At 51.4% G+C, this 57,671-nt stretch carries 53 protein-coding genes, 1 other RNA gene, 1 pseudogene and 1 other annotated feature (1 of these 56 cut by a window edge); of the genes and pseudogenes, 30 read left to right on the plus strand and 25 right to left on the minus strand.

The genetic code is table 11. The features are described from left to right. A protein-coding gene (locus tag HV261_RS15750; RefSeq protein ID WP_202038780.1) for a methionine ABC transporter ATP-binding protein crosses the window boundary here: on the minus strand, positions 1-579 show its 5' portion. Its footprint begins 444 nt before the window's first position; only the first 579 of its 1,023 coding nucleotides appear in the window; its start codon is at positions 577-579; the stop codon falls past the left edge of the window. 508 nt (positions 580-1,087) lie between these two features. On the opposite strand from HV261_RS15750, the gene rikA reads away from it, so the two are divergent. The 7 genes from rikA (at position 1,088) to lpp (ending at position 7,756) form a co-directional block, all read left to right on the plus strand. Continuing rightward, entirely contained in the window at positions 1,088-2,314 is a 1,227-nt protein-coding gene (gene rikA / locus HV261_RS15755) for a putative transcription factor/ribokinase fusion protein RikA (protein WP_202038781.1), read from the plus strand. Positions 2,315-2,326: 12 nt separating this feature from the next. After that, the gene (locus HV261_RS15760; protein ID WP_202038782.1) at positions 2,327-3,064 is read left to right on the plus strand and encodes a glutamine amidotransferase; all 738 of its coding nucleotides are present in this window, start codon (positions 2,327-2,329) and stop codon (positions 3,062-3,064) included. A gap of 61 nt (positions 3,065-3,125) precedes the next feature. Then, entirely contained in the window at positions 3,126-4,019 is an 894-nt protein-coding gene (locus tag HV261_RS15765; RefSeq protein WP_137383323.1) for a proline iminopeptidase-family hydrolase, read from the plus strand. A 20-nt stretch (positions 4,020-4,039) separates the two neighbouring features. After that, positions 4,040-5,383, plus strand: a complete 1,344-nt coding sequence (locus HV261_RS15770; protein WP_202038783.1) for an APC family permease — start codon at positions 4,040-4,042, stop codon at positions 5,381-5,383. A 214-nt stretch (positions 5,384-5,597) separates the two neighbouring features. Next, on the plus strand, positions 5,598-5,792 hold the full coding sequence (gene ynhH, locus HV261_RS27740; protein WP_245163452.1) for a protein YnhH: 195 nt from the start codon (positions 5,598-5,600) through the stop codon (positions 5,790-5,792). 7 nt (positions 5,793-5,799) lie between these two features. Then, positions 5,800-7,212: a pyruvate kinase PykF gene (gene pykF / locus HV261_RS15775; RefSeq protein ID WP_137383325.1), complete on the plus strand. Its 1,413-nt coding sequence runs from the start codon at positions 5,800-5,802 to the stop codon at positions 7,210-7,212. 307 nt (positions 7,213-7,519) lie between these two features. Next, positions 7,520-7,756 (plus strand): murein lipoprotein Lpp, encoded by a 237-nt coding sequence (gene lpp, locus HV261_RS15780; protein WP_003029373.1) that lies wholly within the window; start codon positions 7,520-7,522, stop codon positions 7,754-7,756. A 67-nt stretch (positions 7,757-7,823) separates the two neighbouring features. Here the strand turns inward: lpp and ldtE are convergent, their stop codons facing one another. The 8 genes from ldtE to HV261_RS15820 form a co-directional block, all read right to left on the minus strand. Beyond that, complete coding sequence (gene ldtE, locus HV261_RS15785; protein ID WP_202039707.1) at positions 7,824-8,828, minus strand: L,D-transpeptidase LdtE; 1,005 nt, start codon at positions 8,826-8,828, stop codon at positions 7,824-7,826. A gap of 123 nt (positions 8,829-8,951) precedes the next feature. Further along, positions 8,952-9,368, minus strand: a complete 417-nt coding sequence (gene sufE / locus HV261_RS15790) for a cysteine desulfuration protein SufE (protein ID WP_137383326.1) — start codon at positions 9,366-9,368, stop codon at positions 8,952-8,954. A gap of 12 nt (positions 9,369-9,380) precedes the next feature. Then, the gene (gene sufS, locus HV261_RS15795) at positions 9,381-10,601 is read right to left on the minus strand and encodes a cysteine desulfurase SufS (protein ID WP_202038784.1); all 1,221 of its coding nucleotides are present in this window, start codon (positions 10,599-10,601) and stop codon (positions 9,381-9,383) included. Continuing rightward, the gene (gene sufD, locus HV261_RS15800; protein WP_202038785.1) at positions 10,598-11,881 is read right to left on the minus strand and encodes a Fe-S cluster assembly protein SufD; all 1,284 of its coding nucleotides are present in this window, start codon (positions 11,879-11,881) and stop codon (positions 10,598-10,600) included. The genes sufS and sufD overlap by 4 nt, the downstream gene beginning before the upstream one ends. Beyond that, positions 11,856-12,602 carry a Fe-S cluster assembly ATPase SufC gene (gene sufC / locus HV261_RS15805; protein WP_202038786.1) on the minus strand — a complete coding sequence of 249 codons (747 nt, stop codon included), beginning with the start codon at positions 12,600-12,602 and terminating at the stop codon, positions 11,856-11,858. Before sufC ends, sufD begins: the two co-directional genes overlap by 26 nt. 16 nt (positions 12,603-12,618) lie before the next feature. Next, on the minus strand, positions 12,619-14,106 hold the full coding sequence (gene sufB / locus HV261_RS15810) for a Fe-S cluster assembly protein SufB (RefSeq protein ID WP_061067803.1): 1,488 nt from the start codon (positions 14,104-14,106) through the stop codon (positions 12,619-12,621). An 8-nt stretch (positions 14,107-14,114) separates the two neighbouring features. Next, the gene (sufA, locus tag HV261_RS15815; protein ID WP_137383330.1) at positions 14,115-14,483 is read right to left on the minus strand and encodes a Fe-S cluster assembly scaffold SufA; all 369 of its coding nucleotides are present in this window, start codon (positions 14,481-14,483) and stop codon (positions 14,115-14,117) included. Between the two features lie 497 nt (positions 14,484-14,980). Beyond that, positions 14,981-15,856 carry a LysR family transcriptional regulator gene (locus HV261_RS15820; RefSeq protein ID WP_202038787.1) on the minus strand — a complete coding sequence of 292 codons (876 nt, stop codon included), beginning with the start codon at positions 15,854-15,856 and terminating at the stop codon, positions 14,981-14,983. 122 nt (positions 15,857-15,978) lie between these two features. Between HV261_RS15820 and HV261_RS15825 the strand changes: the two genes are divergently transcribed. Next, positions 15,979-16,830, plus strand: coding sequence for a Vmh family MBL fold metallo-hydrolase (locus tag HV261_RS15825; protein ID WP_202038788.1), 852 nt, complete (start codon positions 15,979-15,981; stop codon positions 16,828-16,830). 70 nt (positions 16,831-16,900) lie between these two features. Here HV261_RS15825 and HV261_RS15830 read toward each other — a convergent pair whose 3' ends face one another. The 3 genes from HV261_RS15830 to ydiJ form a co-directional block, all read right to left on the minus strand. Next, complete coding sequence (locus HV261_RS15830) at positions 16,901-17,089, minus strand: YdiH family protein (protein ID WP_005120249.1); 189 nt, start codon at positions 17,087-17,089, stop codon at positions 16,901-16,903. 77 nt (positions 17,090-17,166) lie between these two features. Then, on the minus strand, positions 17,167-17,577 hold the full coding sequence (menI, locus tag HV261_RS15835) for a 1,4-dihydroxy-2-naphthoyl-CoA hydrolase (protein WP_137383333.1): 411 nt from the start codon (positions 17,575-17,577) through the stop codon (positions 17,167-17,169). After that, positions 17,574-20,630 carry a D-2-hydroxyglutarate dehydrogenase YdiJ gene (gene ydiJ / locus HV261_RS15840; RefSeq protein ID WP_202038789.1) on the minus strand — a complete coding sequence of 1,019 codons (3,057 nt, stop codon included), beginning with the start codon at positions 20,628-20,630 and terminating at the stop codon, positions 17,574-17,576. The genes menI and ydiJ overlap by 4 nt, the downstream gene beginning before the upstream one ends. Before the next feature lie 213 nt (positions 20,631-20,843). Here ydiJ and ydiK point away from each other — a divergent pair, with 213 nt between their 5' ends. From ydiK to HV261_RS15885, 9 genes are all read left to right on the plus strand, one after another. Further along, entirely contained in the window at positions 20,844-21,953 is a 1,110-nt protein-coding gene (gene ydiK / locus HV261_RS15845; protein ID WP_202038790.1) for an AI-2E family transporter YdiK, read from the plus strand. Between the two features lie 188 nt (positions 21,954-22,141). Beyond that, positions 22,142-22,249, plus strand: an RNA gene (rprA, locus tag HV261_RS15850) — antisense sRNA RprA. Positions 22,250-22,443: 194 nt separating this feature from the next. After that, a complete protein-coding gene (locus HV261_RS15855; RefSeq protein WP_202038791.1) occupies positions 22,444-22,800 on the plus strand; it encodes a YdiL family protein in 357 nt (118 codons plus the stop codon). 146 nt (positions 22,801-22,946) lie between these two features. Next, entirely contained in the window at positions 22,947-24,167 is a 1,221-nt protein-coding gene (locus HV261_RS15860; protein WP_202038792.1) for an MFS transporter, read from the plus strand. A gap of 242 nt (positions 24,168-24,409) precedes the next feature. Next, positions 24,410-25,645 carry an MFS transporter gene (locus HV261_RS15865; RefSeq protein ID WP_202038793.1) on the plus strand — a complete coding sequence of 412 codons (1,236 nt, stop codon included), beginning with the start codon at positions 24,410-24,412 and terminating at the stop codon, positions 25,643-25,645. Positions 25,646-25,666: 21 nt separating this feature from the next. Beyond that, positions 25,667-26,533 (plus strand): quinate/shikimate dehydrogenase, encoded by an 867-nt coding sequence (gene ydiB, locus HV261_RS15870; protein WP_137383339.1) that lies wholly within the window; start codon positions 25,667-25,669, stop codon positions 26,531-26,533. Between the two features lie 34 nt (positions 26,534-26,567). Then, a complete protein-coding gene (gene aroD / locus HV261_RS15875; RefSeq protein ID WP_202038794.1) occupies positions 26,568-27,326 on the plus strand; it encodes a type I 3-dehydroquinate dehydratase in 759 nt (252 codons plus the stop codon). Between the two features lie 156 nt (positions 27,327-27,482). Beyond that, complete coding sequence (locus HV261_RS15880; RefSeq protein WP_202038795.1) at positions 27,483-29,078, plus strand: acyl CoA:acetate/3-ketoacid CoA transferase; 1,596 nt, start codon at positions 27,483-27,485, stop codon at positions 29,076-29,078. Between the two features lie 13 nt (positions 29,079-29,091). Next, positions 29,092-30,243 (plus strand): acyl-CoA dehydrogenase, encoded by a 1,152-nt coding sequence (locus HV261_RS15885; protein ID WP_202038796.1) that lies wholly within the window; start codon positions 29,092-29,094, stop codon positions 30,241-30,243. A gap of 54 nt (positions 30,244-30,297) precedes the next feature. Here the strand turns inward: HV261_RS15885 and HV261_RS15890 are convergent, their stop codons facing one another. Next, on the minus strand, positions 30,298-31,188 hold the full coding sequence (locus HV261_RS15890) for an AraC family transcriptional regulator (RefSeq protein WP_202038797.1): 891 nt from the start codon (positions 31,186-31,188) through the stop codon (positions 30,298-30,300). 509 nt (positions 31,189-31,697) lie between these two features. On the opposite strand from HV261_RS15890, the gene HV261_RS15895 reads away from it, so the two are divergent. From HV261_RS15895 to fadK, 5 genes are all read left to right on the plus strand, one after another. Next, positions 31,698-32,462 carry an electron transfer flavoprotein gene (locus HV261_RS15895; protein ID WP_137383343.1) on the plus strand — a complete coding sequence of 255 codons (765 nt, stop codon included), beginning with the start codon at positions 31,698-31,700 and terminating at the stop codon, positions 32,460-32,462. A gap of 21 nt (positions 32,463-32,483) precedes the next feature. After that, entirely contained in the window at positions 32,484-33,419 is a 936-nt protein-coding gene (locus HV261_RS15900) for an electron transfer flavoprotein subunit alpha (protein WP_202038798.1), read from the plus strand. Between the two features lie 57 nt (positions 33,420-33,476). Beyond that, entirely contained in the window at positions 33,477-34,766 is a 1,290-nt protein-coding gene (locus HV261_RS15905) for an FAD-dependent oxidoreductase (protein ID WP_202038799.1), read from the plus strand. Beyond that, positions 34,763-35,056: a ferredoxin family protein gene (locus HV261_RS15910; protein ID WP_202038800.1), complete on the plus strand. Its 294-nt coding sequence runs from the start codon at positions 34,763-34,765 to the stop codon at positions 35,054-35,056. Before HV261_RS15905 ends, HV261_RS15910 begins: the two co-directional genes overlap by 4 nt. 80 nt (positions 35,057-35,136) lie before the next feature. Continuing rightward, on the plus strand, positions 35,137-36,774 hold the full coding sequence (fadK, locus tag HV261_RS15915) for a medium-chain fatty-acid--CoA ligase (protein WP_202038801.1): 1,638 nt from the start codon (positions 35,137-35,139) through the stop codon (positions 36,772-36,774). A gap of 67 nt (positions 36,775-36,841) precedes the next feature. Here fadK and ppsA read toward each other — a convergent pair whose 3' ends face one another. Continuing rightward, positions 36,842-39,220 (minus strand): phosphoenolpyruvate synthase, encoded by a 2,379-nt coding sequence (ppsA, locus tag HV261_RS15920; protein WP_202038802.1) that lies wholly within the window; start codon positions 39,218-39,220, stop codon positions 36,842-36,844. Between the two features lie 329 nt (positions 39,221-39,549). On the opposite strand from ppsA, the gene ppsR reads away from it, so the two are divergent. From ppsR to HV261_RS15960, 8 genes and pseudogenes are all read left to right on the plus strand, one after another. Next, positions 39,550-40,383 carry a phosphoenolpyruvate synthetase regulatory kinase/phosphorylase PpsR gene (gene ppsR / locus HV261_RS15925; protein ID WP_137383349.1) on the plus strand — a complete coding sequence of 278 codons (834 nt, stop codon included), beginning with the start codon at positions 39,550-39,552 and terminating at the stop codon, positions 40,381-40,383. A gap of 126 nt (positions 40,384-40,509) precedes the next feature. Beyond that, a complete protein-coding gene (gene aroH, locus HV261_RS15930; RefSeq protein ID WP_202038803.1) occupies positions 40,510-41,556 on the plus strand; it encodes a 3-deoxy-7-phosphoheptulonate synthase AroH in 1,047 nt (348 codons plus the stop codon). 209 nt (positions 41,557-41,765) lie between these two features. Beyond that, on the plus strand, positions 41,766-41,954 hold the full coding sequence (hemP, locus tag HV261_RS15935) for a hemin uptake protein HemP (RefSeq protein WP_202038804.1): 189 nt from the start codon (positions 41,766-41,768) through the stop codon (positions 41,952-41,954). 72 nt (positions 41,955-42,026) lie between these two features. Then, positions 42,027-44,012 (plus strand): annotated as a pseudogene (locus tag HV261_RS15940) (TonB-dependent receptor, heme/hemoglobin family). Between the two features lie 47 nt (positions 44,013-44,059). After that, on the plus strand, positions 44,060-45,088 hold the full coding sequence (gene chuS / locus HV261_RS15945) for a hemin-degrading factor (RefSeq protein WP_202038805.1): 1,029 nt from the start codon (positions 44,060-44,062) through the stop codon (positions 45,086-45,088). After that, complete coding sequence (locus HV261_RS15950) at positions 45,085-45,906, plus strand: heme/hemin ABC transporter substrate-binding protein (protein WP_137383354.1); 822 nt, start codon at positions 45,085-45,087, stop codon at positions 45,904-45,906. Before chuS ends, HV261_RS15950 begins: the two co-directional genes overlap by 4 nt. Continuing rightward, positions 45,906-46,898 carry a FecCD family ABC transporter permease gene (locus HV261_RS15955; RefSeq protein WP_202038806.1) on the plus strand — a complete coding sequence of 331 codons (993 nt, stop codon included), beginning with the start codon at positions 45,906-45,908 and terminating at the stop codon, positions 46,896-46,898. Before HV261_RS15950 ends, HV261_RS15955 begins: the two co-directional genes overlap by 1 nt. Further along, complete coding sequence (locus HV261_RS15960; RefSeq protein ID WP_202038807.1) at positions 46,891-47,670, plus strand: heme ABC transporter ATP-binding protein; 780 nt, start codon at positions 46,891-46,893, stop codon at positions 47,668-47,670. Before HV261_RS15955 ends, HV261_RS15960 begins: the two co-directional genes overlap by 8 nt. Here the strand turns inward: HV261_RS15960 and selO are convergent. From selO to rplT, 11 genes are all read right to left on the minus strand, one after another. Beyond that, positions 47,667-49,109, minus strand: a complete 1,443-nt coding sequence (gene selO, locus HV261_RS15965; protein ID WP_202038808.1) for a protein adenylyltransferase SelO — start codon at positions 49,107-49,109, stop codon at positions 47,667-47,669. The genes HV261_RS15960 and selO overlap by 4 nt on opposite strands. Positions 49,110-49,170: 61 nt before the next feature. After that, positions 49,171-49,884: an EAL domain-containing protein gene (locus HV261_RS15970; protein ID WP_202038809.1), complete on the minus strand. Its 714-nt coding sequence runs from the start codon at positions 49,882-49,884 to the stop codon at positions 49,171-49,173. 316 nt (positions 49,885-50,200) lie between these two features. Further along, the gene (locus HV261_RS15975) at positions 50,201-50,665 is read right to left on the minus strand and encodes a C40 family peptidase (RefSeq protein ID WP_202038810.1); all 465 of its coding nucleotides are present in this window, start codon (positions 50,663-50,665) and stop codon (positions 50,201-50,203) included. Between the two features lie 77 nt (positions 50,666-50,742). Next, positions 50,743-51,492 (minus strand): vitamin B12 ABC transporter ATP-binding protein BtuD, encoded by a 750-nt coding sequence (btuD, locus tag HV261_RS15980; RefSeq protein ID WP_202038811.1) that lies wholly within the window; start codon positions 51,490-51,492, stop codon positions 50,743-50,745. Then, positions 51,492-52,043: a glutathione peroxidase gene (locus HV261_RS15985; protein ID WP_137383360.1), complete on the minus strand. Its 552-nt coding sequence runs from the start codon at positions 52,041-52,043 to the stop codon at positions 51,492-51,494. Before HV261_RS15985 ends, btuD begins: the two co-directional genes overlap by 1 nt. A gap of 74 nt (positions 52,044-52,117) precedes the next feature. Continuing rightward, on the minus strand, positions 52,118-53,098 hold the full coding sequence (gene btuC / locus HV261_RS15990) for a vitamin B12 ABC transporter permease BtuC (protein ID WP_202038812.1): 981 nt from the start codon (positions 53,096-53,098) through the stop codon (positions 52,118-52,120). A gap of 120 nt (positions 53,099-53,218) precedes the next feature. Further along, a complete protein-coding gene (gene ihfA, locus HV261_RS15995; RefSeq protein ID WP_003030571.1) occupies positions 53,219-53,518 on the minus strand; it encodes an integration host factor subunit alpha in 300 nt (99 codons plus the stop codon). 4 nt (positions 53,519-53,522) lie between these two features. Continuing rightward, positions 53,523-55,910 carry a phenylalanine--tRNA ligase subunit beta gene (gene pheT, locus HV261_RS16000; protein ID WP_202038813.1) on the minus strand — a complete coding sequence of 796 codons (2,388 nt, stop codon included), beginning with the start codon at positions 55,908-55,910 and terminating at the stop codon, positions 53,523-53,525. 15 nt (positions 55,911-55,925) lie between these two features. Further along, positions 55,926-56,909: a phenylalanine--tRNA ligase subunit alpha gene (gene pheS, locus HV261_RS16005; RefSeq protein WP_137383362.1), complete on the minus strand. Its 984-nt coding sequence runs from the start codon at positions 56,907-56,909 to the stop codon at positions 55,926-55,928. A 124-nt stretch (positions 56,910-57,033) separates the two neighbouring features. After that, positions 57,034-57,158: a sequence feature (Phe leader region), on the minus strand. Further along, positions 57,109-57,153 (minus strand): pheST operon leader peptide PheM, encoded by a 45-nt coding sequence (gene pheM, locus HV261_RS27535; RefSeq protein ID WP_001386830.1) that lies wholly within the window; start codon positions 57,151-57,153, stop codon positions 57,109-57,111. (Overlaps the previous feature by 45 nt.) Before the next feature lie 120 nt (positions 57,159-57,278). Further along, on the minus strand, positions 57,279-57,635 hold the full coding sequence (rplT, locus tag HV261_RS16015; RefSeq protein WP_003030578.1) for a 50S ribosomal protein L20: 357 nt from the start codon (positions 57,633-57,635) through the stop codon (positions 57,279-57,281). Positions 57,636-57,671: the final 36 nt, after the last annotated feature.

Genomic DNA, 57,671 nt, shown 5'->3' on the forward strand with positions numbered 1-57,671 from the left:
GGTTAATTTGAAGCGACGGTTGATATCGAGCAGTAACTCCAGAATCTGATCGGTGGTTTGCGGATCCAGCGCCGAGGTGGCTTCGTCACACAGCAGGACGTCCGGATTGTTCGCCAGCGCACGGGCAATCCCTACCCGCTGCTTTTGCCCACCGCTCAGTTGGGACGGATACGCATTTTCACGACCGCTCAGCCCAACCAGCGCAATCAGTTCAGCAACTCGCGCTTTAATAGAGGCTTTTGGCGCTCCGGCGATTTGCATTGAGAACGCAATATTCTCGCTCACGGTTCGTGACCACAGTAAATTAAAGTGCTGAAACACCATGCTGATTTTCAGCCGTGCCTGACGCAACGATTCCCCGCGGGCGGCAGAAATATCGTGGCCGTTAATCATTACGCTGCCGGAGGTCGGTTTTTCCAGACCATTGAGCAAACGTATTAAGGTGCTTTTTCCCGCCCCGCTGTAACCAATAATTCCGTAAATCTGTCCCTGTTCAACCGTCAGGTTGACGTTATCGACAGCGGTAATAGCAAGCCTGCCTGGCGTAAACACTTTCGAAATATTTTTCAGGACAATCATGTCGTTTGGGTATCCGCTGCTGCTTATTGTTATCCTGCTAGTGCTTTTGGCTATTTAGCAGTATGGATGTCCAAACGAGTGTAATCAGCGAGATGATGTTTTAAAATGAATTAAAACGAATTTGATATAACTTTAAGGAATATCCATACCGCAACAAGAGACTCAGCCCGCGGTCACTTTCACATCCGAGTGGGCTGACAACATGAAAATTTTTCTGAAATATTTACTCACTGACTTTTAACTGGCCAAACCGTGGTTATTTAAAACTGAATCGAGCAAGCCAACACCTTTATAAGGCGCGTTCAAAAATTGCATCACTGAGATATGACAATCATCACAAACCATAGCCCCGCAAGTGTAAGCATATAAGAAATAAAAAAATGAAACCGTCTTTTTATCCTGCGTGATAATTTGGTTTTGCTTCCGGTTTACAGCATGATCTGTGATTCATTTCACCACATGTCAACATTACTCTAAATACAATTCAACGAAATACACGGAGGCTTTAATGTTTAAAGAAGAAAGGCGCGCCACTATTCTTAACTTGTTGATCAAAGATCATAGTGTAAGCGTAAGTAAACTTGCCGTTCTTTTTAATGTTAGCCAGGAGACTATTCGTTCAGATCTTTATTATTTCCAGAAGACAGGAATGCTGGTGCGTTGTTATGGTGGTGGCATTGTTAATCGTCAGGCGTTAAGCAAACTTATTACTGAAAATAAAATAGATATCTCCGGCACTATAGCAACTCCGGCAAACAAAGATATTCGTTTAAACAAAGAAGGGGCTAAAATGTCGGGCAAAGTTTGTATTTTAGGTTCATTTAATATTGACGTATCCGCCACTGTGCCATGGCTGCCTCAGAGCGGTGAATCTATCCTCGCAAGCCAGTTCGGTTTTTATCCGGGAGGAAAAGGCGCTAACCAGGCTCTGGCCGCAAATAATGCGGGTGCTGACGTCCATTTTATTTTTAAAGTTGGCAAAGATCAGTTCAGCGCTTTCGCACTCAATCATATTATTCAATCGGGCATCAACTCTTATTGTGCCTATCAAACCGATGATGCCCCCACCGGGAGTGCACTCATTTATGTTTCAGCGGAGGATGGTGATAATATCATCGCCATCTATCCCGGCGCTAATATGACGCTGAGCAAACAAGAAATTAATGAACAGCAGGGTTATATCTCTGCAGCCAATGTCCTGCTGATGCAACTGGAGACAAATATCGATGCTATTGAAGAGTTCGTGCTCCTGGGTAAATTAGAAAACAAAACTATCATTCTTAATCCAGCACCCTATACTAAAAATATCCACCATTTATTATCTTCCATCGACATTCTGACACCTAATGAAACCGAGGCTTCATTTTTGTCAGGTATTACCATTGCCGATATTGATGATGCAAAAAAAGCAGGAAATATCATTCTGCAGTCAGGCGTTAAGAAGGTCATTATCACTCTTGGCGCGCAAGGATCATTACTGTGCGAACATCACCGAACGTTGTTTATCCCCGCCTGGAGTGCCGTCGTCAAGGATGCCGCGGGCGCGGGTGACGCATTTAATGGCGCACTGGCCACCTCACTTGCCCGAAAATCAGACCTTGTGTCAGCCATTCAGTATGCCTCTGCCTTTGCTTCACTGGCAGTAGAACAAGAAGGCGCATCGAGCATGCCGCAACATGAGCAGGTACTGCACCGGATGCGCACTCAATCGCATGAAATTGTTAATATCAAATAATAGGATATCAGTATGAAGATTTTATTTATCGGTGAGTCATGGCATATTCATATGATTCATTCTAAGGGATATGACAGCTTCACATCCAGTAAATACGAAGAAGGTGCTGACTATCTCTTATCCTGTCTGCGCCAGCAGAATATTACTATCGACTATATGCCAGCGCATATTGTACAAACCCGTTTTCCGCAAACCGCAGCGGAACTCGAAGTATACGACGCGATCGTGATTAGTGATATTGGCAGCAATACCTTTTTGTTGCAAAACAAAACCTTTTATCAGATGAATATCATCCCGAATGCGTTAGCACTGATTAAAGAATATGTCTCCAATGGCGGCGGTCTGTTAATGATTGGCGGATACCTGTCCTTCACCGGCATTGAAGCTAAAGCGAATTATAAAAACACCTTGCTGGCCGACGTTTTGCCTGTCGAAATGCTGGACTATGACGATCGCGTTGAAATTCCAGAAGGATGCAGCCCAATCAACACTGATGAACAGCATGTCATTACGCAAGATCTGACGCAGTGGCCCCCCTTACTCGGTTATAACAAACTGCGCGCCAAAGTAAACGCGACAACGCTGGTCAAAATAAATGACGACCCGCTATTAGTTCTCGGTGAATACAATAAAGGGAAAGTCGGTTGTTTTGCCAGTGATTGTGCGCCGCACTGGGGTAGTCCACAATTTATGCAATGGGAACATTACACGCCATTCTGGTGTAACGTTCTGCAATCAATTAAAAAATAAGCATCTGTATGCAGGTGATTATTGAATCACCTGCCCTTTTCTCTCTGTATCGGTTAAAAATATGCAAAGTCACTACAAATATGGTGAAATGTTTTACGATGGCATATTAACCAGCTATCGTATCTACGGTGATCCGGCATCTTCATTAATGCCATTAATTATTTTACACGGCGGCCCATCAGGCGGTTTTGATTATCTTTTAAATTATCACCAGCTGTCTGATGATGGACGCATGGTGGTATTTTACGATCAATATGGCTGCGGTCGTTCCACGCATTTCCCGCTGGCGGAGGCCTCATTCTGGACAATAGAACGCTATCTTCAACAACTCCAGCAATTAATCTGCCATCTGAATATTGGCCAGCGATATTCATTACTCGGACACTCCTGGGGAGGCATGCTGGCAGCAGAGCATGCCTGCACGCAGCCGGAAGGATTAGGTGGTGTGATATACGCCAGCTCTCCTGCCAGCATCCCACTTTGGCAAAGTGAAGTCCTGCGACTGTTTAAAGAACTCACGGCTGGCGCGGATACAATGCCAGACGATGTCATTATGCAGGCAAAAATCTATCAGCATCCGCCTGAACAGCTTATTGCCTATTACGCCAGGCATGTTTATTCCCTGCAGCAAGAACCGCTGCATATTCAGCGTGCTAATGCGCAATTCGCCGCCGACCCCACGGCTTACCATATTTTGTGGGGCGCCAATGAGCTGGCTGTCAATGGCACGCTGGCGCAGTGGGATATCACCGATTCATTGCACAAGATTCAATGCCCTGGATTAGTCCTTCATGGCGAGCACGATCAGGCGACATCGCAGGTCGTTCAACCGCTTATTACCCATATAACCCACTGTCGGGGCGTCACGATTCCTGACAGCAGCCATAACCCGCATGAAGAAAATACCGGGCCTTGCCTCACTGCGGCCCGTGCGTTTTTACGCGCCCTTGATTAACACGAATTGAGGTATTTACTATGAGTAAAATCAAAAAGTTATCTCTTACAGATTTGGTGTTGTACGGGCTGGTATTTATGGTTCCGATCGCGCCGGTTTCTCTCTATGGTGTGGTATATAATTTATCTCACGGCATGGTCGCGCTGGTGTATATTATTGGCGCTATCGCGATGTTTTTTACCGCCCACAGCTATTCAACATTGTCAAAGCACATCTCCTCTTCCGGGTCGGCTTATACCTATGCGGGCGTGTGCATCAACCCCGCGGTGGGTTTTCTCACTGGCTGGATTTTGCTGCTGGATTATCTGTTATTCCCTACGCTGGTTGCCGTGCTCGGCGGTGTTGCTGTGCATGCCATACTTCCGCAAATACCGATTTGGCTGTGGCCGTTAATTTATGTGGCCATCGGAACGGGCATAAACTATTTGGGAATACAACAAACGGCTAAATTCGACAAGCTGCTGGTCTTTATTCAACTCGGTATTCTGGCCATTTTTGTGGTGCTGATTTTGCGTCTGCTGATGCTCGATAGCAGCCATGTGTCATTCTCTTTCAAACCCTTTTTTGACTCTCAGTGGTTTACGCCTGGCTTAATTGCTACCGCTATCTCTGTTGCGGCACTCAACTTCCTCGGGTTTGATGCCATCAGTACCTTAAGCGAAGAAAGCGAAGGCGGCGGAAAAGCGGTCAGTAAGGCAACTCTTCTCGCCCTGATCCTGGCCACCGTGCTGTTTATTATTGTGGTGACGTTTGCCGCATTCGCCACCGGCAAAATAGACAGCTTTGCCGACGGTACTGCAACAAACGAAGCCTTCTTCACGATCGCAGGTGATGTTGGCGGTATCTGGCTTAAAGTCGCATTTTCTATCATCGTGGCGTTCGTTTGCGCGGTCGGCAATATCATTACGGCACAAACCGCCGTATCCCGCGTTCTGTTCTCTATGGGGCGCGACAAAATGTTGCCCACATTCCTGGCACACGTACACCATAAAAGAAAAACACCTGACTATGCCATTCTGTTCACCGGAGCTGTGACACTATTTCTTAGCTATCTGTTTTCCGGGAAAATTGAATCCATATCCACCCTTGTTAATTTCGGCGCGCTTTTCGCCTTCTTTGTGGTAAACCTGTGTGTCTTTGTGCTCTACAACGTAAAGATGAAAGAACATCGTCGCCTTTTCCCTCACGTGATCTCCCCTGTGCTGGGCATGGTCGTCATCGGTTATGTCTGTATGAATATGAACATTCACGCGCTGACGCTGGGGGTCATCTGGTCTGTCATCGGTCTGGCGATTCTGTGGTATCGGAAAGCGCACAAGCAGGACATCAATATCGATCTTGAGGGGCGCAAGCTGCTCGACTAAGTCGTCTGAATACTGAGTTTGCAGCAGGTTATTTTTTCTTGTTGCGCAACACCGCCTGACGTTAGGCGGTGTTTTGTTAACCAACCTGAAACAATTTAATGCAGATTCTTTGTGAAACTGCACAGAACTCTTTTGAAACGCTGTTTCCATTTTCCTTTTTGATAATTTTCAGCGTATAATGCGCGCCAATTGTCTCTTGAATGGTTTCAGCACATTGACCTGTAAAACTCAACGACTACAAAACTCACCATCCCGTTGGGCTGAAACGCAAGCACACATTCCTCTGCACGCTTTATCGATGTCACCTATTCTTAGAGCGAGGCATCACAACTTTCGTAACTCAGGTTTAGCTTTCCATCCGTGCGCGATGGAAGCCAGATTTCCATATCCTTCTCAACTTAAAGACTAAGACTGTCATGAAAAAGACGAAAATTGTTTGCACCATCGGTCCGAAAACCGAATCCGAAGAGATGTTATCCAAAATGCTGGACGCGGGCATGAACGTCATGCGTCTGAACTTCTCCCACGGTGATTACGCAGAACACGGTCAGCGCATCAAGAATTTGCGCAACGTCATGAGCAAAACCGGTAAAAAAGCCGCGATTCTGCTCGATACCAAAGGTCCGGAAATCCGTACCATTAAGCTGGAAGGCGGCAACGACGTTTCTCTGAAAGCGGGCCAGACCTTCACTTTCACTACCGACAAATCTGTTGTAGGTAACAACGAAATCGTTGCGGTTACCTATGAAGGCTTCACGAAAGACCTGTCTGTCGGCAACACCGTACTGGTTGATGATGGCCTGATTGGCATGGAAGTTACCGCTATTGAAGGTAACAAAGTTATCTGTAAAGTGCTGAACAACGGCGATCTGGGCGAAAACAAAGGCGTTAACCTGCCAGGCGTTTCCATTGCCCTGCCAGCACTGGCTGAAAAAGACAAACAGGACCTGATCTTCGGTTGTGAGCAAGGCGTTGACTTCGTTGCGGCATCCTTTATCCGTAAACGTTCTGACGTCGTTGAAATCCGTGAGCACCTGAAAGCTCACGGCGGCGAAAACATCCAGATTATCTCCAAGATTGAAAACCAGGAAGGCCTGAACAACTTCGACGAAATCCTCGAAGCATCCGACGGCATCATGGTTGCTCGTGGCGACATGGGCGTAGAGATCCCGGTTGAAGAAGTTATCTTCGCGCAGAAGATGATCATCGAGAAATGTATCCGTGCACGTAAGGTCGTTATCACTGCGACCCAGATGCTGGATTCCATGATCAAAAACCCACGTCCGACCCGTGCTGAAGCCGGCGACGTTGCGAACGCCATCCTCGACGGCACCGATGCCGTTATGCTGTCTGGTGAATCCGCGAAAGGTAAATACCCGCTGGAAGCGGTGACCATCATGGCCACCATCTGCGAACGTACCGACCGTGTGATGACCAGCCGTCTGGACTTCAATAATGACAGCCGCAAACTGCGCATCACTGAAGCAGTGTGCCGTGGCGCTGTTGAAACTGCAGAAAAACTGGATGCTCCGCTGATCGTCGTGGCAACCCAGGGCGGTAAATCTGCACGTGCTGTGCGTAAATACTTCCCGGATGCCACCATCCTGGCGCTGACCACCAACGAAACTACCGCTCGCCAGCTGGTGCTGAGCAAAGGTGTCGTTGCACAGGTTGTTAAAGAAATCACCTCTACTGATGATTTCTACCGTCTGGGCAAAGAAGTGGCCCTGGAAAGCGGTCTGGCACAGAAAGGTGACGTCGTTGTTATGGTTTCCGGCGCACTGGTTCCGAGCGGCACGACCAATACGGCATCTGTTCACGTGCTGTAATAATTCCATCGCGAATTAATTTGCTTAAAAAGCGCCCTTGCGGCGCTTTTTTATTTTCTTGATAGCCACGATTAATAAAAAATCAAATCGGATTTCACTATCTAATCCGAGATTATCTAAGATGAATCCGATGGAAGCTTTCTGTTTTCTCTCGGGTTTTTGGCTGTTTTTGCACAATTCGATGCTTCTTTGAGCGAACGATCAAAAATAAGTGCATTCCCATCAAAAAAATATTCTCAACATAAAAAACTTTGTGTAATACTTGTAACGCTACATGGAGATTAACTCAATCTAGAGGGTATTAATAATGAATCGTACTAAACTGGTACTGGGCGCGGTAATCCTGGGTTCTACTCTGCTGGCAGGTTGCTCCAGCAACGCTAAAATCGATCAGCTGTCTTCTGACGTTCAGACTCTGAACGCTAAAGTTGACCAGCTGAGCAACGACGTGAACGCAATGCGTTCCGACGTTCAGGCTGCTAAAGATGACGCAGCTCGCGCTAACCAGCGTCTGGACAACGCAGCTACTAAATACCGCAAGTAATAGTATCTGTGTAATAAAAATGGCGCACATTGTGCGCCATTTTTTTTGCCCGTTATTTCCTTCCCTGTTACTGCGTTGTGCGCATCTGCGCATCCTCCCCTGGCGCACCGTTCTGTGCTGACGTCACTTCTGGTCCATTGGCAACAACCGGTGTCTGCCCGGAACTAACGGTCACGGGATAACCCGCACGGCGATACAGCGCTCTCTCAACCAGGCTGTTATCGACGGCCTTATTCTCTTTGAACTGATTAAAACCTGCCGGTAATACATAGGGCATGGTCTGAACGTTTTGTTCCTCTTCCGGTGACAACGGCCTGTGCACCTCAACATAGCGCATACCATTTGGCTCAACGGAGTACTTTATCGGCTCGTTGATCACTCTGACAGGCGTACCTGGCCGCACCTGCTCGAACAGCGCTTTGATATCCGGCGCGTTCATACGGATACAACCAGAGCTTACGCGCAGGCCAACACTGTCAGGAGCACTGGTTCCATGGATAAGGTATTCACCATTTCCATGCGCCAGACGCAATGCAAAGCGTCCTAACGGGTTATTTGGCCCCGCAGGTACTACCGGCGGTAATGTGATGCCGCGCTCCAGAGAGCGCTTACGGATGCCCGGTGTAGGCGTCCATGTCGGGTTGGGTATTTTCTGCCCAATACGGGTTTCCATCACCGGTGTTTCCAGCCCCTGCAAACCAATGCCAATAGGGAATACCTGAACAATATTTTCTCCCGGCGGGAAGTAATACAAACGCAGTTCCGCCAGATTCACAATAATGCCTTCGCGTGGCACATCCGGTAGCAATAATTGTGAGGGAATGGTAATCAGGGTTCCAGGCCTGGGTACGGGGGCTATGGTGTTATTTGCTTCAAGGATCAGCATTGCAGCGGTGTCAAAACGCCGGGCTATCGCCTGGAGGTTCTTATCGCCTTCCTGCACGGTGTAGGTTTGATTTTGCCCAACAAGACGGCTATTCGCCGCAGGCAACGGATAATCGACCGCCCAAGCGGTCTGTATAGCGCTGTAAGCGCCGATCAGCATTAACGTAATAATAGACGCGCGTTTCATACTCACTCACCCCCCTGGCGTTATTGCCGGATGACGGCAAGCGTCCGATCCGGCCTACGAGTCATTGCGGTGCCTTTCACGGAATCATTCCAGTCAGCCTGAAAGATGACGTGTTTTATCAGTTTAGCTAAGAGTTGCGGCTTTGGAGCGGATCGCCCGTATCATCGCTTCCAGTCCCTGTGAACGTGAAGGTGTGAGATGCTGTGCGAGCGCCATTTTTTCGAACCACGGACGCACATCAAAATTCACAATATCCTGAGCCGTCATCCGGTCATACAAAATGAAGACGACGGCGATAAGTCCTTTCACAATTGCCGCATCACTGTCGCCCTGTAATTCAATAATACCTTCAGCATTCTGCCGCATAACAATCCATACCTGACTTTGACATCCCTGAATGCTATTTTCCGGGCAGCGATCGTCGGCAGTTAATTCCGGCAGCCGCTGACCCAGTTCAATGATGTACAGGTATTTCTCTTCCCAATTAGCGCAACGCAGAAAATTACGCAACAGTTTTTCTTTATCCGGTAGCGCAGCCATAATGCCTCCCTGTTATCCCAGCAAGTGATGAATACGCTTGAGTCCCGTCACCAGGCGATCCACTTCTTCATGGGTGTTATACATGGCAATGGAAGCCCGGCACATCGCGGGAACGTGATAATAAGCCATCAACGGCATCGCGCAGTGATGCCCCGTGCGCACGGCAATTCCATAGTTATCAAGAAAGCTACCGACGTCATACGCGTGATGCTTGCCCAAGTTAAAGGCGATCACGCCTAAACGGTTTTCCGGGCCGTAGAGCGTCAGATTAGGTACCTCCGCCAGTTGCTCCAGCGCATAACGCATCATGAACTGCTCATATTCACTGATTTCAGTAAGCCCCAGCGCGCTAACGTATTCAATGGCCGCTCCCAGACCGATAATCCCTCCGGTGTTCGGCGTTCCGGCTTCAAAACGCCAGGGGGCTTTGGCCCACGTTGTTCCCTGCCTCAGACTGACGGTTGCTATCATCGAGCCACCGCCTTCCCACGGCGGCATTTCCTGCAGCAACGACTCTCTGGCATACAGCACGCCAATGCCGGTAGGTCCATACAGCTTATGTCCGGAGAAAACATAAAAGTCACAATCCAGTGCCTGCACGTCCACCGGGTGGTGCATGACCGCCTGCGCGCCATCTACCAGCACTTTTGCGCCGTACTGGTGCGCCAGCTCAATCATCTCCGGCAGCGGGTTTTCCGTGCCCAGGACATTCGAAACGTGGGTAATGGCCAGCAGTTGCGTGCGGTCATCAAACAGCATCGGCAATGTTTCCAGTTGCAACGTCCCATCGGCATTCAGTGGGATAACACGCAGTTCCGCCCCTACACGGGCGCACAGCATCTGCCAGGGGACAATATTGGCGTGGTGTTCCATTTCACTAATGATGATGTTATCACCCGCCCGGACATTGCTACTGCCCCAGCTGTTCGCCACCAGGTTGATGCCCTCCGTCGTGCCGCGGACAAACACCAGTTCTTCGGCAGAACGTGCGTTAATAAACAATGACGCCAGCTTGCGTACATTCTCCATTTTTTCCGTCGCCTGGGCGCTGAGCGTATGAATACCCCGATGGACTGCCGCATAGCCATGCCGATAAAACTCAGCCTCGGCATCAATCACCTGGTTGGGCTTTTGCGCGCTGGCAGCACTGTCGAGGTAAGCCAGCGGTAAGCCGTTGACCTCACGCGTCAGGACCGGAAAGTCCGCCCGTACTTTTTCAATGGGAAATGTCATGCTACGCCTCCCGGCAGACGTTGGGCTATCCGCGCCAGTACCTGTTGTTTCAGCGTTTCATCGCTCAGGGCTTCCGTCAACTCAGCGGCAAACGCGTAGAGAATCATCTGTTGGGCATCCTGCTGGCCAATCCCACGCGAACGCAGATAGAACATCTGTTCATCGTCGATCCGCCCTACCGTCGCCCCGTGGCTGCATTTCACGTCATCAGCGTAGATTTCCAGTTGCGGCTTGGTATCCACTTCTGCCAGTTTACCGAGCAGTAAATTATTGTTCGTCATCTGACCGTCAGTTTTAATGGCATGCTGCGCCACGTTAATCAGGCCATTAAACACCGCCCGGCCTTTATCGCTGACAATCGTTTTATGTAACTGGCGGCTGTTGCAATACCCCTTATTGTGCTCAAGCCAGGTTCGGGTATCGCAAACTTCATTTTTCACCGGCATCGCCAGGCTGTTAAGGCGCAGCGTGGTGTTCTCCCCATTAAGCTGGGTACTGGTGTTATGGCGTAATACCGCACCACCGAGTAAGAAGCTGTAACTCATCGCCGTCGCATCGGCCCCTAACTGGATATCGTTATGCGCGAAATGGTGGCTAACCGGATTCTCAAACGCCAGTTTGATATGGTGCAAATGGGCATTTGCCGCCACGTTCATCGTTAAGCGCGCACCGGTAAAATGTCGATGCGCATTCAGGCTAACATAGTGCTCAATGACGGTAGCTTCTGCGCCTTCGGCCAGTTCAAGATGGTGGCGATAGTGCGCGGTATTCACCTCATCACCCGCCAGCCCCTGGGTGATATGCATCAACAGCAGCGGTTTCGCTGGACGTTGATGTCGTTTGACCTGAATGTGCGTGACGCTGCGTGAAAGGCTTTCGGTCAGATGCAGGAACACCTCTGGCTGGATAGCCGCAGGGAGCGCCTGACGCGCATCATCAACGGTAATGTCAAAGCCGCTGCCGTCCATGCTGTCGCTAAGCGCCTCGCAGTACTGACCGTCAACAAACACCAGACGTAGGGCATCAATAGCGCCGCTCAGCGCGTCGCACTGTGCTGATGTTATTGCAGAAAAACGACTGACAAACTGGCCGCTGGTTAACCCTTCCAGCGGCGTATATTTCCAGTCCTCATGTTTACGCGTCGGCAACCCCAGCCGCAACATCTGTTGCAGGTGTTGTTGCAGGTGTTGTTGCGCATGCTGTGAGCGACGCTCACCCTGCGTTTCAAACAGATGATGCCACTGCTGGAGCACGTTACTGCTGTTCACTAAGCCAGCCATACCCTTGCTCCTCCAGCTGTTTAACCAACGTAAAATCACCGGACTTCACAATGCGCCCCTGGTAGAGAACGTGGACGTAATCGGGTTTGATATAGTCGAGGATTCGCTGGTAGTGGGTGACAATAACAAACGAACGCTTTCCGTCACGCAATGCGTTCACGCCGTCAGCGACGATTTTCAGCGCGTCGATATCCAGACCAGAGTCAGACTCATCAAGAATGCACAACTGGGGTTCCAGTACCGCCATTTGCAGAATGTCGTTACGTTTTTTCTCCCCACCGGAGAAACCCACGTTCACCGAACGGGTGAGCAAATCTGCCGGCATCTTCAGCAACGCAATTTTCTCTTCCATCAGATCCTGGAAGTCAAACCTGTCCAGCGACTCTTCGCCACGGTAGCTGCGCACCGCATTCAGTGCCGTTTGCAGGAAAAACTGATTGCTGACGCCGGGGATCTCCACCGGATACTGAAATGCCATAAAGATCCCTTCACCGGCCCGGTTTTCCGGTGACAGTTCCAGCAAGTTCTTACCGTTAAACTCAACCGTCCCGCCCGTGACTTCATAATCTTCTCGTCCGGCGAGTGTCGCAGACAACGTGCTTTTCCCGGAACCGTTCGGCCCCATAATGGCGTGTACTTCCCCGGGGCGAATCTCAAGACTCAGCCCACGCAGGATCGCCTTCTCTTCCACACTGACCTGTAAATCTTTAATGCTTAACATGTGCTTTCCTTAAATTTTAGCCGACGCTGTGTTCAAGACTTATGGCGAGAAGTTTTTGCGCTTCCACGGCAAACTCCAGCGGCAGCTCAGAGAACACGTCTTTACAGAAGCCATTGACGATCATTGAAATAGCATCTTCCTCGCTGATGCCACGTTGCAGGCAGTAGAACAACTGGTCTTCACCAATGCGCGAGGTCGTCGCTTCATGTTCAAGCTGAGCGCTGTTGTTTCGGCACTCAACATACGGGAAGGTATGTGCCCCACAGTCCGCACCAATCAGCATTGAGTCACATTGGGTGTAGTTACGGGCGTTAGTGGCGGTTGGCATAATTTTCACTAAGCCGCGGTAGCTGTTCTGGCTATGTCCGGCGGAAATCCCTTTCGAGATAATGGTCGATTTCGTGTTCTTGCCAATGTGGATCATTTTGGTGCCGGTATCAGCCTGCTGATGACCGCTGGTCAGCGCAACGGAGTAGAATTCGCCGATCGAATTATCACCGCGCAGAATGCAGCTCGGGTATTTCCAGGTAATGGCTGAGCCGGTCTCTGACTGCGTCCATGACATTTTGCTGTTTTCGCCTTCACACAGCGCACGTTTGGTCACGAAATTCAGGATGCCGCCGGTATTACCATCGCCGGGGAACCAGTTTTGTACCGTGGAATACTTCACCTCAGCATCTTTATGAATGATCACCTCGACCACCGCCGCATGCAGCTGGTAACTGTCACGCACCGGCGCCGAACAACCTTCGATATAGCTGACGTAACTCCCCTCATCCGCCACCAGAATCGTGCGTTCAAACTGTCCGGTTTTTTCTGCATTGATACGGAAATAGGTCGACAGTTCCATTGGGCAACGCACGCCTTTCGGCACATAAATAAACGTGCCGTCCGATGCTACCGCCGCATTCAGTGCGGCAAAGAAATTGTCATTCCCCGGGACGACGGTACCGAGGTATTTTTTTACCAGTTCAGGATGATCGTGGATGGCCTCGCCGAACGAGCAGAAAATAATACCCTGCTCCGCCAGCTTATCGCGGTAGGTCGTTGCGACTGACACCGAATCGAAAATGGCATCCACCGCCACTTCTTTGCCTTCACGGACCGGCACGCCAAGCTGCTCGAACGCGTCTTCAACCTCTTTGCTTAAAAACGCATTCGCGCCCGTTTGTTGCACCGCTCCCGGCTCAGAGGCGCAGGTTTCATCACAGTTGCCGCAAGAAGGTGCCGAGTAATAGCTGTAATCCTGGTAGTTCAGTTTGTCATAGTGCGCTTTTAGCCAGTGTGGTTCTTCCATCGTCAGCCACGCGTTAAACGCATTCAGCCGGAATTCCAGCATCCAGTCGGGTTCATTTCGTTTTGCCGAAATTGCCCGCACCACCTCTTCGTTGATCCCTTTGGCCAGCTCATCGGTTTTGAGTTGGGTAAAGAACCCCTCTTTGTAATTGAGGTGCCCGCCAGCCCAGGTGTTGACATCGTCAGTTGCTTCAGTATTACGAGACATAGTACCGCCTATACCCCAAAGCTTTCGCCACAGCCACATTCGTTTTGGGCTTTCGGGTTATGAAATTTAAATAACTGATTTAATCCTTCCCGCACGAAATCGACTTCAGTTCCATCGATAAACGGCATCGCCTGTAACGGGACATAAAGTCTGGCGCCCTCTGTTTCAAATAGCAGATCGTCTTTCTCAGGTTGCCTGACGGTGTCCAGCACATAGCCGAATCCCGCGCACCCGGTTTGTTTCACGCCTAATCGCACGCCCAACATATCGGGTTGCCTTGCCACCAGTTCACGGATATGCGCTGCTGCCGCTGGCGTTAACGTCAGCCCGCGCCACGCAAAATCGTTGGGATTAAATGTTCCTGAATGCAATTCCATAGGGTTACCTCGAGTCATTAGCTTGCAAGCTATAACACCATGTTAGTGATAATGATTATCACTTCAACCCCTCAACAGCAGGGGCATTCGGGTTAACCGCCCTTTTTGACGACTTTTATTAAGCATAGACCCTGCGGCGAGGGTTAACAGGGATGGATTTTTTTGTTCAATACATTGATTAATAATAGATTATGAATATGTAATCGTTCCGGCAGGTCAAATGCCAAAAGATGTATAGATAATGTCTATTTAAGGGATAGGTGGGGATGACTACGGCGGGAGTAATGCGGTTCAAAACGCATGTGGGCCATAAAAAACCCTTAAGTCTGCTTGCTTTGCTGACAGACTTAAGGGTTCCGACCCCATCCGGCGCTTATCTCCGGCACTCACAATGGCTTAGCTCTTGAAGGGGCACCAGGAAGAATCTCATACCCTGAGAAATTTTTTTTAACACAAATTGCGCTTTGACTATTTTATAAACATGCTCAATCACATCGTTAGCGCGGTGTCTCATTCAGTGCGTCCAGCAACAGCCGCAGCCCCGCTGGCTGGTGATCGCGGGAAAGATATAAACCATAAATCGGCAGGCGTTTAGGCTGGAGTTGCGGTAGAAGCCGTATTAATCTCCCCTGCGCCAGCCCTTCTCTCGCCTCCTGTTCAGGAACCAACGCAATCCCCATCCCCGCCAGAGCGGATTCACATAGCAGCGACGAGATACCAGCGCTTAAATTACCTTTAATGGCCACCGTGACGGCTTGCCCTTGCGCATCCAGAAAATGCCATGACTTTCCGGCGAATCCGCTGTAATAAAGGCAATTATGCTGCGCAAGATCGTCGACGGTTTTTGGGATGCCATACTGGTTAAGGTAATCCGCGGAGGCACATAACACCGATTCACAATCCCCTAAGCGCCGGGCAATCGTTCCGGGCTCGGGATTTTCCGTGATGCGGATCGCCACATCGATACGCTCCCCAACCAGGCTTACCGGTTGATTGTTGATCTCAACTTCAATGCGGAGTTCAGGATAGCGAGCAAGAAACGCGGGCAGCACCGGCGCCAGAATATGTATGGCAGTAAAATGTGCACACGCCACCCGTAGCGTGCCAGATGGGGTTTGCGCGAGCCCGGCGGCACCGATATCTCGCGAAAGCTGTGCCAGGGTGCGGGTTTTCACCAACGCTTCTTCGCCAGCAGGCGTGATTGTCAACCGTCGTGACGAACGATGGATAAGCCGCGCCCCGGTCCACTTTTCCATCTCATCCAGATAGCGACTGACCATCGGTCGGGAAAGCCCCAGCGCACGCGCGGCGGCACTCAAACTGCCTAAATCACAGATATGGTTAAAAACGGTTGCCGCCATGACTCTGTCCATTGCATCCCATCCGATCGTTTTATGAAACTCAGCATGTCCTGATATGGGAATTCTAACAGATCCGAATTTCCTTAAAATACGGGAACGATCAAAAGACAATGTCCTGCACAAGGTTCCCCGTTATGAAAATCAATACACTGGCTATGCTGTTACCCCTGTTTGCCTCTTCGGCGTTTGCCGCTCCACTACAGCTGGATGTCTATAATCCGCAGGAAAAGGCTATTTTCCCGGTCTCTTCTACGCTGGTGTCCGGCCCGAAAGAAGCCATTTTGTTTGATGCCCAATTCAGCACCAAAGACGGTGAAAAACTGGTGCAAATGATTCGCTCCAGCGGTAAGACGCTGAAAGCCATTGTGATCACGTCTGGCGATCCGGATTTCTATTTTGGCCTTGAGCCACTCGTCAAAGCCTTCCCCGGTGTCAACGTGCTGGCTACACCGCACGTGGTGGATCATATTCGTGCCACCAAAGAAGGCAAATTACAGTTCTGGGGCCCACAGATGAAAGACGGTGCCCCCACTTCGCTCACTGTACCGCAGGCCACCACGCAAACACGCTTTACGGTTGATGGCGAAACGCTGGAATTACGCCATCCTAATGACTATGCGGCATATGTCTGGATCCCGGCGAACCGCGCCATCATTGGCGGAACCGGTATCGCTTCAGGTATTCACGTCTGGACAGCGGACACGCAGTCACCGGCAGAGCGCACGGCATGGCGTAACGTGCTGAGCGAAATGCAGCAATTACATCCCGCCCAGGTGGTTCCCGGTCATTATATTGGTGAACGCCCGGCGGGTGATAAAGCGATTCGCTTCACCCAGGATTACCTTCAGTCGTTTGAACAGGCGCTGGACGCGAAAAAAGGTTCAGCCTACGTGATAAAAACAATGACCGCAGCATGGCCGGGTCTTGCTGACGAAAGCTCTCTGGAACTGAGTGCGAAAGTGAATACCGGTGAGATGAAGTGGTAAACAAGATTTAAGGCAAAAAATAACCCCGAACACATGTGTCGGGGTTTTTATTACGACAGGCATACCGGAATCAATGAACGCCCAGGCGCCAGGCAAAATAGATCTCTTCTTTCAGTTCAGTCGAAGAGAGCGTTAATAAATCGGCAAACTCCAGCTCTAATTGTTTCAATCTTTTCAGGTACTGAGCCGGTGAAAGATCGGTTTTATCACGACGTAAAAATTCTATTGCCAGTTGGGCCGGGTCTAATTGGGTAGACATATCATCCTCGCTTGTGTTCAGAACCTGCACAGTATAACACCATTACCTGCGCAGATAATGACCAAACTCAACATGCGTCACAAAATAGCGGTTGTCAGTCGTGAGGTGCAGCATAACCGACCCTGCTCATCGAAGATTTCGATTTGCCACACCTGATGACGTGAACCGGTATGTACAGGGCTGCACACCCCTCTGACGAGCCCTTCACGCGCAGAACGAACGTGGTTGGCATTAATCTCAAGGCCCACCACTTTCTGATCGCCCTGCGTACACAGATATCCAGCCACCGAGCCAATACTCTCAGCCAGCACGACTGACGCCCCGCCGTGTAGCAAACCAAAGGGTTGTTTGGTGCGATGGTCCACGGGCATTGTGGCTTCCAGAGTATTGTCGCCGATATGCACAAAACGAATATCGAGCAGCCCTACCATATTTCCTTCACCCATGGCGTTGAGCGCCTCGAGTGTGACTTCACGTTTCCAGATCATCCTATAATCTCCAGTAATGCCTGTAATGGGTGGCGAACGCCCGTGCCTTCTACGCGTTTAACCTGGCTGCGACATGAATACCCGGCGGCCAGACAACGGTTACGCGGCAATCGTTGCATTGCCTGGTGCCATGATAACTCATAGATCCCTAAAGAGTTCTGGTGATTCTTCACTTCATGGCCATACGTACCCGCCATCCCGCAGCACCCCACGCTGACATTTTCCAGTTTGGCCCCAAACCGGGCAAAAATCGCGGCCCACTGCGCAGGCGCTCCCGGCAGAGCGGTCACTTCGGTGCAGTGTCCAAAGAAATACCACGGTTCGCCACCGATAGCGACCGGCGGTTGTGACGCCAGTACAGCCGATAACCACTCATTGACCAGTAAGACATGGAAATCACCGCGCTGCTCGCCGAGCGCCAGCTTGTATTCATCGCGATAACATAACACCAGCGCAGGATCGACACCGACCATCGGGATATTCAGCTTGGCCACCCGGTTGAGGAATTCTGCGGTCTTTTTCGCCGTTTTCGCAAACCGGTTTAAAAAGCCCTTTATATGCTGCGCTTTGCCGTTAGGCGAGAATGGCAACAGCACCGGCTGTAAACCCAATTTTTCGACCAGTCGGATGAAGTCAGCCACGACCTGTGCATCGTAATAGCTGGTGAAAGGGTCCTGCACCACCAGCACCGTACGGGCTTTTTGCTCCTGGCTGAGAGCTTCAAGCTGTTCCAGCGTCATATTGGCCGAACGATGCCCGACCAGCTGTCGTTGTAATGATGGCGCAGACAACAGCGGCAAATCCACCATGCCGATGTGTTTTTTAGCCAGATTACGTATCAGCGGTTGATTGATGAAAAAGTTGAACGTTTTAGGCGCACGCGCCATTAGCGGTGCATAACTCTCAACGGTGGCGACCATGTGATCGCGAAGCGGGCGCAGATAGCGCGTGTGATACAGCTGCAGGAAGCGCGAGCGGAATTCCGGAACATCGATTTTAATCGGGCACTGCGTAGAACAGGCTTTACATGCCAAACACCCGGACATCGCCTCTTTCACTTCATGCGAGAAATCATACTCGCCCTTACGCGCATGCCAGCTGTTGCGGGTTCGGGCGATTAGCGTACGTAAACTGGCACGCTTTTCTGGCAACTCTTTTTCCAGTTTTACGGGGTCAATCCCACGATCGGCCAACAGACGCAACCATTCCCGTACCAGCGTTGCCCGCCCTTTTGGCGAGTGAATGCGATTGAGGCTGATTTTCATCGACGGACACATCGGGCTTTTCGCATCGAAGTTAAAACATAACCCGTTGCCGTTACACTCCATTGCCCCACGCCACTCCTGGCGAACGGCCAGCGGGATTTGACGATCGTAAGTCCCACGTTTAACCGCATCCACTTTCATCATTGGCGCATCGATGGCTTCCGGAGGGCAAATTTTCCCCGGATTGAGCCGGTTTTGCGGATCAAACGCCGACTTCACTTTACGCAGTTCGCGATACAGTTCCTCGCCAAAGAACGCCGGGCTGTACTCAGCACGGAAACCTTTCCCGTGTTCGCCCCACAGCAGGCCACCGTATTTTGCCGTCAGCGCAACCACATCATCAGAGATGCGTTTCATCAGCACTTCTTGTTGCGGATCGCACATATCCAGCGCCGGTCTGACGTGCAGTACCCCGGCATCCACGTGACCAAACATGCCATAGCTCAGGCCATGGCTATCGAGTAGCGCACGGAACTCGGCAATATAGTCGGCCAGGTGTTCCGGCGGTACGCAGGTATCTTCGGCAAACGGAATCGGCTTCGCAGAGCCTTTGGCATTACCCAGCAGACCAACGGCCTTTTTCCGCATGGCGTAGATGCGCTCGACGCCGGCCAGTTCGGTACACAGCTGCCAGCCAATCACACCGGCTTCCTGCCGGGTAATTAGCCCGTCCAGGCGTTCACACAGCGCACTGACCTGCGAATCAATTAATGCTTCATCATCACCCGCAAACTCGACGATATTCAGCCCGAGCATCTCTTTATCCGGGACATCGGTAATCAATTCGCTGACGGAGTGCCAGACAATATCTTCCCGCGCCAGATTAAGCACTTTGGAATCGACGGTTTCGACCGACAGCGCACGCGCCTCCACCATCACCGGCGCATTACGCAATGCAGAGTCAAACGAATCGTATTTGACGTTGACCAGTCGCCGAACTTTAGGCAGCGGCGTGATATCAAGGCGGGCTTCGGTGATAAATGCCAGCGTACCTTCAGAGCCCGTAAGGATGCGGGTTAAATCAAACTCGGTCATCTCATCATTGAAGACGTGCCGCAGATCGTAACCGGTCAGGAAGCGATTAAGCTTGGGGAATTTATCAATGATCAGCTGTCGGTTATCGCGGCACCGTTCATAAACCGTCTTATAGATACGCCCAATCGCCGTATTGTTTTTACCGAGCATTTCGGCAAATTCAACCGGCATCGGCTGGGTATCGAGAATATCCCCGCCCATCAGTACCGCGCGAATACCCAGCACGTGATCGGAGGTTTTACCGTAGACCAGCGAACCTTGCCCGGAAGCATCGGTGTTGATCATTCCCCCCAACGTCGCCCGGTTACTGGTGGACAATTCAGGCGCAAAGAAATAGCCGTAGGGTTTCAGATATTGGTTAAGCTGATCTTTTATCACCCCCGCCTCTACCCGTACCCAACCTTCCTGCACATTGATTTCGATGATGCGGCTCATGTAACGGGACATATCAACAATAATGCCCTGATTAAGCGCCTGACCGTTGGTGCCTGTACCGCCGCCGCGCGGGGTAAAAATCAACGACGAAAAGAGCGGTTCTGACGCCAGGCGGGCGATAAGCGCCACATCAGCCGTCGAACGAGGGAAAACCACGGCATCAGGCAGAAGCTGATAGATACTGTTATCCGTCGACATTGTCAGACGATCGGCATAGCTCGTTGCCGTATCGCCCGTGAATCCTTGCTGCTCCAGCGCCTGCAAAAAATTGAGCACCAGTTGAACGACACCTGGCGCCTGAGAAATTTGTGGAATCATTATAGTGACCCTTTCCTGCGGTCTGTGTTGTGAATTTAATCGTTTGCGTGTTGCTTTGTTTGTTGTATCACATTTTTTTCTAATACGCTCAGCAGATTTACAGGCAGAATCCGCCTGTTCAAAACCGCTGAAATTGCTCATCATTATAGAGTGTGATTAACGTGTTCACGTCGCGTCAACGTTCTGACGCAAAGACAAAGGTGAAAAGTATTTATGGTAAATTTCCGTCAGCCCAGGGATATTGCACAAGTGCTGCTATCGGTGCTGTTTTTAGCCATCATGATTGTGGCCTGTCTCTGGATTGTGCAACCCTTTATCCTCGGCTTCGCCTGGGCAGGTACGGTGGTCATTGCGACCTGGCCCATCCTGATACGTATACAAAAATTGCTGTGGGGACGCCGTTCGCTGGCCGTGCTGGTGATGACCCTGTTGTTAGTTCTGTTATTCATTATTCCTATCGCTCTGTTGGTCAACAGCATTGTTGATGGCAGTGGTCCTCTGATTCATGCCGTTACCGCCGGCGATATGACGCTGCCGGATCTGGCGTGGTTAAACAGTATTCCGCTGGTGGGTGCCAAACTCTATGGCGCGTGGCACAGCCTGTTGGATATGGGCGGTTCGGCTATCATGGCTAAGGTTCGTCCCTATATCGGTACCACAACCACCTGGTTTGTTGGTCAGGCCGCGCATATTGGCCGCTTTATGATGCACTGTGGCTTGATGTTGCTATTCAGCGCCCTGCTGTACTGGCGCGGTGAGCAGGTGGCGCTAGGCATTCGCCACTTCGCCTGCCGTCTTGCATCGAAACGCGGTGACGCTGCAATCCTGTTGGCAGCACAGGCCATTCGTGCGGTCGCATTAGGCGTGGTCGTCACCGCGCTGGTGCAGGCCGTCCTCGGCGGTATTGGTCTGGCGGTAACGGGGGTACCTTATGCGACGCTACTGGCGGTGTTGATGATCCTCTCCTGTCTGGTGCAACTGGGGCCTTTACCGGTACTGGTTCCGGCCATTATCTGGCTTTACTGGACGGGTGACTCTACCTGGGGCACGGTGCTGTTGGTGTGGAGTGGCGTGGTCGGAACACTGGATAACGTTATTCGTCCGATGCTGATTCGTATGGGTGCTGATTTGCCATTGATCCTTATTCTGTCCGGGGTTATCGGTGGGCTGATTGCATTTGGTATGATTGGTCTGTTTATCGGCCCAGTGGTACTGGCTGTTTCATGGCGCCTGTTCTCCGCATGGGTCAACGAAGCCCCGACACCGGGCACCGACCCGGATCAAATCCTCGAAGAAATCGCTGAAATCGAAAGCAATAAGTAATACAGCATCAGGCGGCAACACTGCCGCCTGATTGTTTAATATTGCTGATAAACACATCACCGCTCCCCGAACCAAACCCAACGCCAGCCCTGTGGGAGTACTCATTTATGTCGCAAATTCTTTACAGTTTTTAAACTATTGAGATGAATCTGATCGACGTGAAAAACCCGCATGCCTACTATTACCCCAAGGCTTTAGATCAACACATTGATTTATAAGCATGGAAATCCCCTGAGTGAAACAACGAATTGCTGTGTGTAGTCTTTGCCCATCTCCCACGATGGGCTTTTTTTTATCCTGCACTCCACGTCCCCTAACGACCTACATCACATCAGCCAGCCAATTGTTTTATTTTACTCTCACGCCAAATGCACCGACTTCACAGATTAATAACAAATAATATTGCACAAGATACTGTGACTCTCTTCAAGCCGAAATATCCACAATAATGCTATTACTATTCCACCGTCTTTTATGAAGTGATGAAATAATGAACGCACTAGAATTGCAGGCTATCCGCCATATTTTTGCTATGACGGTGGAAGAATGCGCCACGTATATCGCGCGTGATGGCGACATTGTCGCCTGGCAACAATGGGAGCGCGGGGAAAAAGAAATCCCGGAAAACATCGTGCGCATTTGTACAGAAATGAAAGCAAAGAGAAAGTTAAGAATTAACGCGATCATTGAAAAAATAAATAATCGTATCGGTAATAACACGATGCGTTTTTTCCCCGATCTGGTTTCTTTTCAGGCAGTTTATAACCACGACAATTTTCTCGACTGGAAAATCTACCAATCTGCGGCAGTGGAACTCTATGCACACAGCCTTGAGCGTTTGTGTTAGTCGGTCATAACGTCACCACTACGTTGCAACACGGGCACCCGACATTATGCCCTCGCTCACGCGCAGTCTGCATACTATTTGGGCTAATACCCCCTACGCGACACAGAACACAACATCCATTTAGCCTCTTCGCTGAGTAATACATTATGAAAAACACCTATTTCTCCACTGCGATAGGGCTGTACCTTAATTACCTGGTACACGGTATGGGGGTCATTCTGATGTCCCTCAATATGTCCTCACTTGAGCAGCAGTGGCAAACCAATGCAGCGGGGGTCTCGATTGTCATCTCCTCTCTTGGTATCGGTCGGTTAAGCGTCTTATTAGTTGCAGGCCTGCTCTCCGATCGTTATGGCCGCAGACCGTTTATCATTTTTGGCATGATCTGCTACCTGGTCTTCTTTTTTGGCATCATCAATACTCACAGCATTGTGATTGCCTACGCTTTTGGTTTTTTAGCGGGAATGGCAAACAGTTTTCTTGATGCCGGAACCTACCCCAGCCTGATGGAAGCCTTCCCCCGCTCGCCCAGCACCGCCAATATTCTGATTAAAGCCTTTGTCTCCAGCGGCCAGTTTCTGTTGCCGATGGTTATCAGCCTGCTGGTGTGGGCTGAACTCTGGTTTGGCTGGTCCTTCTTGCTGGCGGCGGGAATTATGGCGGTCAACGGCATATTTTTGTTTCGCTGCCGCTTCCCTGCACATCCGGGCCCGCAGCATTCCATCACGCCATCATCCGCTTTACAGGAACCTGTTCAGCCGGAGCATCGTTGTTCCCTTCTCGATCTGGGGAGTTACACCCTGTATGGCTATATCTCGATGGCCACATTTTATCTGGTTAGCCAGTGGCTGGCACAGTATGGTCAGTTTGTCGCCGGTATGCCGTATACGTTATCTATCAAGCTGTTAAGTATTTACACCTGCGGTTCGCTGCTGTGCGTATTCATTACTGCTCCTCTGGCGAGAAAAGCGGGTCGTGCAACGTCTCTGTTGATGCTGTACACCTTTATCTCCTTTGTCGCGCTGCTGGCGGTTTGCCTGCATCCAACGACCTGGGTCGTGATTACATTCGCCTTTGTCATCGGGTTCTCTTCAGCCGGGGGCGTCGTACAAATTGGTCTAACGCTAATGGCCGCTCGCTTTCCGCAAGCGAAAGGTAAAGCTACCGGTATTTACTACAGCGCGGGCAGTATCGCGACCTTCACGATCCCACTGATTACCGCCAGACTCTCCGAAACCAGCATTGCGCACATCATGTGGTTTGATGCAGGCATTGCTGCGCTCGGTTTCCTGTTGGCACTGTTTATTGGTTATCGCAGCCGGCTTGCAGCAAAGCGTCAGTTAAACATGGCACCACTCGCACAATAACGCGGATGCAATATTGTTCCCTTCTGCTGCAAAATAATTGGACGTATTTTTAAAATAACGGCAAAAGGTCGGTCTGACGAATTAGGTTTCACAGTTTGATATGCAATATACCTGGTAACTTAAACGCCATGCTATGTAGGTACAATAACTACTGCCCGGTATATTAATCACAAGGTCGCCGAAATTTACACTACACCGACGAGCACAGAATAATTTTAAAATCCGCAAGGAGTTGTGAAAAAATGTCTCAAAAAAAGACCTTTAACACGCCATTTCTTCTGGCGATAACCTGTATTTATTTAAGCTATTTTTTACACGGTATTAGCGTCATCACACTGGCGCAAAACATGACCTCCCTGGCTGAAAAGTTTTCAACCGATAATGCAGGGATTGCCTATCTAATTTCCGGCATTGGTCTTGGTCGACTGGTCAGTATTTTATTCTTTGGCGTTCTCTCAGATAAGTTCGGTCGTCGGGCTATCATTCTGTTAGGCGTTATTCTATATATGCTGTTCTTCTTCGGTATTCCCGCCAGCCCCAATCTGATGATTGCCTTTATTCTGGCTGTATGCGTTGGCGTAGCAAATTCGGCGCTGGATACCGGCGGCTATCCGGCGTTAATGGAATGTTTCCCCAAAGCATCCGGCTCGGCGGTTATTCTGGTTAAAGCCATGGTGTCGTTTGGCCAGATGATTTACCCCATCATCGTCAGTACCATGCTGCTCAACCATGTCTGGTACGGCTATGCGGTCATCATCCCGGGTGTACTGTTCGTGGTCATCACCCTGATGCTGTTAAAAAGTCGCTTTCCCAGCCAGATGGTGGACGCGGGCCTCGCCAAAGATCTGCCACAGATGAACAGTAAACCCCTGGTCTGGCTGGAAGGCGTCGCTTCCGTGCTATTTGGGGTTGCCGCATTCTCAACCTTTTATGTCATCGTGGTCTGGATGCCGAAATATGCCATGGCATTTGCTGGCATGGCAGAAACTGATGCACTAAAAACCATCTCTTACTACAGCATGGGATCGCTGGTCTGCGTATTCATCTTTGCTGCCCTCCTGAAGAAAATGGTTCGCCCCATTTGGGCTAACGTTTTTAACGCTGGTCTGGCAAGCATTACCGCTGCGGTCATTTATTTGTATCCCTCTCCGCTGGTTTGTAACGCAGGATCGTTTCTGATTGGCTTCTCTGCTGCTGGCGGTATTTTACAGCTCGGTGTCTCGGTGATGTCGGAGTTTTTCCCGAAGAGCAAAGCCAAAGTCACCAGTGTTTATATGATGATGGGTGGTGTAGCCAACTTTATTATCCCACTGATCACCGGGTACCTTTCGAACATCGGCCTGCAATACATCATTTTGCTGGACCTTGCATTTGCTCTGCTGGCATTCATCACCGCCATCATCGTCTTTATTCGCTATTACCGCGTATTTGATATCCCCAAAAATGATGTGCGGTTGGGCGAACGTTATTTTCAATAAATTGTTTAGAAGGAGTATCAAATGGACGTAACTGCAAAATATGAACTGATTGGTCTGATGGCCTACCCTATCAGACACAGTCTGTCCCCTGAAATGCAAAATAAAGCATTAGAAAAAGCGGGCCTGCCTTTTACCTACATGGCATTTGAAGTCGATAACTCAACATTTGCTAATGCAATTGCCGGTTTAAAAGCGTTAAAAATGCGCGGCACCGGGGTTTCCATGCCCAATAAACAGCTGGCCTGTGAATATGTTGATGAATTAACGCCTGCCGCCAAACTGGTTGGCGCAATCAACACCATCGTTAATGATGATGGCTACCTGCGTGGTTACAACACCGACGGCACCGGCCATATTCGCGCGATTAAAGAAAGCGGCTTCGATATTAAAGGTAAAACCATGGTACTGTTGGGCGCGGGCGGCGCGTCTACAGCCATTGGCGCTCAGGCAGCCATTGAAGGCATCAAAGAAATTAAGATCTTTAACCGTAAAGATGAGTTCTTTGAAAAGGCGCAGGCATTCGCCAAACGTGTTAATGAAAACACTGACTGCGTTGTCACCGTGATCGACCTTGCCGATCGCCAGGCTTTTGCCGAAGCCCTCGCCAGCGCGGATATTTTGACCAACGGCACGAAAGTCGGCATGAAACCGCTGGATAACGAATCTATCGTGACCGACGTTTCCCTGCTGCGCCCGGAACTGCTGGTGACCGAATGTGTGTATAACCCACATATGACCAGGTTATTGCAACAGGCACAACAGGCCGGTTGCAAAACGATTGATGGTTACGGCATGTTGTTGTGGCAAGGGGCTGAGCAGTTCAAGCTCTGGACCGGGAAAGATTTCCCGCTGGAGTATGTCAAACAGGTTATGGGTTTTGCAGCCTGATGGGCAGTATTTGTGAATAGTTAAAGGGTAATCAATGAAAACCGTAACCGTAAGAAACCTCGTGATTGGCGAGGGTGCGCCGAAGATCATTGTCTCGCTGATGGGTAAAGACATCTCAACGGTAAAAAGCGAAGCACTGGCCTATCGCGAAGCGGATTTCGACATTCTGGAATGGCGTGTTGACCATTTCACCGATGTCGCTTCCATTGACGCAGTGCTGGAAGCCGCACGTGCAATCCGTGATGTGATAGTGGATAAACCGTTGCTGTTCACCTTCCGTAGCGCACAGGAAGGGGGAGAGCAGGCACTGTCTGTCGAAAACTATATTGCATTAAACCGCGCAGCAGTGGACAGCGGTCTGGTGGATATGATCGACCTGGAGCTTTTCACCGGTGATGACCTGGTTAAAGCCACCGTCGAGCATGCACACGCGAAAAATGTCTTCGTTATTATGTCGAACCATGATTTTCACAAGACACCTGCGGCCGATGATATTGTCCAGCGACTGCGTAAAATGCAGGAACTTGGTGCAGATATTCCCAAAATCGCGTTGATGCCGCAAAGCAAAACGGATGTGCTGACATTGCTTAGCGCAACGCTGGAGATGCAGGAACGCTACGCTGACCGCCCAATTATTACCATGTCAATGGCGAAAACTGGTGTGATCTCACGACTGTCCGGCGAAGTCTTCGGCTCAGCGGCGACGTTTGGCGCGGTGAAAAAAGCCTCGGCCCCAGGACAAATCTCCGTAACCGATCTACGCACCGTTCTGACAATATTACACCAGGCTTAATAGCTGAATATTTTTAAATTGCAATAAATAACGCCCTGCCCCAGGTATTCGTTTTACCACGAATACCTGGCAGACGATTAAATATTTTCAAATAACGCAAAACACTATTATCTAATATAGCGATAGGTATTCGCACGAATATAACCTGGAGTTTATATGAAACTGTCAAGACCAACACGTTTAAATGGTCGGGTACCGGTATTATCTGCAGCTGACGCAATTGATTATATTCCGGATGAAGCCACCCTCTGCGTATTAGGCGCTGGCGGTGGGATACTTGAGGCCACAACATTAATTAATGCACTGGCCGAGAAATATAAAAATAGCCAATCCCCGCGTAATTTGTCACTCATTAGCCCGACAGGACTGGGCGACCGCGCAGACCGGGGTATTAGTCCACTGGCACAGGAAGGTTTAGTTAAATGGGCGTTGTGCGGCCACTGGGGACAATCCCCACGTATCTCTGACCTCGCGGAACAAAATAAAATTGCCGCCTACAACTATCCACAAGGCGTATTAACACAAACACTGCGTGCCTCTGCGGCCCATCAGCCAGGCATTTTGAGTGATATCGGTATTGGCACGTTTGTCGATCCCCGCCAACAAGGTGGCAAACTCAATGAAGTGACCACCGAAGATCTGATCAAACTGGTAGAAATTGATAACAAAGAGTATCTCTACTACAAAGCCATTGCGCCGAATATCGCCTTTATTCGCGCCACCACCTGTGACAGCGAAGGCTATGCCACCTTTGAAGACGAAGTGATGTATCTCGATGCGCTGGTCATCGCGCAGGCCGTGCATAACAACGGCGGCATCGTCATGATGCAGGTACAAAAAATGGTGAAGAAAGCCACACTGCACCCTAAAGCCGTGCGGATCCCTGGCTATCTGGTGGATATCGTCGTTATCGATCCTGAACAGACTCAGCTGTATGGCGGAGCGCCGGTTAACCGCTTTATTTCAGGCGATTTCATCCTTGATGACAGCCTGCAAACTGCCCTGCCGCTTAACCAACGTAAACTGGTAGCCCGACGTGCGTTGTTCGAAATGCGGAAAGGTGCAGTGGGTAACGTTGGCGTAGGAATTGCCGACGGTATTGGTCTCGTTGCGCGGGAAGAAGGCTGCGCCGATGACTTCATACTGACGGTTGAAACCGGGCCAATCGGCGGTATTACCTCGCAGGGCATCGCTTTTGGGGCCAACGTCAATACCCGCGCTATTCTGGATATGACCTCCCAGTTTGACTTCTACCACGGTGGCGGTCTGGATGTGTGCTATTTAAGTTTCGCCGAAGTCGATCAGCACGGCAACGTCGGTGTGCATAAATTCAATGGCAAGATCATGGGCACTGGCGGTTTTATTGATATCAGCGCCACCTCGAAGAAAATTATTTTCTGCGGCACCCTGACGGCCGGAAGTCTGAAAACGGATGTTGCCGACGGCAAATTGAATATCGTGCAGGAAGGTCGGGTGAAGAAATTCGTTAGCGAATTACCAGAAATCACCTTCAGTGGAAAAATTGCCCTCGAACGTGGACTGGATGTGCGTTATATCACCGAACGCGCCGTGTTTACGTTGAAAGAAGATGGTCTCCATTTAGTGGAAATTGCCCCGGGTGTTTCTTTGCAAGAAGATATTCTGGACAAAATGGATTTCACTCCCGTTATTTCTCCAGACCTGAAACTGATGGACGAAAGATTATTTATCGATACCACGATGGGTTTTGTTTTGCCCGACGCCGCCAATTAAAAGGAGTACCCTGATGGACTTTTCATTAACTGAAGAACAAGAGCTGCTGCTTGCCAGCATTCGGGAACTGATCACCAGTAATTTCCCGGAAGAATATTTCCGCACCTGTGATCAAACTTCCATCTACCCTAAAGAATTTATGCGCGCGCTTGCGGATAACGGCATTTCAATGCTGGGCGTTCCGGAAGAGTTCGGTGGTATTCCGGCAGATTACGTCACGCAAATGCTGGCGCTGATGGAAGTCTCAAAATGTGGTGCACCTGCTTTTCTGATCACTAACGGTCAGTGTATCCACAGTATGCGTCGTTTTGGCTCCGCGGAGCAGCTACGTAAAACCGCTGAAAGCACCATGGAGACGGGCGATCCGGCCTATGCGCTGGCGTTAACCGAACCGGGAGCTGGCTCAGATAACAACAGCGCCACCACCAGCTACACCCGCAAAAATGGCAAGGTGTACCTTAACGGGCAAAAAACCTTTATTACCGGTGCCAAAGAGTACCCGTATATGCTGGTCCTGGCTCGCGATCCCGAGCCGAAAGATCCGAAGAAAGCCTTTACCCTGTGGTGGGTGGATTCGAAGAAACCCGGCATCAAAGTTAATCCGCTGCACAAAATCGGCTGGCACATGTTAAGTACCTGCGAAGTCTATCTTGATGACGTTGAAGTAGACGAAAGTGATATGGTCGGCGAAGAGGGTATGGGCTTCCTCAACGTGATGTACAACTTCGAAATGGAGCGATTGATCAACGCCGCACGCAGCACCGGCTTTGCCGAATGCGCTTTCGAAGATGCCGCACGTTACGCCAACCAGCGTATCGCCTTTGGTAAACCGATTGGCCACAACCAGATGATCCAGGAAAAACTGGCGCTGATGGCGGTTAAAATCGAAAACATGCGCAATATGGTATTGAAAGTCGCCTGGCAGGCCGATCAGGAACAATCACTGCGTACCAGTGCGGCGCTGGCAAAACTGTACTGCGCCCGTACAGCGATGGAAGTTATCGACGATGCGATTCAAATAATGGGTGGTCTGGGTTATACCGATGAAGCCCGTGTATCCCGGTTCTGGCGCGATGTGCGCTGCGAACGCATTGGCGGTGGCACCGATGAAATCATGATCTACGTCGCCGGACGTCAGATCCTGAAAGATTATCAAAACAAGTAAGCCGTTCTGTCATCCGGATAGCGGATAAACGCTATCCGGACTTACGCCAGAAAATCAGACTTCCGGCTGCAGGCATTCCTGCTCAGTCAGATTATTTTTAAACTGCTTACGATAATCGCTGGGAGTACAGCCTACGTGTCGCTGAAAGAGTTTGGCAAAGTGATCAACATTTTCATACCCTACCCGCCACGAGATTTCCGCTAACGACGCTTCCGTATTCGTCAGCGAAAATTTTGCCTCCGTCATCCGCCGTTGAATAACATAATTAATCGGCGAAATACGATACTCTTTAGTGAATTCGTGGCAGATATAACTCACACTGGCGCGAAACTTTTTAGACAACTGTTCAAGCGTGATTTTTTCGCGAAAGTTGTTATTCAAATACACCAGAACATCTTTAATTAACACGTCTTTTTTAATATACCCCTGCTCCGAACGATAAGCATTTTTAAAGTTTTCGTAATACAAGACGGTTAATGCGTAGGCAAAGGCATCATAAGCAGAGGATGACAGATTATTTTTACACTGCGGTATCATAATACTCAGTTCGTTAAAAATACTCTTAATAACCTCCTGTCCCTGGCCGACGCTGATGACCGGACACGAATGTAACTGCAACAACTGGTTATCCTGCCAACCATTGAAACGAAAACCGTACAGTGCACAGGTGTAGGTCGTGGCAGGTGCGCTGCTATCCGAGGCGACGGCATGTAACCGTCCTTGTTCTATCACCACAATATCCCCGGCGTGGGCAACATACAGGGAAGAATCAATGATTAAGCGCGCAACGCCTTTTTTGACATAGATAAGCTCTGTTTCATTGTCATGAACATGGTGGCCCGACTCCCAGTTAGGATCATCACTGATGACGAATCGCGAAAATCTGGGGGTCTTCCCCTGCTCAAAAAGGGTTTCCATGGCATTATCAAAACATCGTTGATACATGACAGCCTCCACCTTTAGATGATAAATATGCGGAAAATTAATAGTGTTAAATGAAAACGATTAATCACGTTATACAACGATATTCTACCCAAGCGAAACAAAATTATTTGCGTCGTCTGCAAGATGACACTTCTTGCTCAAGAACGCTGTTAGCGGGCGTTATTTACGTTTTATACTAATTGAAAAGAATAAATGTTATTAATTCAACATTAACGATTTACATATCAGAAACAAATGCGGGCAGATATCGCGTAAAAATAGGATGTATTTCTCAATTACCCCCTCATTTACTGTTGTCACGGTGTAATCTTGCGTACACAATCTTTACTCCTCGCTTAGAAAGCCCGCATCGCCGTTGCACATTTTTCTGCAAGATTGTTGGGAATGAAAACAGATTTCCCCGTCGAAAACAGGCCCCACTCTGCCGCACACTATTTTCAGTCAAATTTTCCCTACTGCCGATAATGACGCGCACCGTCATCATCCGAACGTGACTCACTGGAGATGCCATGAAAATAATAACCTGCTTTAAGTTGGTGCCTGAAGAACAGGACATTGTTGTTACCCCAGAGCGCTCGCTTAACTTTGATCGGGCCGATGCCAAAATCAGTCAATTTGATCTGAACGCGATTGAAGCCGCCACACAACTTACCGCTGAAGGCGATGAGATTGTCGCCTTAACGGTGGGTGGCTCCTTGCTGCAAAATTCTAAAGTACGTAAAGACGTGCTGTCCCGCGGTCCGGATAGCCTGTTTATGGTGCAGGACCCACAGCTGGAGCACGCGCTGCCGCGCGATACCGCCCAGGCACTGGCTTGTGCGGCTAAAAACATTGAATTCGATCTGATGCTGTTCGGGGAAGGGTCCGGCGATGTCTACGCACAACAGGTCGGTTTGCTGGTGGGTGAGCTCCTACAGCTTCCTGTGATTAACGCGGTAAGCCACATCCAACGTAACGGCGACCGCATTGTGGTTGAACGTACACTGGAAGACGAAGTTGAAGTGATTGAACTGCCGCTCCCCGCCGTGCTGTGCGTAACCTCAGATATCAATACACCGCGGATTCCGTCAATGAAAGCCATTCTTGGTGCCGGCAAAAAACCCGTCACCCCCTGGCAGGCCAGCGATATTGGCTGGACGCCAGCATCACCGCTGGCAGAACTAGTCAGCCTTAGCGTTCCACCGCAGACAGAACGTAAGCACATCATTCTGGAAAATGACTCAGCAGAAGCCATTGCCGAACTGGCCGAACATCTGAAAAAAGCCCTGAACTAAGCCCAACGGAGAACAATCATCATGAGTAAATTAGCCAACGTATGGGTGTTTAGCGATAACGTAGAACGCTATGCGGAATTAATAACCGGCGCCCGCCAGTGGGGCGAGCAGGTACACCTTATTGTGCAGGGCAACGAGCAGGCCGATCAGGTTAAATCACTGGGTGCCGATGACATCATCGTGCTCGAACACGCCAGTGGACTGCAGCGTGTTGAAAACTACGCCGAGACTGTCGCCGCCTTACTGCAAACGCACACCGGCCTGTTGCTGATGCCTGCGTCTAAACGCGCAAAATCACTGGGCGCGCGGTTAAGCATTCAACTCAATGCGGCGATGGTAAACGACGCCACATCGGTCACTCTCGATGCAGGTGCGCTGTTTGCAGAACACCGTATGTATGGCGGTCTGGCCTTCGGTAAAGAAAAACTGAATAGCGCGCTGGCGATTATCACACTTGCCCCAGGCATGTTTGAACCCGTAGAAGCCAATCCTGCGCATACCTGCCCTGTCGTCTCTGCACCTTATATCACGCCGCTTCATGAGATTGTTTGCCAGGAACGTCGAGCCAAATCCCTCAGCAGCGTGGATCTCAGCAAAGCCAAACGCGTGGTTGGCGTCGGTCGTGGCCTGGTTGCCGAGAGCGATCTGCAGATGGTACGCAATCTTGCCGCCGTTCTGGGTGCCGAAGTGGGTTGTTCGCGCCCTATTGCCGAAGGTGAAAACTGGATGGAGCGCGAGCGCTATATTGGCGTTTCCGGCGTGCTGTTGAAATCAGATTTGTACCTGACTCTGGGCATCTCAGGACAAATTCAACATATGGTCGGCGGGAACGGCGCGAAGATCATAGTCGCCATCAATAAAGATAAAAAAGCCCCGATCTTCAACTACGCCGATTACGGTCTGGTTGGTGACATTTACAAAGTCGTCCCGGCCCTTATCGAACAGCTCAGTCGCTAACTGCCACATTTAACGCACATATCCCGCTGCACTCGCGGCGGGAAAGGAGCAAAGAACATGTCAGATGAAAAATTTGATGCCATTGTGGTCGGTGCTGGCGTGGCGGGTGCGGTAGCGGGTTACGTGATGGCCCAGGCCGGGCTGGACGTGCTGGTTATTGAGCGCGGAAACAGTGCTGGCAGCAAAAACATGACCGGAGGACGACTCTACACGCATAGCCTGGAGCACATTATGCCCGGCTTTGCAGAGGAGGCCCCTGTCGAACGGAAAGTGACCCGCGAAAAAATCTCTTTCCTTACCGAAGAAAGTGCTGTCACCCTCGATTTCCATCGTGAAAAAGACAATAGCCCAGCGCAGGACTCCTATACCGTATTGCGCAACAGACTCGATCCCTGGTTGATGGAAAAAGCCGAACAGGCCGGGGCTCAGTTTATTCCGGGCGTTCGCGTCGATTCCCTGATCCGGGAAGGCAACAAAGTCACTGGCGTGCAGGCGGGTGACGATATCCTGGAAGCCAATATCGTTATCCTTGCTGATGGCGTCAATTCCATGCTGGGCCGTTCATTGGGAATGGTACCGCCCTCTTCGGCGCATCATTATGCCGTTGGCGTGAAAGAACTGATCGGCCTGCCGCCAGCAGTCATCGCAGATCGTTTTAATCTATCAGGAAATGAAGGTGCCGCCTGGTTGTTTGCCGGTTCGCCATCTAACGGCCTGATGGGCGGAGGTTTCCTGTACACCAACAAAGACTCCGTCTCTCTGGGGCTGGTATGTGGTCTGGGCGATATCGAGCATGCGACAAAAAGCATTCCGCAAATGCTGGAAGATTTTAAACAGCACCCCACTATTCGCCCACTGATCGCCGGCGGTGAATTGCTGGAGTATTCCGCGCACATGGTGCCGGAAGGCGGCCTGGCGATGGTACCAAAGCTGGTGGATGACGGGGTGATGATCGTCGGCGACGCCGCCGGTTTTTGTCTGAATCTGGGCTACACCGTGCGCGGCATGGATTTGGCGATCGCTTCAGCAGAGGCGGCAGCCAAAACCGCCATTGCAGCGAAAGAACGTCAGGATTTCTCCGCCAACAGCCTGATGGACTACAAACGCGCCCTTGAACAGGGGTGCGTGATGCGTGATTTACAGCATTTCCGTAAGATCCCCGCGCTAATGGAAAACCCCCGTCTGTTTACCCAATATCCGCGCATGGTGGCCGATATCATGAGCGATATGTTCACCGTTGATGGCCGCCCGACCCCACCCATTCGCAAGACTATTTTGTCCCACGCGAAGCAGATTGGGCTGATGAACCTACTGAAAGACGGCATCAAGGGAGCAACCGCGCTATGAGTCAGGACAACACCGTAAATGTTGACGTCAAACTGGGCGTTAACAAATTCAATGTCGATGAAGGGCATCCGCACATCATTCTTGCCGAGCATCCTGACATGAGAGAATTTCGCAAGCTGCTGAAAGCCTGCCCCGCCGGGCTGTATAAGCAGGACGAGAGTGGAAACATTCATTTTGATTCTGCTGGTTGCCTGGAGTGCGGAACGTGTCGAGTACTGTGCGGCGACACGATCCTCGACCAATGGGAATACCCGGCTGGGACATTTGGTGTGGATTTCCGTTACGGCTAACACGTATCGCCTGTTGTACGCCGGATACAGACATCTGTCATCCGGCAGGACGTGTACCGAAATTATCCAGGGAAAAACTCATGAGTGTCACATTAACGTTTAATGCCGAACGTCGGGAAGCTTATCGACAACAAGGATTTTGGGGGGATGCATCGCTGGGTGATTACTGGAGCCAAACTGCTCAGGCGATGCCGGATAAAATCGCGGTGGTCGATAACCACGGCGATTCATACACCTACGCCGCGCTCGACAGTGCGGCCAGCCGTCTGGCGACCTGGTTGTTAGCCTGCGGGATTCAGCCGGGTGACCGCGTCGCCTTTCAATTACCCGGCTGGTGTGAATTCACCCTTATCTATCTGGCCTGTCTGAAAACCGGGGCGGTTTCCGTACCACTACTTCCTGCCTGGCGCGAAGCCGAACTGGTATGGGTACTGAACAAATGCAAGGCAAAGATTTTTTTCGCTCCTACGCTGTTTAAACAAACCCGGCCGGTGGATCTGATCCTGCCCTTGCAAAACCAGCTACCACATCTGCAACAGATTGTTGCCGTCGATAAGCTGGCACCCGCGACAGACTCACTGGCACTCAGCCAGCTTCTTTTATCACCCCCCTTAACTCAGCCAGTCAACGTGCATGCCGATGAGCTGGCTGCGGTGCTGTTTACCTCCGGAACAGAGGGGATGCCCAAAGGGGTAATGCTGACCCACAACAACATCCTGGCCAGTGAACGCGCCTATTGTGCCCGTCTTAATCTCACCTGGCTGGATGTATTTTTGATGCCTGCGCCACTCGGCCATGCTACCGGTTTTTTACATGGCGTGACCGCACCGTTTTTAATTGGCGCACGCAGCGTACTGCTGGATATTTTTACTCCCGCAGCCTGCCTCGAATTGCTGGTACAACAACGCTGTACCTGCGTACTCGGCGCCACACCGTTCGTCTACGACATGCTGTGTCGCGTGGAAAAACATCCCTGCGACCTCTCGTCGTTCCGCTTTTTCTTGTGCGGCGGCACTACTATTCCGAAAAAAATAGCCCGCGATTGTCAGCAGCTCGGCATTAAACTTTTAAGCGTCTATGGCTCAACAGAAAGCTCGCCGCACGCGGTGGTCAATCTGGATGATTCGCTTTCCCGTCAGATGAACACCGACGGATATGCCGCTGCCGGCGTGGAAATTAAAGTCGTCGATAAGGCACGTAACACGTTGCCTGCGGGGATGGAAGGAGAAGAGGCATCCCGCGGACCCAATGTTTTTATGGGCTACCTTGATGAACCTGAACTGACCGCCCGAGCACTGGATAACGACGGCTGGTATTACAGCGGCGATTTGTGCCGAATGGACGATGCCGGATACATCAAAATCACCGGGCGTAAGAAAGATATTATTGTGCGCGGTGGAGAAAATATCAGTAGCCGCGAGGTCGAGGATATTTTGTTGCAGCATCCGCGTATTCATGATGCCTGCGTTGTGGCAATGCCGGATGAGCGTTTAGGCGAACGATCGTGTGCGTATGTGGTACTAAAACCTCCTCACCATTCGCTGTCGCTGGAGTCTGTCGTGGCCTTTTTTAGCCGTAAACGGGTAGCTAAATACAAGTACCCGGAGCACATCGTGGTTGTCGAGAGGTTACCGCGCACGGCGTCTGGCAAGATCCAAAAATTTCAGCTACGTCAGGATATTATTCAGCGTTTGAGCGTGGAGAGTATTACCGGATAAAGCGCCGGATGGCAATGCTAACGCATCTTATCCGGCCTACGTTGAATAGGCCGGATAAGGCATGATATTACTTGTTCAGTTCAGCCAGACTCAGCCAGGTTTGTACTACGGTGTCCGGGTTCAGCGACAGGCTGTCGATCCCCTCTTCCATCAGCCAGGCCGCGAAGTCTTCGTGGTCAGATGGGCCCTGACCACAAATACCAACGTATTTGCCCTGTTTCTTAGCGGCACGAATCGCCATCGACAACAGTGCTTTCACCGCATCGTTACGCTCATCAAACAGCTCAGAAACCACGCCAGAGTCACGGTCCAGACCCAGCGCCAGCTGTGTCATGTCGTTAGACCCGATAGAGAAGCCGTCGAAGTATTCGAGGAACTGTTCAGCCAGCAAGGCGTTGGATGGGATCTCACACATCATGATGATCTTCAGTCCATTCTCGCCGCGCTTCAGCCCCTGACGTGCCAGCTCTTCCACGACCGCTTTCGCCTGGGCAACGGTACGAACAAACGGTACCATTACTTCCACGTTAGTCAGCCCCATGTCGTTACGGACACGTTTTACGGCATCACATTCCAGCGCAAAACAGTCACGGAAGCTATCCGCAACATAACGACCGGCGCCACGGAAGCCCAACATCGGGTTCTCTTCATGCGGTTCATAACGCTCACCGCCGACCAGGTTGGCATATTCGTTGGACTTAAAGTCCGACATGCGCACGATGACACGTTTCGGATAAAACGCCGCACCCAGCGTCGCGATCCCTTCAGTCAGGCGACCTACGTAGAACTCGCGTGGTGAATCAAACCCTTTCATCATCGCGCGAATTTCGTTTTGCAGTTCCGGCGTTTGATCATCGAATTCCAGCAGTGCACGTGGGTGCACGCCAATCATACGGTTGATAATAAACTCGAGACGCGCCAGGCCGACACCTTCGTTTGGCAGACAAGCGAAGTCAAAAGCGCGGTCCGGGTTACCGACGTTCATCATCACTTTCAACGGCAGATCCGGCATGGTTTCCACGCTGGAACTCTTCACGCTGAAGTCCAGCATGTCGGCATACACGTAGCCGGTGTCGCCTTCCGCACAGGAGACAGTGACTTTCTCGCCGTCTTTCATGCGTTCGGTCGCATCGCCACAGCCAACAACCGCCGGAATGCCCAGTTCACGGGCAATAATCGCCGCATGACAGGTACGACCGCCGCGGTTGGTGACGATCGCCGCCGCTTTTTTCATGATCGGTTCCCAGTCCGGGTCGGTCATGTCGGTAACCAGCACATCGCCTGGCTCGATACGGTTCATTTCGCTGATGTCATGAATGACTTTTACCGGGCCAGCACCGATGCGGTGACCGATGGCGCGACCTTCCGCAATAATTTTACCCTGAGCATGCAGCGTATAACGTTCCATCACCTGGCCACGAGAACGCACGGTTTCCGGGCGAGCCTGTACAATGAACAGCTTGCCGGTATGACCGTCTTTAGCCCATTCGATGTCCATCGGACGACCGTAGTGCTTCTCGATTTGCACCGCCTGCTTCGCCAGTTCCTGCACTTCCTCGTTGGTCAGTGAGAAAATATCGCGTTGCGCCTGCGGAACGTCTTCAATGGTAACCTGCTTGCCATGCTCCTGAGTCGGCGCATAAATCATGCGGATTTTCTTAGAGCCCATAGTACGACGCACGATGGACGGACGGTTGGCCGCCAGGGTCGGTTTGTGCACGTAGAATTCATCCGGGTTCACCGCGCCCTGCACCACCATTTCACCCAGTCCCCACGCGGAGGTGATAAACACCACCTGATCGAAGCCGGATTCGGTATCAATGGAGAACATGACGCCGGAAGACGCCAGGTCAGAACGCACCATCCGCTGAACGCCCGCAGACAGCGCTACGCCACGATGATCATAGCCCTGATGAACACGGTAGGAGATTGCGCGGTCGTTAAACAGCGAGGCAAACACGTGTTTGATAGCGACCAGTACCGCATCGAACCCCTGGACGTTAAGGAACGTTTCCTGCTGGCCCGCGAATGACGCATCTGGCATATCTTCTGCGGTAGCGGAGGAACGCACGGCAAAAGAAGCATTGGCATCGTCCGCTGACAGCTGCGCGTAGGCATCGCGGACGGCATTTTCCAGTTCAGGCTGGAAAGGAGTGTCGATAATCCACTGGCGGATCTGTGCACCCGCTTTTGCAAGCTCGGTAACATCGTCGATATCCGTTTTATCCAGCAGCTCATAAATGCGCTGGTTTACGCCGCTTTGGTCCAGAAACTGGTTAAACGCATCGGCGGTCGTTGCAAAACCATTCGGTACGGAAACGCCCATACCTGAAAGGTTAGTAATCATTTCACCCAGGGAGGCATTTTTGCCCCCAACTCTGTCTACATCATTCATGCCGAGTTGGTTATACCAAAGCACCAGCGGTGACGAGCCATTGTTGGACATCGAACAATCCTTATATATGAACGAGGTTAGGAAACTCAATTTTGCGTAATTATCTTGGCATATTTACCTCAGCGAAAAAAACGGTGAATCGTTCAAGCAACTTTATTTTTTATTTTTTCAGATTCTTTCCGCATTTGCGCAAACCCGCGAACGGCACGGGATCACCACAAAATCAGTCGGTATAAACATTTGTTCCGAAAAATGAAATGTACTTTTCATTAAATATAAAAATAGTGTTTCATTTTATAAAATAGATACAGCGATATTCGCTTCTGACGAATTTTAATTTATGCTTTCAGAGAATTATGTCTGCCCCCAGGATGAGCAAAATGGATAATGCTGTTGATCGTCATGTATTTTATATTTCTGATGGCACCGCCATCACCGCAGAGGTATTGGGTCATGCGGTAATGTCGCAATTTCCGGTCACGATCAGCAGCATTACGCTGCCGTTTGTTGAAAATGAGAGTCGTGCTCGTGCGGTTAAAGACCAGATTGACGCCATTTATCAACAAACAGGTGTGCGTCCTCTGGTGTTCTACTCCATCGTGTTGCCGGAAATTCGCTCGATCATTTTACAAAGTGAGGGTTTTTGCCAGGACATCGTCCAGGCACTGGTTGCCCCGCTGCAACACGAGATGAAACTCGACCCCACACCGATAGCGCATCGCACGCACGGCCTGAATCCTGGCAATCTCAACAAGTATGATGCGCGTATTGCCGCCATTGATTATACCCTCGCGCACGACGACGGTATCTCGTTGCGCAACCTTGATCAGGCGCAGGTGATCCTGCTTGGCGTTTCCCGCTGCGGAAAAACGCCTACCAGCTTATACCTGGCAATGCAGTTTGGCATCCGGGCCGCTAACTACCCCTTTATTGCCGATGATATGGATAATCTGGTGCTGCCCGCCTCTCTGAAGCCGTTACAACACAAACTGTTTGGTCTGACGATTGACCCTGAGCGCCTGACGGCCATCCGCGAAGAACGCCGTGAAAACAGTCGCTACGCCTCACTGCGCCAGTGCCGAATGGAAGTTGCTGAAGTAGAGGCGCTGTACCGGAAAAATCAAATTCCGTGGCTCAACAGTACCAATTATTCAGTAGAAGAGATTGCCACCAAGATCCTCGACATCATGGGGCTGAATCGCCGTATGTACTAGAATGCTAGTGCATTGGTTCGATTTTTTGTTATTATGCTCGCCACCAGGCAGGATGAGTGTGATATTGTGATGTACATCACTTCCCGGTAGTCCTGCCGTTGAAGCAACAAATTTCTGAGATAAGTAATGAACAGAACCGATGAACTCCGTACTGCGCGTATTGACAACCTGGTCACTCCAGCAGAGCTTGCGCAACGGCATCCTGTTTCGTCCTCCGTCGCCCGTCATGTCACGGAATCCCGACGCCGGATAGAAAAAATATTAAATGGTGAAGACGCTCGTTTGCTGGTGATCGTAGGTCCTTGCTCGATTCACGATCTCGATGCCGCCATGGAATACGCCACGCGTCTGCAGGCACTGCGCACTAAACACCAGGCGCGTCTGGAAATCGTGATGCGTACCTATTTTGAAAAACCGCGTACCGTCGTGGGCTGGAAAGGTCTCATTTCCGACCCGGATTTGAACGGCAGCTATCGTGTAAATCATGGTATTGAGCTGGCACGCAAACTGCTGTTACAGGTCAACGAACTGGGTGTCCCGACGGCCACTGAATTCCTCGATATGGTGACAGGTCAGTTTATTGCCGATCTGATCAGTTGGGGCGCCATTGGCGCACGCACCACAGAGAGCCAAATTCACCGTGAAATGGCTTCCGCGCTCTCCTGTCCCGTCGGGTTCAAAAACGGCACAGATGGCAATACACGTATCGCCGTCGATGCTATTCGCGCGTCACGCGCCAGCCACATGTTCCTCTCTCCGGATAAAACCGGCCAGATGACTATCTATCAGACCAGCGGTAATCCCTACGGTCATATCATCATGCGCGGTGGTAAAAAACCGAACTACTCTGCCGAAGATATTGCTGCTGCCTGCGATACGCTGCATGAATTCTCTCTGCCGGAGCATCTGGTGGTGGACTTCAGCCATGGCAATTGCCAGAAGCAGCATCGCCGTCAGTTAGAAGTGTGCGATGACGTCTGTCAGCAGATTCGCAATGGTTCGACGGCAATAGCCGGGATCATGGCGGAAAGTTTCTTACGCGAAGGTACGCAAAAAATCGTCAGCGGCCAGCCACTGGTTTATGGTCAGTCAATCACCGACCCCTGCCTGAACTGGGAAGATACGGAACTGCTGGTCGAAAAACTTGCCGCGGCGGTAGACAGTCGATTCTAACATCATGCCCGGGTGGCGGTTTCGCCTGACCCGACCTACGGTTCGTGCCCATCCAGGCCCGGTCAGCGTCATGCTACCGGGCTTTTTTAATGCAGCGCAATCCCGCAAATTTGATCCCGTCACAATTATTTCACAAAAAGGCTTGATGCAAATTCTTAGTTTATTGATAATGATTATCATTGTTACATTGATTGTTATTTTTAAACACTATGTCACGTATGGATAACACTACAGCAACGCCTGCAAAAGAAAAAACACCGCCCTCTGTCGCGCCTGACGAACGTCGGATTGACAGTAAAAGCCTGCTGGGAAATGAAGGACGAGTGATCATAGAACATGATGGTCAGTACTACCTGCTGCGCCAGACACATGCCGGTAAACTCATTCTGACTAAATAAATACCTATTACGCCAGCCACCCAGGTGATACCCAGGCAGCCAGCGCTTTCGATTTTCTAATGGAGAGTTGCTATGCCACACCTGCACACGACATCGCTGCGCCCATCGCTTTTGGCTCTGGCGATCGTAAGTCACCTTCCCGTCGCCGCCTATGCGGCGGCTGAAGATATGACTGTCACCGCCACCGGCAATGCCCGCAGTGCCTTTGAAGCGCCAATGATGGTCAGCGTGATTGATGCGACCGCGCCGGAAAACCAGACGGCCAGTTCAGCGGCAGATCTGTTACGTAAAGTGCCTGGACTTACCCTTGACGGTACGGGACGAACCAACGGTCAGGACGTCAATCTGCGCGGCTATGACCGCCGCGGAGTGCTGGTGCTGGTAGACGGCGTACGTCAGGGAACCGACACCGGACACCTGAACAGCACATTTCTGGATCCGGCGCTCATTAAACGTATCGAAGTGGTGCGTGGCCCTTCGGCTCTGCTGTACGGCAGCGGTGCGCTCGGCGGGGTCATCGCCTATGACACAGCAGAGGCTAAAGACTTACTTGAAGCGGGTAAAAACAGCGGTTACCGCGTGTTCGGTACTGCTGCCTCGGGCGATCATAGCCTCGGCATGGGCGCCAGCGCGTTTGGTCGTACCGACACGCTGGACGGTCTGCTCGCGTGGTCAACTCGCGACCGCGGGGACTTACGCCAGAGCGACGGAACCACCGCGCCGAACGATGAAGCGATAAACAATATGCTGGCAAAAGGGAGCTGGAAAATCGACAGCGCCCAGACGCTGGCAGGCTCGCTACGTTATTACAACAATGATGCACGTGAGCCTAAAAACCCACAAACCAGCGCAGCAGATACCAGTAACAACCCGATGACCGATCGCTCAACGATCCAGCGTGATGCACAGTTGACCTACACGCTCGCCCCTGCGGACAATGACTGGCTGAACGCTGATGCTCGCATTTACTGGTCCGAGGCGCGCATTAATGCCCAGAATCCGGATGCGACTAATGAGTTTCGCAAACAAACCACCAAAGGCGGAAAAATTGATAACCGCAGCCGGTTGTTTACCGACTCCTTTGCTTCCCACCTGTTAACTTACGGCGGTGAGTACTATCGCCAGGAACAACGCCCCGGTGGTGCGACGACCGGTTTCCCTGAGGCAAAAATTGATTTCAGCTCCGGCTGGCTACAGGATGAAATCACCCTGCGGGATCTGCCAGTAACATTGCTGGGTGGTACACGCTATGACTCATATCGCGGTAGCAGCGATGGTTACGCGGATGTCGATGCCGACAAATGGTCGTCCCGCGCAGGAATGACCGTCGCGCCGGCCGACTGGCTGATGCTGTTCGGCTCCTAGGCTCAGGCTTTCCGCGCGCCGACAATGGGCGAGATGTACAACGATGCCAAACACTTCTCCATCGGCCGTTTTTACACCAACTATTGGGTACCCAACCCTAACCTGCGCCCGGAAACCAACGAAACGCAGGAGTATGGCTTCGGTTTGCGCTTTGACGATTTGCTGATGGCAAGCGATGCGCTCGAATTTAAAGCCAGCTATTTCGATACCAAAGCCAAAGATTACATCTCCACCAGCGTCAATTTTGCTGCCGCGACCACCATGTCCTATAACGTACCCAATGCAAAAATCTGGGGCTGGGACGTGATGGCGAAATACTCCGCCGATCTGTTCAGTTTAGACATGGCCTACAACCGTACACGAGGCAAAGATACCGACACGGGTGAATACATTTCCAGCATTAACCCGGATACCGTCACCAGCAAACTGAACATCCCCGTGGCACACAGCGGTTTCTCAGTCGGCTGGATAGGCACGTTTGCGGACCGTTCAACCCATATCAGCAGCAGCTACACCAAACAACCCGGCTATGCCGTAAACGACTTTTACGTGAGCTATCAGGGTCAACAGGCGCTGAAAGGTATGACCACCACGCTGGTACTGGGTAACGCTTTTGACAAAGAGTACTGGTCTCCGCAAGGCATTCCGCAAGATGGCCGTAACGGCAAAATTTTCGTGAGTTATCAGTGGTAATCCCCCTGCCCCGGCGAGCCGGGGCAGCAATCTGGAAGGAAGAGGCAATGAATCACTACACACGCTGGCTGGAACTGAAAAAAGAACATCCTGGAAAATACGCGCGTGACATCGCAGGGTTGATGAACATTAGCGAAGCTGAACTGACCTTCGCACGCGTCGGTCATGACGCGTGGCGTTTACGCGGCGAAGTGCGCGAGATCCTGGGCGCTCTGGAAGCCGTAGGCGAAACAAAATGCATTTGCCGAAATGAATATGCGGTGCATGAACAAACCGGTGCCTTTACCAACCAACACCTTAACGGTCATGCCGGGCTGGTACTGAACCCACGCGCCCTCGATTTACGTCTGTTCCTGAACCAGTGGGCCAGCGCCTTCCATATCAGTGAAACCACCGCCCGTGGCGAACGTCAAAGTATCCAATTTTTCGACCATCAGGGTGATGCACTGCTGAAGGTTTATGTCACGGAGAATACCGATATTACCGCATGGGGTTCGCTGCTGACCCGTTTCATCTTCGCAGAAAACCCGCCGCTGAGGCTGCAAACTGTTGAACCCGTCGTGCCCGCCGTTAACGTAGACGCTGCGACAGTGGACAAAGAGTGGCGCGCCATGACCGATGTTCACCAGTTTTTCGGTCTGCTGAAGCGCCATAATCTGACCCGCCAACACGCCTTTAATCTGGTAGGTGACGATCTGGCCTGTAAAGTCAGTAATGGCGCGTTGGCACAGTTACTCGAAACCACGCGACAAGATGGCAACGAAATCATGGTATTTGTGGGTAATCGCGGCTGCGTGCAGATCTTTACCGGCGTGGTAGAAAAACTGGTGCCGATGAAAGGCTGGCTAAATATTTTCAACCCGACCTTTACCCTGCATCTGCTGGAAGAGAGCGTCGCCGAAACGTGGGTGACACGTAAACCAACCGCCGATGGCCACGTGACCAGCCTGGAGTTGTTTGCCGCAGATGGCACGCAAATCGCCCAGCTTTATGGACAGCGTACGGAAGGTGAACCGGAGCAGGCGCAATGGCGAGCGCAGATCGATGCCTTAACGCCAAAAGGACTGGCCGCATGAAAAAACTGCTGGTCCTGATTGCGCTGCTGCCCATCGCAGCGCTGGCTGCTGACGAAGAACGCGTTGTGGCTCTCGGTGGCGATGTCACCGAGATTGTATACGCACTGGGAGCACAATCTTCCCTTGTGGCGCGAGACAGCACCAGCCAGTGGCCTGAAGCGGCAAACACGCTACCGGATGTTGGTTATTTACGCCAACTCAACGCTGAAGGGATCCTGGCTACCCGCCCTACGCTGGTGCTAGCCAGCGCACAAGCGCAGCCTTCTCTGGCGCTAAAACAGCTTGAGCAGAGCAACGTCAGGGTTGTCACGATCCCTGCCAGTAATACGCTTAGCGTGATTGATGAGAAAGTGCAGGTTATTGCGCAGGCTACACACCAGGAGGCTAAAGGCGAAGCCCTGCGCAACACGTTACGCCAGGAGCTCGCGGCATTACCCGCCACGCAGCTTGATAAACGAGTTCTGTTTATTCTCAATCATGGTGGAATGACCGCAATGGCGGCAGGGCAGGAAACGGGGGCAGATGCCGCTATTCGCGCGGCCGGCTTACGTAACGCGATGCAGGGGTTTAGCCGTTACCAGCCGTTATCACAAGAAGGCGTAATAGCCAGCCAGCCCGACCTGGTGGTGATCTCACACGATGGTATTCAGGCCGTTGGTGGTGAAGCTAACCTGTGGGCACTGCCTGGACTTGCGCAAACGCCTGCCGGGCGCAATAAGCAGGTACTGCAGATTGATGATATGGCATTGCTGGGCTTTAGCGTTCGCACGCCACAGGCCATTTTGCAGCTACGCGCCAAAGCGGAGCAATTGCCCTGATGGCCCGACGAATCACCTGCTCGTTATGGACGCTGGCCTTTATGCTGGGTGTAATGACGATACTGGCGACCGGTTTTGGCGCGTTGCGCCTGCCGGTAAGCCTGCTCTGGCAGGACGGAGATGACGCATTGCGTCAAATCTGGCTCACCATTCGGCTACCGCGCGTTCTGCTGGCGCTGGTGATTGGCGGCTCGCTGGCACTGGCAGGTTGCGTCATGCAGGGATTGTTTCGCAACCCGCTTGCCGACCCAGGACTTCTGGGCATTAGCAGCGGTGCGGCCTGCGCCGTCGCCCTGTGGGTGGTGCTGCCGATCTCATTACCTGCGTTACTCATGTTGTATGCGCCAATGATGGCGGCATTCCTCGGTGCACTGGCTGCCACCGTGGTGATTTTTATCCTCAGCCAACAGCGCGACGGTTCGCTATCGCGTCTGTTATTGGTTGGAATTGCCATCAACGCGCTCTGCGGGGCAGCAGTTGGCGTGCTGTCGTGGATCAGCAATGATGCGCAGCTGCGCCAGCTATCACTTTGGGGAATGGGCAGTTTGGGTTCTGCGCAGTGGTCAACACTACTGGCCGTCACCTCGCTAATGCTCCCAACAGTACTGGTTATCTGGCGCCTGGCTGCGGCACTGAACCTGTTACAACTGGGTGAGGAGGAGGCGCATTATCTCGGCGTTGATGTCCGGACGATCCAGCGTATTTTGTTGTTGTGCAGCGCATTACTCGTGGCCGCTGCTGTAGCGGTCAGCGGAGTCATCGGGTTCATCGGTTTGGTTGTTCCGCATTTAATGCGTATGTGGCTCGGCTCAGACCATCGGGCCGTGATCCCCGGTTCTGTTCTGGCTGGCGCATTTTTACTACTGATTGCCGATACTCTCGCCCGCACCGCCGTTGCGCCTGCGGAAATGCCCGTTGGTCTGTTGACCAGCATTCTCGGTGCGCCATGGTTTTTATGGCTTATTTTTCGTCAACGAGGCGCGCATGACTGAACATTTTATTGCCCAAGGGCTTCACTATCGCCTTGCTGGTCGCTCAGTTATTGACGACGTATCGCTCAAACTTGCTAAAGGTGAACTGGTCGCGCTAATCGGGCCAAATGGTGCGGGAAAATCCACCCTGCTACGTCTGTTGACCGGCTTTCTTAAACCGACTGCCGGACGCTGTTTGTTGGATGGCAAATCACTGGCTGACTGGAGTACGCAGACGCTGTCGCGCCATCGCGCGGTTATGCGTCAGCAAACGCAGGTAGGTTTTGACTGGCAGACAGAAGCCGTCATCGCGATGGGGCGTGCCCCCTGGTCCCAACATCCCGAGCACGAGCTTATCGCACAGGTAATGGCAATCACCGGCTGCACCCCGTTGGCGGGCAGACAATACGCCGCGCTTTCCGGCGGCGAACAACAACGCGTGCAGCTAGCCCGTGCGCTGGCGCAATTGTGGTGCGACGCTGAACCTCGTGGTTGGCTATTTCTCGACGAACCGACGTCAGCGTTAGATCTTTACCATCAGCAACATCTGCTGAGATTACTAAAAGCACTCACTGCTTCAGGAAAATTGCATGTTTGCATCATCCTTCACGATCTCAATCTGGCAGCGCTGTGGGCTGACCGGATCATACTGCTCCATCAAGGACGCATTGTGTCTCAAGGAGCGCCCGACACCGTGTTGCAGGCTGATGATCTGATACGCTGGTACGGTGCCCAGGTTCACGTTGGCCAACACCCGGCCAACGCATCCCCACAGGTTTTTCTCGCACCTTAGCTGGAACAACTCACTTCCAGCCGTTTACCCCAGTCAGGTGGACGGCTGATATAATCATCATCCCGATCGGCAAACGGGGTACGTAACGCAGCGTGTAACCGATGTAGTTCGCTGTAATCACCCTGCTCTGCCTGGCTTATTGCCCGCTGCGCCAGCCAGTTACGTAGCACCATAGCCGGATTCGCCGTCTTCATCTGCGCGTGTCTGAGAACATCAGCCACATTGTCTTGTTGCAGGCGCGTGCGGTAACGTGTGAACCAGTCGTCAAATGCCGCACGATCAATAAACTCATCGCGCAGTGGGGACAAGGCACTGTGTTGTTCCGTTTGGCTGAGCATGCGGAATGTTCGCGTGTAGTCGCTACCTTCCCGCGCCATCAGACTAAACAGTTCGCTAAGGATTTCGTTATCGTTTTTCTGCTCGCTAAAGAAACCCAGTTTTTGCCGCATGCGTTGCCCATAGCGGGTGAGCAAGGCCAGTTGATAACCGTCCAGCGCATCATTGAGCACATCAACCGGGATGAATGGCGACAGCGTCTGCGCCAGACGTTGTAGGTTCCATAACGCTGCAGCAGGCTGATTATCAAAACTATAGCGCCCCTGATGATCGGAGTGGTTGCAGATAAAATCTGGCACGTAATCATCAAGGAAACCGAAGGGCCCATAATCCATTGTCAGGCCAAGAATCGACATGTTGTCCGTGTTCATCACCCCATGCGCAAAGCCTACGGCTTGCCAGTCGGCCATTAACGTCGCGGTGCGCGTGACAACATCCGTAAACCACAACTGATACTTATCCGCCTCTTCCTGCCATTGTGGCCAGTAATGACGGATCGCAAAGTCAGCAAGCTGGCGTACTTTTTCCGGTTCACGACGATAATAAAAGTGCTCAAAATGACCGAAACGCATATGGCTTTGCGCCACGCGAATGAGCATCGCGCCTGCTTCAGTGGTCTCTCGCTGCACCGGAGTCTCGCTGGTGACAATCGACAAGGCCCGGGTGGTAGGGATCCCCAGATAATGCATGGCTTCGCTGGCCAGGCTCTCTCTAATCGTCGAGCGCAGCACGGCGCGCCCATCCCCCATGCGGGAATAAGGCGTTAATCCAGCGCCTTTCAGATGCCAGTCAAGGGTTGTGCCATCTGCAAGCAATTGCTCACCCAGCAGAATCCCTCGTCCATCGCCGAGTTGCCCAGCCCAGACACCGAACTGATGCCCGCTGTAGACTTGTGCCAATGGCGACATCCCAGGTAATAGCGATTCGCCCCCCCATACACCTGCCCCATCGGAAACATCAAACAACGCAGCTGGAATACCCAATTGCTCAGCCAGAGCATCGTTATGCCAGATGATGCGGGCATTTCTCAGAGGGGTGGGCGAAAGAGCGGTATAGGTTGCTGGTAATTCATCACGCCAGCGAGTAGTAAAAGACAGGGTCATAGGGCCTCCTGTCTCTAGTGTAGACTGTTAATAGCCTGTTAAACACCAGCAAATAAAAGGGTTATCCTTTTACCAGTGAAATAATCTTTGCAGGTGATACCGCCGGCCACAGTCCCCCTTGCATCGCGCTGAATCCCAAAGGTAATACCCGCGCCAGCATCTCCTGTGTATCAATACCGCTAATGATGATTGATTCACAGCTGGGGGATAATTGCGCCAGAATAGCCCGCATAAACGGCTCAAACGAAATATGTGTAATCCTTTGTTGAACAAAGTTTTTATCCAGCACAACCCGTTTGAACAGACCATCAAAAATTGCCCGCGTGGATATGCCCCCGGCACCGTAGTTTGTCAGTATTAATGGGAATCGCGCAGCCAGAGCCGCCAATGTGGGATTTTCTTTGCCACTGTTTAACTCCGGATAACTTTCATTAATCGTCAGTTCAATAAATGAAAATCGTTCAACACGTGAAGCATATTCAGCGTCTGATAATAAAGTATTAGCGACCGCTGGCGTTAAATTAATCCACGCCGGAACTTTGCGTTGAATAAAAAAGTGTTGGCACGTTTCGATTAATTCCAGCTTCTCGGCAAATAAACGGCATTGCTCGTCGTCTGACATCCGGGGCATAACCAGCTCTGTTGGCATGCGTACGTTGCCATTCGGGCTGACAAAGTTTGTAACAATGTCGACGGACTCAAGGTCACCTTTTTCACTTCGTGCAGGAAGAAAAGAGAACTCTGAATGATAAAGATAATCCAGTGAAACAATCATTGTGCCAGCCCCTCTGCATGGGTGTAATCCGGCATCCTGTAACAAAGGATGGAAAAATACGTTGCTGCTGATACAAATTGAGGCCCTTTCATTTTTCCCTTTTTAGCCAGTAAATCGAATCCTTTTTTTTTAGCTTATCCTGATTATAAACGAATATCCAGCTTTGCACTTTTTAATATCTCGGGATAAATCATATTTTTAGCAAGATACGCTCTTAATGTTCAGGGTTATTGACCGACAAACAGCAGAAGTGAAAGTTGACATTTAAAATGTGGATGACGAGAAAGCCGCGAGCCGCTCTCGTCACCCGTCATGATTAAATTCGGCGTGCCTGCCAAAAGTTTTTACGCCAGTAGACGTTATCCAGCGAAGAACGCATCACTCCGCGACTGGTTGAAGCATGGATAAATTGATTATTGGTATCGTAAATTCCGACATGCAGACCACTTTCACCGGAACCCGTTTTAAAGAAAACCAGATCGCCGGGTAGCAAATCATCTTTATCGATCTCGGTACCAATCTTTGATTGAGTACGCGTGTCTCGCGGTAATTGAAGATCGAATTGGTCACGCATCGTCATCAACACAAATCCCGAACAATCCACCCCGCTACGGCTCATACCGCCATAGCGATAGGGAGTGCCATGCCAGGTTTGCAACTGATCGTTAAGACCCGCGATAACGGCGATAGAGTCCGACAGTCGGGCATTCGGCGCAGGAGCACGATGGCTGCTGCACCCCGCCAAAAACAATACTGTGATGAAAAGGAGCCAAAAGCGCATTCAGGACGAATCCTCTGATTTTTATTTTTGTGTCAATTTAGCGTGGAAATTATGTGATTTTCAAGAACCCATTTAACTTAAGTGGTTGATATGAGCATTCTGTGGCCTTCAATATCCAGGCGACGGAAATTTACACCGTAGGCCAACGACAGATTGGCTGGCGTCAGCACCACATCACGCGCACCGCTCGCCAGCAGCTTTCCGCGCTTGAGCAACCACGCCTTGTGCGCATGGCGTAGCGTATGGTTAAGATCATGACTGCTCATCACAATGGCGATTCCCTGCTGACACAGCTGGCTCAACAACCTGTCCAGCGCGTTTTGTTGCGCGACATCCAGGCTATTCATCGGCTCATCCAGCAACAAAAGTTGCCCATGCGGATTAGACTGTGGACTCATTTGCAGGATGACGGCCGCCAGACGCACACGTTGCCATTCCCCCCCTGAAAGCTGATTAACACCACGTCCCAGTTTATCTCCCAGCCCAAGCGCATCAGCCACCTCCTGCAGCAGGTCTGTTCGCGCTTTATCAGGCTGATGCAGCGTCAGAAAATGCCAGACCGGCATCGCAAATGGTGGATTTTGCTGTTGCGCAAGATAAGCACGATGTTGCGCCAGCTTCGCTGCCGGCCAGTCACTAAGCGGTGTATCACCAAAGGTGATGCTCCCTTCTCCGGTCGTCAGTCCCGCCATTCGCGCCAGCAACGTACTTTTCCCCGCGCCGTTGGGGCCCACTAAATGCAGGATCTCCCCTGCTTTAATTTCACCAGATAGCGGGCCGAGTCGGGTCGATTCCGCAACATCCTGTAGCAGCATTAATCGGGACATTAGTTGGCCAATGCAGTCTTTATAGCGTGGACAAGAACCGGGTCCTCAGGCGTCATATCAGGGGAATAACGCTGCAGCACCTGCCCATCCCGACCGACTAAGAACTTCTCAAAGTTCCACAGAATATCGTCCGGGTAGAGCGGTGCCCGGCCTTTACTCGCCATACGCGCATAAAATCCGCTATCTGCCGGTGCAACCGCAGTGGGTGCCGCATCAATCAGCTTCTGATACAACGGATGGCGGGCTTCGCCATTGACATCAATCTTACTGAACATCGGGAAGGTAACGCCCCAGGTGGTGCTGCAATACGTCTTAATCTCGTCTTCGCTGCCGGGCTCCTGCCCCAGAAACTGGTTACAAGGGAATCCCAGAACGGTGAAACCCTGCCCATGCCAGGCTTTCTGCAGGTTTTCCAGTTGCTCATACTGCGGCGTTAACCCACATTTTGAGGCTACGTTGACAATTAACAGTACATTTCCGGCATACGCCTGCAATGAGGTCGCCTCGCCGTCGATGGTTGTCACTTCCGTATTAAAAAGCGTGTTTTGCATAGCATCTCCAGAACAACAGGTGAATAGTGGGATGACCCTGTTCAGCTTTTAAGCATAGACCGAACCTGCGCGTTCTAGCGCGCAGCTTTTAACAATAACCAGATAAATACCGGTGCACCCATCGTGGCCGTCACCACGCCAATGGGTAATTCAGCCGATGCCAGTACCAGACGTGCAACGACATCAGCAAACAGTAGTGCAATTGCCCCGGCCAGCGCACAGCCAGGGAGTAAAACGCGGTGATCGGTTAATCCACACAGTCGCAGAATATGAGGGATTACCAGCCCGATAAAACCAATTGCCCCCGCCAGCGCCACGCTTACGCCCACCATCCATCCCGTGGCGACCACCAGCAGGTTGCGCCAGAACCATAGGGGCAGCCCCAACTGACGTGCGGAAGTCTCCCCCAGCGCCAGCATATTCATCGGCTGCGACTGACAGCAGATCCACACCAGCACCGGAACCAATGCCACCATGAGCCAGGCCTGATGCCAGTCTACGCCACCGAAGCCCCCCATCATCCAGTACATCAACTGTCGAAGATCAAAAGAGGTGGAAAAATAGATAGCCCAGGTCATCAGCGCGCTGCAGATAATCCCCAGCGCCACGCCTGCCAACAGCAAACGACTGGTCGATAAATGTCGGCGGGCAAAACGAAGAAGAATGAGGGTGATAATCAGCGCACCAGCAATGGCGCACAGGCCTAATGCCCAACCGGGCAATCGCCCTTGCCCCAACAGTACTGCCGCAATAAGCCCTACCCCCGCGCCATTAGACACGCCGAGTAAGCCAGGCTCCGCGAGCGGGTTTTCAAACAGCGCCTGCATCACCGCGCCAGCCAGGGCCAGTGCGGCGCCTACCAGCAATACGGCAAGCGTACGGGGCAGTCGAATTTGCCAGACGAACAGATCGCCGCGAGCGCTAAACCAATCGCCGGGAGCAATCCACTGTTCTCCTGCGCACAAACTTATCATGGTTGCCAGCAGCATCAGCACTGACAGAGACAGAATCCAGCGCACGTTTCGTCGCTGCTGTTGATGGGCAAAAGTCAGCATGTTTTCCATTCTGCTGAAAAAAGATGGGGAGATTCTACGGTGCTGATTCAGTAGTGAAAAGGAAAAAGGCCGCATAGCGGCCTTTTTAGTTATACGCGTCATACTTTGCGTATCGTTAAATCACTCTTCTTTGGGCGTTGCGTTTTCAACCCGGCTTTTTAACTTCTGCCCGGGTCTGAAGGTCACCACGCGCCGTGCTGTAATGGGAATATCTTCGCCCGTTTTCGGGTTACGTCCCGGACGTTGATTCTTATCACGCAGATCGAAGTTACCAAAACCAGAGAGTTTTACCTGCTCACCATTTTCCAGAGCACGACGGATCTCTTCGAAAAACAGCTCGACCAGTTCTTTGGCATCCCGCTTGCTAAGCCCAAGCTTATCAAACAGATATTCTGACATTTCAGCTTTTGTAAGCGCCATAGGTTCAATCCCTCAATGATGCCTGGAATCGCTCTTTTAATGCCTCTACACATTTGGCGACGGTAGCGGCAATCTCCTCTTCTTCAAGTGTACGGCTGGTATCCTGAAGGATCAGGCTGATAGCGAGGCTCTTATAACCCTCCGCAACACCCTTACCGCGGTACACGTCAAACAAGTTTACGCCAACTACCTGATTTACGCCAACTTTCTTACATTCGGATAAAATATCCGCTGCGGGAACGTTTTCTGCCACAACAACGGCGATGTCACGGCGGTTCGCCGGGAAGCGAGAAACTTCACGCGCCTGAGGCACCACGCGGTCTGCGAGCTTATTCCACTCCAGTTCGAACACCAGAGTGCGACCGTTCAGATCCAGTTTACGTTCCAGTTCAGGATGAACAACCCCAATGAAACCAATACGTTCACCTTTCAGATAAATCGCTGCAGACTGACCCGGATGCAGAGCTGGATTCGCTTCAGCTTTGAACTGGATGTCCGCCAGTTTGCCGGTCAGGTCGAGAACCGCTTCCAGATCGCCCTTCAGATCATAGAAATCAACCGTCTCTTTCGCCAGATTCCAGTGTTCGTCATGACGGTTGCCGCAGATCACGCCCGCCAGCATCAGATCCTGACGGATCCCGAGGTTAGCCTGTGTATCCGGTACAAAACGCAAACCCGTTTCAAAAATACGCACACGGTTCTGCTGACGGTTCTGGTTGTACACTACCGTAGACAGCAAGCCGGTCCACAGAGACAGACGCATTGCTGACATATCGATAGAGATTGGGCTTGGCAGCAGCAGCGCTTCTTCACCCGGGTGCAGCAGCGACTGGACCTTAGGATCAACAAAGCTGTAGGTAATAACTTCCTGGTAGCCTTTGTCATTCAGCATGGTCTTAACACGTTTCAGCGAGAGGTCCGCTTCACGATGTTCACCCATGATAAGACCCGCCTGAATTGGCGTGTTCGGGATATTGTCGTAACCGTATACGCGGGCGACTTCTTCGACCAGGTCTTCTTCGATCTCCATATCGAAACGCCAGCTCGGCGCGACAGCCTTCCACTCGCCCTGGCCTTCAGTGACTTCACAGCCCAGACGACGCAAAATATCGCTCACCTGCTCATCCGCAATAGGATGGCCGATCAGGCGATCCAGTTTGCTACGACGCAGCGTAATGGTGGCACGCTTCGGCAACGTCGCTTCGTTGGTCACATCAATCACTGGGCCAGCTTCGCCGCCACAGATATCAATCAGCAGACGCGTTGCACGCTCCATTGCTTTGTACTGCAGTGCTGGATCGACACCACGCTCATAGCGGTGAGAAGCATCGGTATGCAGACCGTGACGGCGCGCACGACCGGTAATGGACAGCGGGCTGAAGAACGCGCATTCCAGCAGAACGTTTTGCGTTTCATCATTCACACCAGAGTGCTCACCACCAAAGATCCCCCCCATGGCCAGCGCTTTGTTGTGGTCAGCAATCACCAGCGTATCCGCACTCAGTTTTGCTTCGCTACCGTCGAGCAGGACCAGGGTTTCCCCTTCTTTCGCCATACGCACAACAATCCCGCCTTCAATGCGGTCTTTGTCGAACGCGTGCATCGGTTGACCCAGTTCAAGCAGCACATAGTTGGTCACGTCAACCACGGCATCGATGGAGCGAATACCGCAACGGCGCAGTTTCTCTTTCATCCACAGCGGGGTTGGCGTCTTAACATTGATGCCTTTTACCACGCGGCCCAGATAACGTGGGCAAGCGTCTACGGCTTCGACCTGAATCGGCAGGACGTCGCTAATGGTGGCCGCTACTGGCGCCATTTCCGGCTCAACCAGCGGAGCTTTGTTCAGCACAGCCACATCACGCGCAACACCGATAATACCTAAGCAGTCGGCGCGGTTCGGCGTAACGCTGATTTCGATAGTGTTATCGTCAAGCTTCAGATATTCGCGGATATCGGTGCCAATTGGCGCATCGGCTGGCAGTTCGATAATACCGTTATGATCGTCGGAAATACCCAGCTCAGAAAACGAGCACAGCATGCCTTCAGACGGCTCACCACGCAGTTTCGCAGCTTTGATTTTGAAATCGCCCGGTAGAACAGCGCCCACGGTTGCCACGGCCACTTTCAGCCCCTGACGGCAATTTGGTGCGCCACAGACGATATCCAGCAGGCGATCGCCGCCGACATTCACTTTGGTGACGCGCAGTTTGTCAGCGTTCGGGTGCTGAGCACACTCAACCACTTCGCCCACCACTACGCCGTTGAACGCGCCGGAAACAGGCTCCACACCGTCAACTTCCAGGCCCGCCATCGTAATTTGGTTTGACAGCGCATCGCTATCAATTGCTGGGTTAACCCATTCGCGTAACCACAGTTCACTGAATTTCATTGTATTACCCTGCCTTTATTTAAACTGTTTGAGGAAACGCAGATCGTTTTCGAAGAAAGAACGCAGATCGGTAACGCCATAACGCAACATGGTCAGACGCTCCATACCCATACCGAAGGCAAAACCGGAGTAGATTTCTGGATCGATACCGACGTTACGCAGCACGTTCGGGTGAACCATACCGCAGCCCAGGACTTCCAGCCATTTTCCGTTTTTACCCATAACGTCAACTTCCGCAGAAGGTTCAGTGAACGGGAAGTAAGAAGGACGGAAACGAACCTGCAGGTCCTCTTCAAAGAAGTTACGCAGGAAATCGTGCAGCGTACCTTTCAGGTTGGTGAAGTTGATATTGGTATCAACGATCAGGCCTTCCATCTGATGGAACATCGGGGTGTGCGTCTGATCGTAGTCGTTACGATATACACGGCCCGGCGCAATAATGCGGATCGGCGGTTGTTTTTCTTTCATGGTGCGGATCTGCACGCCGGAGGTCTGCGTACGCAGCAGACGCGTTGCGTCAAACCAGAAGGTATCGTGGTCAGCACGCGCCGGGTGGTGGCCAGGAATGTTCAGCGCGTCGAAGTTATGATAGTCATCTTCGATTTCTGGGCCCGTCGCCACGGTAAAGCCCAGCTCACCGAAGAAACTTTCAATCCTGTCGATAGTACGTGTTACCGGATGCAGTCCGCCATTTTCGATACGGCGTCCCGGCAGGGAGATATCGATAGTTTCTTCAGCCAGGCGCGCGTTCAGTGCTGCGTTTTCTAATTCAGCTTTACGCGCGTTCAGCGCTTGCTGTACCTGCTCTTTTGCTTCATTGATTACCGCACCTGCTGCCGGGCGCTCTTCCGGTGGCAGCTCGCGCAGGGTTGTCATCTGAAGGGTCAGGTGCCCTTTCTTGCCCAAATATTCGACGCGGACATTGTCTAACGCGGCAACATCTGAAGCCTGGTTAATGGCGGCCGTTGCACTGGCAACCAGCTCTGCGAGATGTGACATGGTTTTCCTCGTTATGTTGCGATATTCACTAGTCGCTTGTATATACGCAAAATCATTCAAGTTGTATCAACGCGGCAAAAGCGCAGATGCAGCCAGCACAGAGACAACTTGAAGGATGACGCGTATAAAAAAAGCCTCCACCAGGGAGGCTTTTAGGCGCTGTTTTCCGTTTCTTCTTTCACGCGCAAGCCTCCTGAGTTCAGGTGCTAAAGTAAAAGAAGAAGCGGAAAATAGCAGCATTCATGCTTGCATTACCTTGTGTGGTAAAAACCGGACAACCTTTATTGAAAAGGCTTACGGATAAATTGTCAACCAATTGATTGAACTACAAATAAAAGAGAGGGAGCCAGGCTCCCTCTTTTCACCGGCTTATGCCAGAGCTGCTTTCGCTTTTTCGACCAGAGCGGTGAACGCTACTTTGTCGAATACTGCGATGTCAGCCAGGATCTTACGGTCGATTTCAACAGAGGCTTTTTTCAGGCCGTTGATGAATTTGCTGTAAGAAATACCGTTCTGACGTGCTGCTGCGTTGATACGCGCAATCCACAGTTGACGGAACTGACGCTTTTTCTGACGACGGTCACGATAAGCGTACTGACCAGCTTTGATAACAGCCTGGAAGGCAACGCGGTATACGCGAGAACGCGCACCGTAGTAGCCTTTAGCTTGTTTCAAAATTTTCTTGTGACGTGCACGGGCAACTACACCACGTTTTACGCGAGCCATATGTGCTCTCCTGTTTCTATATTCTTAGTAAAAAAA

Source organism: Citrobacter sp. RHBSTW-00671, assembly GCF_014103415.1.
Lineage (GTDB): Bacteria > Pseudomonadota > Gammaproteobacteria > Enterobacterales > Enterobacteriaceae > Citrobacter.

What these genes read in the sequence shown, in the direction of transcription:
- pheS (WP_137383362.1), bottom strand. Translation starts at nt 56,909, where the DNA reads ATGTCACATCTCGCAGAGCTGGTTGCCAGTGCAACGGCCGCCATTAAC.
- HV261_RS15825 (WP_202038788.1), top strand. Translation starts at nt 15,979, where the DNA reads ATGAAAATCAATACACTGGCTATGCTGTTACCCCTGTTTGCCTCTTCG.
- ihfA (WP_003030571.1), bottom strand. Translation starts at nt 53,518, where the DNA reads ATGGCGCTTACAAAAGCTGAAATGTCAGAATATCTGTTTGATAAGCTT.
- HV261_RS15960 (WP_202038807.1), top strand. Translation starts at nt 46,891, where the DNA reads ATGACTGAACATTTTATTGCCCAAGGGCTTCACTATCGCCTTGCTGGT.
- btuC (WP_202038812.1), bottom strand. Translation starts at nt 53,098, where the DNA reads ATGCTGACTTTTGCCCATCAACAGCAGCGACGAAACGTGCGCTGGATT.
- sufD (WP_202038785.1), bottom strand. Translation starts at nt 11,881, where the DNA reads ATGGCTGGCTTAGTGAACAGCAGTAACGTGCTCCAGCAGTGGCATCAT.
- pheT (WP_202038813.1), bottom strand. Translation starts at nt 55,910, where the DNA reads ATGAAATTCAGTGAACTGTGGTTACGCGAATGGGTTAACCCAGCAATT.
- ppsR (WP_137383349.1), top strand. Translation starts at nt 39,550, where the DNA reads ATGGATAATGCTGTTGATCGTCATGTATTTTATATTTCTGATGGCACC.
- HV261_RS15955 (WP_202038806.1), top strand. Translation starts at nt 45,906, where the DNA reads ATGGCCCGACGAATCACCTGCTCGTTATGGACGCTGGCCTTTATGCTG.
- HV261_RS15970 (WP_202038809.1), bottom strand. Translation starts at nt 49,884, where the DNA reads ATGATTGTTTCACTGGATTATCTTTATCATTCAGAGTTCTCTTTTCTT.
- aroH (WP_202038803.1), top strand. Translation starts at nt 40,510, where the DNA reads ATGAACAGAACCGATGAACTCCGTACTGCGCGTATTGACAACCTGGTC.
- HV261_RS15855 (WP_202038791.1), top strand. Translation starts at nt 22,444, where the DNA reads ATGAACGCACTAGAATTGCAGGCTATCCGCCATATTTTTGCTATGACG.
- HV261_RS15975 (WP_202038810.1), bottom strand. Translation starts at nt 50,665, where the DNA reads ATGCGCTTTTGGCTCCTTTTCATCACAGTATTGTTTTTGGCGGGGTGC.
- fadK (WP_202038801.1), top strand. Translation starts at nt 35,137, where the DNA reads ATGAGTGTCACATTAACGTTTAATGCCGAACGTCGGGAAGCTTATCGA.
- selO (WP_202038808.1), bottom strand. Translation starts at nt 49,109, where the DNA reads ATGACCCTGTCTTTTACTACTCGCTGGCGTGATGAATTACCAGCAACC.
- chuS (WP_202038805.1), top strand. Translation starts at nt 44,060, where the DNA reads ATGAATCACTACACACGCTGGCTGGAACTGAAAAAAGAACATCCTGGA.
- rplT (WP_003030578.1), bottom strand. Translation starts at nt 57,635, where the DNA reads ATGGCTCGCGTAAAACGTGGTGTAGTTGCCCGTGCACGTCACAAGAAA.
- rikA (WP_202038781.1), top strand. Translation starts at nt 1,088, where the DNA reads ATGTTTAAAGAAGAAAGGCGCGCCACTATTCTTAACTTGTTGATCAAA.
- HV261_RS15885 (WP_202038796.1), top strand. Translation starts at nt 29,092, where the DNA reads ATGGACTTTTCATTAACTGAAGAACAAGAGCTGCTGCTTGCCAGCATT.
- HV261_RS15860 (WP_202038792.1), top strand. Translation starts at nt 22,947, where the DNA reads ATGAAAAACACCTATTTCTCCACTGCGATAGGGCTGTACCTTAATTAC.
- ppsA (WP_202038802.1), bottom strand. Translation starts at nt 39,220, where the DNA reads ATGTCCAACAATGGCTCGTCACCGCTGGTGCTTTGGTATAACCAACTC.
- menI (WP_137383333.1), bottom strand. Translation starts at nt 17,577, where the DNA reads ATGATCTGGAAACGTGAAGTCACACTCGAGGCGCTCAACGCCATGGGT.
- sufC (WP_202038786.1), bottom strand. Translation starts at nt 12,602, where the DNA reads ATGTTAAGCATTAAAGATTTACAGGTCAGTGTGGAAGAGAAGGCGATC.
- HV261_RS15770 (WP_202038783.1), top strand. Translation starts at nt 4,040, where the DNA reads ATGAGTAAAATCAAAAAGTTATCTCTTACAGATTTGGTGTTGTACGGG.
- sufA (WP_137383330.1), bottom strand. Translation starts at nt 14,483, where the DNA reads ATGGAATTGCATTCAGGAACATTTAATCCCAACGATTTTGCGTGGCGC.
- HV261_RS15895 (WP_137383343.1), top strand. Translation starts at nt 31,698, where the DNA reads ATGAAAATAATAACCTGCTTTAAGTTGGTGCCTGAAGAACAGGACATT.
- sufB (WP_061067803.1), bottom strand. Translation starts at nt 14,106, where the DNA reads ATGTCTCGTAATACTGAAGCAACTGACGATGTCAACACCTGGGCTGGC.
- ydiK (WP_202038790.1), top strand. Translation starts at nt 20,844, where the DNA reads ATGGTAAATTTCCGTCAGCCCAGGGATATTGCACAAGTGCTGCTATCG.
- lpp (WP_003029373.1), top strand. Translation starts at nt 7,520, where the DNA reads ATGAATCGTACTAAACTGGTACTGGGCGCGGTAATCCTGGGTTCTACT.
- HV261_RS15905 (WP_202038799.1), top strand. Translation starts at nt 33,477, where the DNA reads ATGTCAGATGAAAAATTTGATGCCATTGTGGTCGGTGCTGGCGTGGCG.
- ydiB (WP_137383339.1), top strand. Translation starts at nt 25,667, where the DNA reads ATGGACGTAACTGCAAAATATGAACTGATTGGTCTGATGGCCTACCCT.
- aroD (WP_202038794.1), top strand. Translation starts at nt 26,568, where the DNA reads ATGAAAACCGTAACCGTAAGAAACCTCGTGATTGGCGAGGGTGCGCCG.
- HV261_RS15830 (WP_005120249.1), bottom strand. Translation starts at nt 17,089, where the DNA reads ATGTCTACCCAATTAGACCCGGCCCAACTGGCAATAGAATTTTTACGT.
- HV261_RS15985 (WP_137383360.1), bottom strand. Translation starts at nt 52,043, where the DNA reads ATGCAAAACACGCTTTTTAATACGGAAGTGACAACCATCGACGGCGAG.
- HV261_RS15880 (WP_202038795.1), top strand. Translation starts at nt 27,483, where the DNA reads ATGAAACTGTCAAGACCAACACGTTTAAATGGTCGGGTACCGGTATTA.
- pykF (WP_137383325.1), top strand. Translation starts at nt 5,800, where the DNA reads ATGAAAAAGACGAAAATTGTTTGCACCATCGGTCCGAAAACCGAATCC.
- HV261_RS15900 (WP_202038798.1), top strand. Translation starts at nt 32,484, where the DNA reads ATGAGTAAATTAGCCAACGTATGGGTGTTTAGCGATAACGTAGAACGC.
- btuD (WP_202038811.1), bottom strand. Translation starts at nt 51,492, where the DNA reads ATGTCCCGATTAATGCTGCTACAGGATGTTGCGGAATCGACCCGACTC.
- HV261_RS15950 (WP_137383354.1), top strand. Translation starts at nt 45,085, where the DNA reads ATGAAAAAACTGCTGGTCCTGATTGCGCTGCTGCCCATCGCAGCGCTG.
- sufS (WP_202038784.1), bottom strand. Translation starts at nt 10,601, where the DNA reads ATGACATTTCCCATTGAAAAAGTACGGGCGGACTTTCCGGTCCTGACG.
- sufE (WP_137383326.1), bottom strand. Translation starts at nt 9,368, where the DNA reads ATGGCTGCGCTACCGGATAAAGAAAAACTGTTGCGTAATTTTCTGCGT.
- HV261_RS15890 (WP_202038797.1), bottom strand. Translation starts at nt 31,188, where the DNA reads ATGTATCAACGATGTTTTGATAATGCCATGGAAACCCTTTTTGAGCAG.
- ydiJ (WP_202038789.1), bottom strand. Translation starts at nt 20,630, where the DNA reads ATGATTCCACAAATTTCTCAGGCGCCAGGTGTCGTTCAACTGGTGCTC.
- ldtE (WP_202039707.1), bottom strand. Translation starts at nt 8,828, where the DNA reads ATGAAACGCGCGTCTATTATTACGTTAATGCTGATCGGCGCTTACAGC.
- HV261_RS15760 (WP_202038782.1), top strand. Translation starts at nt 2,327, where the DNA reads ATGAAGATTTTATTTATCGGTGAGTCATGGCATATTCATATGATTCAT.
- HV261_RS15910 (WP_202038800.1), top strand. Translation starts at nt 34,763, where the DNA reads ATGAGTCAGGACAACACCGTAAATGTTGACGTCAAACTGGGCGTTAAC.
- HV261_RS15820 (WP_202038787.1), bottom strand. Translation starts at nt 15,856, where the DNA reads ATGGACAGAGTCATGGCGGCAACCGTTTTTAACCATATCTGTGATTTA.
- hemP (WP_202038804.1), top strand. Translation starts at nt 41,766, where the DNA reads ATGTCACGTATGGATAACACTACAGCAACGCCTGCAAAAGAAAAAACA.
- HV261_RS15765 (WP_137383323.1), top strand. Translation starts at nt 3,126, where the DNA reads ATGCAAAGTCACTACAAATATGGTGAAATGTTTTACGATGGCATATTA.
- HV261_RS15865 (WP_202038793.1), top strand. Translation starts at nt 24,410, where the DNA reads ATGTCTCAAAAAAAGACCTTTAACACGCCATTTCTTCTGGCGATAACC.